Origin of the sequence: Limnobacter sp. SAORIC-690 (genome assembly GCF_002954425.1) — a bacterium.
Taxonomy (GTDB): Bacteria; Pseudomonadota; Gammaproteobacteria; order Burkholderiales; family Burkholderiaceae_B; genus Limnobacter; species Limnobacter profundi.
Window position 1 is genome coordinate 2,705,333 of record NZ_MQVZ01000001.1, and the last position, 57,671, is coordinate 2,763,003.

The 57,671-nt window shown below is 50.4% G+C and carries 51 protein-coding genes and 4 pseudogenes (1 of these 55 cut by a window edge); 10 read left to right on the plus strand and 45 right to left on the minus strand.

What is annotated here, in order from left to right:
• Positions 1-112: 112 nt before the first annotated feature.
• The 4 genes from BSZ31_RS12930 to BSZ31_RS12945 all read right to left on the minus strand — a co-directional run bounded on the left by BSZ31_RS12930 (position 113) and on the right by BSZ31_RS12945 (position 5,202).
• A complete protein-coding gene (locus tag BSZ31_RS12930) occupies positions 113-580 on the minus strand; it encodes a MerR family transcriptional regulator (protein WP_105029085.1) in 468 nt (155 codons plus the stop codon).
• 67 nt (positions 581-647) lie between these two features.
• On the minus strand, positions 648-2,120 hold the full coding sequence (locus tag BSZ31_RS16765; RefSeq protein ID WP_146106692.1) for a hypothetical protein: 1,473 nt from the start codon (positions 2,118-2,120) through the stop codon (positions 648-650).
• A 14-nt stretch (positions 2,121-2,134) separates the two neighbouring features.
• Positions 2,135-3,100 (minus strand): ATP-binding protein, encoded by a 966-nt coding sequence (locus tag BSZ31_RS12940; protein WP_146106693.1) that lies wholly within the window; start codon positions 3,098-3,100, stop codon positions 2,135-2,137.
• 8 nt (positions 3,101-3,108) lie between these two features.
• Complete coding sequence (locus tag BSZ31_RS12945) at positions 3,109-5,202, minus strand: hypothetical protein (protein WP_105029088.1); 2,094 nt, start codon at positions 5,200-5,202, stop codon at positions 3,109-3,111.
• Positions 5,203-5,469: 267 nt separating this feature from the next.
• Here BSZ31_RS12945 and BSZ31_RS12950 point away from each other — a divergent pair, with 267 nt between their 5' ends.
• Together BSZ31_RS12950 and BSZ31_RS12955 are read left to right on the plus strand one after the other, a co-directional pair.
• Positions 5,470-7,464 (plus strand): S8 family peptidase, encoded by a 1,995-nt coding sequence (locus tag BSZ31_RS12950; RefSeq protein WP_105029089.1) that lies wholly within the window; start codon positions 5,470-5,472, stop codon positions 7,462-7,464.
• Positions 7,465-7,590: 126 nt separating this feature from the next.
• A complete protein-coding gene (locus tag BSZ31_RS12955) occupies positions 7,591-7,809 on the plus strand; it encodes a hypothetical protein (RefSeq protein WP_105029090.1) in 219 nt (72 codons plus the stop codon).
• On the opposite strand, the gene BSZ31_RS12960 is transcribed toward BSZ31_RS12955, so the two are convergent.
• Positions 7,810-8,850 carry a tetratricopeptide repeat protein gene (locus BSZ31_RS12960; protein ID WP_206018607.1) on the minus strand — a complete coding sequence of 347 codons (1,041 nt, stop codon included), beginning with the start codon at positions 8,848-8,850 and terminating at the stop codon, positions 7,810-7,812. It abuts the gene before it with no gap.
• Between the two features lie 189 nt (positions 8,851-9,039).
• Between BSZ31_RS12960 and BSZ31_RS17100 the strand changes: the two genes are divergently transcribed.
• Both BSZ31_RS17100 and BSZ31_RS12970 read left to right on the plus strand, forming a co-directional pair.
• Entirely contained in the window at positions 9,040-9,192 is a 153-nt protein-coding gene (locus tag BSZ31_RS17100; RefSeq protein ID WP_156799567.1) for a hypothetical protein, read from the plus strand.
• Complete coding sequence (locus tag BSZ31_RS12970) at positions 9,189-9,614, plus strand: DUF3135 domain-containing protein (RefSeq protein ID WP_105029092.1); 426 nt, start codon at positions 9,189-9,191, stop codon at positions 9,612-9,614. The genes BSZ31_RS17100 and BSZ31_RS12970 overlap by 4 nt, the downstream gene beginning before the upstream one ends.
• Here the strand turns inward: BSZ31_RS12970 and BSZ31_RS12975 are convergent.
• Positions 9,586-10,296: an SIMPL domain-containing protein gene (locus BSZ31_RS12975; RefSeq protein ID WP_168426980.1), complete on the minus strand. Its 711-nt coding sequence runs from the start codon at positions 10,294-10,296 to the stop codon at positions 9,586-9,588. The two genes, BSZ31_RS12970 and BSZ31_RS12975, sit on opposite strands and share 29 nt — an antisense overlap.
• Before the next feature lie 111 nt (positions 10,297-10,407).
• Between BSZ31_RS12975 and BSZ31_RS12980 the strand changes: the two genes are divergently transcribed.
• Positions 10,408-11,487, plus strand: coding sequence for an AI-2E family transporter (locus BSZ31_RS12980; RefSeq protein ID WP_105029094.1), 1,080 nt, complete (start codon positions 10,408-10,410; stop codon positions 11,485-11,487).
• A gap of 40 nt (positions 11,488-11,527) precedes the next feature.
• Positions 11,528-12,757 carry a formate-dependent phosphoribosylglycinamide formyltransferase gene (gene purT / locus BSZ31_RS12985; RefSeq protein WP_206018661.1) on the plus strand — a complete coding sequence of 410 codons (1,230 nt, stop codon included), beginning with the start codon at positions 11,528-11,530 and terminating at the stop codon, positions 12,755-12,757.
• Positions 12,758-13,015: 258 nt separating this feature from the next.
• Here purT and BSZ31_RS12990 read toward each other — a convergent pair whose 3' ends face one another.
• From BSZ31_RS12990 to BSZ31_RS13050, 13 genes and pseudogenes are all read right to left on the minus strand, one after another.
• Positions 13,016-14,614 carry an ABC-F family ATPase gene (locus tag BSZ31_RS12990; RefSeq protein ID WP_105029096.1) on the minus strand — a complete coding sequence of 533 codons (1,599 nt, stop codon included), beginning with the start codon at positions 14,612-14,614 and terminating at the stop codon, positions 13,016-13,018.
• Between the two features lie 102 nt (positions 14,615-14,716).
• Positions 14,717-15,697: an LD-carboxypeptidase gene (locus BSZ31_RS12995; protein ID WP_105029097.1), complete on the minus strand. Its 981-nt coding sequence runs from the start codon at positions 15,695-15,697 to the stop codon at positions 14,717-14,719.
• A gap of 25 nt (positions 15,698-15,722) precedes the next feature.
• Entirely contained in the window at positions 15,723-16,493 is a 771-nt protein-coding gene (locus BSZ31_RS13000; RefSeq protein WP_240605712.1) for a nucleoside deaminase, read from the minus strand.
• A 91-nt stretch (positions 16,494-16,584) separates the two neighbouring features.
• Positions 16,585-17,568: a branched-chain amino acid ABC transporter permease gene (locus tag BSZ31_RS13005; RefSeq protein ID WP_105029098.1), complete on the minus strand. Its 984-nt coding sequence runs from the start codon at positions 17,566-17,568 to the stop codon at positions 16,585-16,587.
• 13 nt (positions 17,569-17,581) lie between these two features.
• The gene (locus tag BSZ31_RS13010; protein ID WP_008249371.1) at positions 17,582-18,466 is read right to left on the minus strand and encodes a branched-chain amino acid ABC transporter permease; all 885 of its coding nucleotides are present in this window, start codon (positions 18,464-18,466) and stop codon (positions 17,582-17,584) included.
• 71 nt (positions 18,467-18,537) lie between these two features.
• Positions 18,538-19,743: an ABC transporter substrate-binding protein gene (locus BSZ31_RS13015; protein WP_105029876.1), complete on the minus strand. Its 1,206-nt coding sequence runs from the start codon at positions 19,741-19,743 to the stop codon at positions 18,538-18,540.
• A 46-nt stretch (positions 19,744-19,789) separates the two neighbouring features.
• Complete coding sequence (locus BSZ31_RS13020; RefSeq protein ID WP_105029099.1) at positions 19,790-20,512, minus strand: ABC transporter ATP-binding protein; 723 nt, start codon at positions 20,510-20,512, stop codon at positions 19,790-19,792.
• The gene (locus tag BSZ31_RS13025) at positions 20,512-21,282 is read right to left on the minus strand and encodes an ABC transporter ATP-binding protein (RefSeq protein ID WP_105029100.1); all 771 of its coding nucleotides are present in this window, start codon (positions 21,280-21,282) and stop codon (positions 20,512-20,514) included. The genes BSZ31_RS13020 and BSZ31_RS13025 overlap by 1 nt, the downstream gene beginning before the upstream one ends.
• A gap of 194 nt (positions 21,283-21,476) precedes the next feature.
• Positions 21,477-23,099 carry a glutamine-hydrolyzing GMP synthase gene (guaA, locus tag BSZ31_RS13030; protein ID WP_105029101.1) on the minus strand — a complete coding sequence of 541 codons (1,623 nt, stop codon included), beginning with the start codon at positions 23,097-23,099 and terminating at the stop codon, positions 21,477-21,479.
• A gap of 67 nt (positions 23,100-23,166) precedes the next feature.
• Positions 23,167-24,159, minus strand: a complete 993-nt coding sequence (locus BSZ31_RS13035) for a GAF domain-containing protein (RefSeq protein WP_146106694.1) — start codon at positions 24,157-24,159, stop codon at positions 23,167-23,169.
• A gap of 26 nt (positions 24,160-24,185) precedes the next feature.
• A pseudogene (gene guaB / locus BSZ31_RS13040) lies at positions 24,186-25,645 on the minus strand (IMP dehydrogenase).
• Positions 25,646-25,734: 89 nt separating this feature from the next.
• Positions 25,735-26,091 (minus strand): RnfH family protein, encoded by a 357-nt coding sequence (locus tag BSZ31_RS13045; protein ID WP_205882382.1) that lies wholly within the window; start codon positions 26,089-26,091, stop codon positions 25,735-25,737.
• On the minus strand, positions 26,091-26,537 hold the full coding sequence (locus BSZ31_RS13050; protein WP_105029103.1) for a type II toxin-antitoxin system RatA family toxin: 447 nt from the start codon (positions 26,535-26,537) through the stop codon (positions 26,091-26,093). Before BSZ31_RS13050 ends, BSZ31_RS13045 begins: the two co-directional genes overlap by 1 nt.
• Before the next feature lie 101 nt (positions 26,538-26,638).
• On the opposite strand from BSZ31_RS13050, the gene smpB reads away from it, so the two are divergent.
• Positions 26,639-27,088, plus strand: a complete 450-nt coding sequence (smpB, locus tag BSZ31_RS13055; RefSeq protein ID WP_105029104.1) for an SsrA-binding protein SmpB — start codon at positions 26,639-26,641, stop codon at positions 27,086-27,088.
• 15 nt (positions 27,089-27,103) lie between these two features.
• On the opposite strand, the gene BSZ31_RS13060 is transcribed toward smpB, so the two are convergent.
• From BSZ31_RS13060 to ppsA, 5 genes are all read right to left on the minus strand, one after another.
• Entirely contained in the window at positions 27,104-27,871 is a 768-nt protein-coding gene (locus BSZ31_RS13060; protein ID WP_105029105.1) for a hypothetical protein, read from the minus strand.
• Entirely contained in the window at positions 27,868-28,227 is a 360-nt protein-coding gene (locus BSZ31_RS13065; RefSeq protein ID WP_105029106.1) for a hypothetical protein, read from the minus strand. Before BSZ31_RS13065 ends, BSZ31_RS13060 begins: the two co-directional genes overlap by 4 nt.
• An 88-nt stretch (positions 28,228-28,315) precedes the next feature.
• Positions 28,316-29,221, minus strand: coding sequence for an SPFH domain-containing protein (locus BSZ31_RS13070; protein ID WP_105029107.1), 906 nt, complete (start codon positions 29,219-29,221; stop codon positions 28,316-28,318).
• 46 nt (positions 29,222-29,267) lie between these two features.
• Complete coding sequence (locus BSZ31_RS13075) at positions 29,268-29,690, minus strand: NfeD family protein (protein ID WP_105029108.1); 423 nt, start codon at positions 29,688-29,690, stop codon at positions 29,268-29,270.
• A gap of 15 nt (positions 29,691-29,705) precedes the next feature.
• On the minus strand, positions 29,706-32,114 hold the full coding sequence (gene ppsA / locus BSZ31_RS13080) for a phosphoenolpyruvate synthase (RefSeq protein WP_105029109.1): 2,409 nt from the start codon (positions 32,112-32,114) through the stop codon (positions 29,706-29,708).
• Between the two features lie 136 nt (positions 32,115-32,250).
• Between ppsA and BSZ31_RS13085 the strand changes: the two genes are divergently transcribed.
• The gene (locus tag BSZ31_RS13085; RefSeq protein ID WP_171099090.1) at positions 32,251-33,087 is read left to right on the plus strand and encodes a pyruvate, water dikinase regulatory protein; all 837 of its coding nucleotides are present in this window, start codon (positions 32,251-32,253) and stop codon (positions 33,085-33,087) included.
• 23 nt (positions 33,088-33,110) lie between these two features.
• Here BSZ31_RS13085 and BSZ31_RS13090 read toward each other — a convergent pair whose 3' ends face one another.
• From BSZ31_RS13090 to rpsB, 17 genes and pseudogenes are all read right to left on the minus strand, one after another.
• Positions 33,111-34,790, minus strand: coding sequence for a cryptochrome/deoxyribodipyrimidine photo-lyase family protein (locus tag BSZ31_RS13090; protein WP_206018608.1), 1,680 nt, complete (start codon positions 34,788-34,790; stop codon positions 33,111-33,113).
• Between the two features lie 47 nt (positions 34,791-34,837).
• A complete protein-coding gene (locus tag BSZ31_RS13095; protein WP_105029110.1) occupies positions 34,838-35,659 on the minus strand; it encodes an RNA methyltransferase in 822 nt (273 codons plus the stop codon).
• 8 nt (positions 35,660-35,667) lie between these two features.
• Positions 35,668-36,324, minus strand: coding sequence for a ribonuclease HII (locus tag BSZ31_RS13100; RefSeq protein WP_105029111.1), 657 nt, complete (start codon positions 36,322-36,324; stop codon positions 35,668-35,670).
• Positions 36,317-37,486 carry a lipid-A-disaccharide synthase gene (gene lpxB / locus BSZ31_RS13105; protein WP_105029112.1) on the minus strand — a complete coding sequence of 390 codons (1,170 nt, stop codon included), beginning with the start codon at positions 37,484-37,486 and terminating at the stop codon, positions 36,317-36,319. Before lpxB ends, BSZ31_RS13100 begins: the two co-directional genes overlap by 8 nt.
• Before the next feature lie 3 nt (positions 37,487-37,489).
• Positions 37,490-38,278 (minus strand): acyl-ACP--UDP-N-acetylglucosamine O-acyltransferase, encoded by a 789-nt coding sequence (gene lpxA / locus BSZ31_RS13110; RefSeq protein WP_105029113.1) that lies wholly within the window; start codon positions 38,276-38,278, stop codon positions 37,490-37,492.
• Between the two features lie 13 nt (positions 38,279-38,291).
• On the minus strand, positions 38,292-38,741 hold the full coding sequence (gene fabZ, locus BSZ31_RS13115) for a 3-hydroxyacyl-ACP dehydratase FabZ (RefSeq protein ID WP_232222716.1): 450 nt from the start codon (positions 38,739-38,741) through the stop codon (positions 38,292-38,294).
• 55 nt (positions 38,742-38,796) lie between these two features.
• On the minus strand, positions 38,797-39,879 hold the full coding sequence (gene lpxD / locus BSZ31_RS13120; protein ID WP_105029114.1) for a UDP-3-O-(3-hydroxymyristoyl)glucosamine N-acyltransferase: 1,083 nt from the start codon (positions 39,877-39,879) through the stop codon (positions 38,797-38,799).
• Between the two features lie 9 nt (positions 39,880-39,888).
• A complete protein-coding gene (locus tag BSZ31_RS13125) occupies positions 39,889-40,410 on the minus strand; it encodes an OmpH family outer membrane protein (RefSeq protein WP_105029115.1) in 522 nt (173 codons plus the stop codon).
• A 20-nt stretch (positions 40,411-40,430) separates the two neighbouring features.
• Positions 40,431-42,736: pseudogene (gene bamA / locus BSZ31_RS13130) on the minus strand (outer membrane protein assembly factor BamA).
• A gap of 51 nt (positions 42,737-42,787) precedes the next feature.
• A complete protein-coding gene (rseP, locus tag BSZ31_RS13135; RefSeq protein ID WP_168426981.1) occupies positions 42,788-44,131 on the minus strand; it encodes an RIP metalloprotease RseP in 1,344 nt (447 codons plus the stop codon).
• A 13-nt stretch (positions 44,132-44,144) separates the two neighbouring features.
• Positions 44,145-45,344 carry a 1-deoxy-D-xylulose-5-phosphate reductoisomerase gene (gene dxr, locus BSZ31_RS13140; protein WP_105029117.1) on the minus strand — a complete coding sequence of 400 codons (1,200 nt, stop codon included), beginning with the start codon at positions 45,342-45,344 and terminating at the stop codon, positions 44,145-44,147.
• 8 nt (positions 45,345-45,352) lie between these two features.
• Positions 45,353-46,195: a phosphatidate cytidylyltransferase gene (locus tag BSZ31_RS13145; RefSeq protein ID WP_105029118.1), complete on the minus strand. Its 843-nt coding sequence runs from the start codon at positions 46,193-46,195 to the stop codon at positions 45,353-45,355.
• 24 nt (positions 46,196-46,219) lie between these two features.
• Positions 46,220-47,008: an isoprenyl transferase gene (locus BSZ31_RS13150; protein WP_105029119.1), complete on the minus strand. Its 789-nt coding sequence runs from the start codon at positions 47,006-47,008 to the stop codon at positions 46,220-46,222.
• 7 nt (positions 47,009-47,015) lie between these two features.
• Positions 47,016-47,576: a ribosome recycling factor gene (gene frr, locus BSZ31_RS13155; RefSeq protein WP_105029120.1), complete on the minus strand. Its 561-nt coding sequence runs from the start codon at positions 47,574-47,576 to the stop codon at positions 47,016-47,018.
• Between the two features lie 66 nt (positions 47,577-47,642).
• Positions 47,643-48,353: a UMP kinase gene (gene pyrH, locus BSZ31_RS13160; protein WP_105029121.1), complete on the minus strand. Its 711-nt coding sequence runs from the start codon at positions 48,351-48,353 to the stop codon at positions 47,643-47,645.
• 115 nt (positions 48,354-48,468) lie between these two features.
• Positions 48,469-49,359 (minus strand): translation elongation factor Ts, encoded by an 891-nt coding sequence (tsf, locus tag BSZ31_RS13165; RefSeq protein WP_105029122.1) that lies wholly within the window; start codon positions 49,357-49,359, stop codon positions 48,469-48,471.
• 80 nt (positions 49,360-49,439) lie between these two features.
• Positions 49,440-50,195: a 30S ribosomal protein S2 gene (gene rpsB, locus BSZ31_RS13170; protein ID WP_105029123.1), complete on the minus strand. Its 756-nt coding sequence runs from the start codon at positions 50,193-50,195 to the stop codon at positions 49,440-49,442.
• A gap of 208 nt (positions 50,196-50,403) precedes the next feature.
• Between rpsB and map the strand changes: the two are divergent.
• Positions 50,404-51,225 (plus strand): annotated as a pseudogene (gene map / locus BSZ31_RS13175) (type I methionyl aminopeptidase); the annotation flags it as partial.
• A 49-nt stretch (positions 51,226-51,274) separates the two neighbouring features.
• Complete coding sequence (locus tag BSZ31_RS13180; RefSeq protein ID WP_105029880.1) at positions 51,275-53,836, plus strand: [protein-PII] uridylyltransferase; 2,562 nt, start codon at positions 51,275-51,277, stop codon at positions 53,834-53,836.
• A gap of 27 nt (positions 53,837-53,863) precedes the next feature.
• Here the strand turns inward: BSZ31_RS13180 and BSZ31_RS13185 are convergent, their stop codons facing one another.
• The 4 genes and pseudogenes from BSZ31_RS13185 to BSZ31_RS13200 form a co-directional block, all read right to left on the minus strand.
• Positions 53,864-54,610: an S-methyl-5'-thioinosine phosphorylase gene (locus BSZ31_RS13185; protein WP_105029125.1), complete on the minus strand. Its 747-nt coding sequence runs from the start codon at positions 54,608-54,610 to the stop codon at positions 53,864-53,866.
• Positions 54,611-54,613: 3 nt separating this feature from the next.
• Positions 54,614-55,488, minus strand: a pseudogene (gene galU / locus BSZ31_RS13190) (UTP--glucose-1-phosphate uridylyltransferase GalU).
• Between the two features lie 66 nt (positions 55,489-55,554).
• Positions 55,555-57,630 carry an NAD-dependent DNA ligase LigA gene (ligA, locus tag BSZ31_RS13195; RefSeq protein ID WP_105029126.1) on the minus strand — a complete coding sequence of 692 codons (2,076 nt, stop codon included), beginning with the start codon at positions 57,628-57,630 and terminating at the stop codon, positions 55,555-55,557.
• A protein-coding gene (locus tag BSZ31_RS13200) for a hypothetical protein (RefSeq protein ID WP_105029127.1) crosses the window boundary here: on the minus strand, positions 57,627-57,671 show its end. Its footprint extends 1,038 nt past the window's final position; the window shows 45 of its 1,083 coding nt (coding positions 1,039-1,083); its start codon lies off the right edge, out of view — the gene reads right to left on this strand; it ends in the stop codon at positions 57,627-57,629. Before BSZ31_RS13200 ends, ligA begins: the two co-directional genes overlap by 4 nt.

The window sequence follows — 57,671 nt, forward strand, 5'->3', positions numbered from 1 at the left end:
ACACCAACCGCGGCTGCGAACATTTTAACTTTCATCACAAAATCTCCTTTAACAAGACAAGGGAACACTCCCATACAGATCGTGGACCTTCCATCCACTGGAAGGTCAAGCGCTATTTTTTGGCATCGTTTCTGATGGGAATAATGTAGTCAGCAATTAGAAACTCACCTTCTGGTTCATTCGGGTTTTGTGCAAGTTCATGCGCGATTGCAGCATTATTCGCCTGAATGTCCGTCAACTTTTGTTCTAGCGCCTCGAGGTGAATCTTCACTTGTTGGACTTCAACTAATTTTAACGCGATTAATTCGTCTACTTTCGCTCTGGAGCCACAACCGCAGGCTGGTCCCTGATCGTAATAATCCAGCACTGACTGAATTTCTTTGATCGAGAAGTCAAGTTCGCGTGCCTTTTTGACAAAATCAAGTCTGGACAAGTCCTCTTGCCCGAAAACGCGGTTTTTACCGGAGGTAAACCAAGACTCAGAAGTAGCCCTTTTCGGTGCAATCAAGCCCTGGTCCTCGTAAAATCTAATAGTTTTAGGACTCAAACCGAGTTGCTTAGCTACTTCGCTAATTTTCATATACTAGAACCTCGAGATTCGACATTCAATAAACTAAGTGAATGATGCACTAGATAAATGTTACATTTCAATCAATTTGAACATTAAACAAACGGTATTGATTCTGAACTTTTTGAAGTGACAGCAACGCCCGACTTTTTGGTGGAAAGTGATCTGGTTTTTCTCCAGATTCAATTCTATTAAGCCACACCCTAGCGTCATAAATGTAAGACTTTACAAGTTCATCGCACATAGAATCTAAAGCAAGCATCTGTTCTGAAGAAAAGTTGGGTATAGAAAATTCTTGAAATTTTACCCTGTTAAAACTAAAAAGAGCATCGATTTTATTTTCAGAAATATTACTTTTTACTGGAATGAATGTAGCGGATTTTACCAAATCCTCATTCATTAAATGAAAATTATTAAAATATTGCAAGCGCCTGCTACGAATGCTGGTAAAAAGAGGGGGAAGCCACAACTCAGTAAGCCAATCTATTAATAGATCATGAATCAGCACACCACAATACAGGCCTTTGCTATTAGAAAATGTCCATATCCCATCATTTTCATGCAAGTACCAGAATTTTTCAGTTTTATTCATTAAATCTAATTTTAACTCGTCGAAGAAACTGAGTAAAGATTGAATAAATGACGCTTCATTTCTTCGATGAAGGTAACAAAAAGATGAATACACTATAGGAAGGGCTAAGTGTTGGAAATATGTAAAGTTTTCAAAAAATGAAAAACCAGAATTGTCGAAAATTGAGACTGAGTTTATTTTTCTGATCGCGTTAGTTGGAATCGTAAATTCACGAAGAGACTCTGGGAGTGGTAATTCTTTTACTAAAACGAAATGTGCGCATAGCTCGGGATTACAACAATCCATACTTTTGAATGTATGAATATGTTTGCCTAATTTTTTATCGCAATTTTCTTTTAAAGAAAAATTCCATTTATCGAGGTCTTGAAGAACTGTTGATAACAGCCCTGCTGTATTAGGCTTTTCTGGTTGTGCTGAAGGAAAATTCGGACAAATAAATTTAATAAAGTTTAAGTAGCATTTGACACTTCTCTCATTTAATCGAGTGGCGAGATGATTACATGAAAAAATTTCAAGTTTTACATTGTGAAACAGGCATCGATCTAAGTACTTCAATGACGCATGTTCTGGCAGTTTGTAACTTTTAATGCATTCTGGACAATAACGAATAATTTTTTCTTGATGACGTGTATTCACGTAGTAGTCTTGTGTTAAAGGAATTCCAAGAATATTTAAATCGCCAGAACTTTTTGTAATTAAATTATTTTGTATATAAGCTTTATTACTAAAGATTGAGAAAAGATACTTTAAAGAACGATGCTCAGATAAATTTAGATTAAAAATATCAATGGAAAAATATTGATTAAAAAATACATTGACTTGTTCAATTTTTAACTTATTGAGTAATGCAAATTTCGCTAGCAAAAAATAGGTATTGTCATTAGTATCGTACAGCTCTGATCTCCAGTTGAAGAGTTGATATTTATATTGTTGTTCTTTATGAGAATTTATCTCAATCAATCTGTGGAAGTTGTCTATATCTGTGACGTAAGGTTTTGTTGAACAAGTATATTTGAAATATATTGTGAATTCAGGTTCGACTCCAGATGATCAAATGACTTATTGCCCATATCTTTTAATATTCTCTCAATTAAATTTGCGATTTGATTCATGGGAATTTCAATCTGATCCGATTTTGGTTTAAACGATTTGAATGCTAAATTGTACTTTTCAATCAGTTCATTCCAAATTAAGAATGCCAAGCTTGTTAAACGAAAGCCATCATCAAAAGCGTTTGATAAAAAATACTTTGTATAACTTACACCGCTATTTTCTGGCCACTCGGAATCCTCATCGTATCCTTCTAGAATGTATTCCAGTTCAATTAATGATCTAATTCCGTGAAATCGAGCATGGTGCATTAGAAATCTTGTTACGATATGTGCATCACCCGTTCTTGCAAAAAAATTGGGTTGGAATGAAATTTGATGTGAGCCTACTGAAATGATACTTAACCTATACCCTTCTAGATCGAGCTCATTTTGTAAGCTCAATAGCCAATGCCATTCATTTAGTAAAACCAATTGAGCCTCATCAATCAGTATTACGATGTAGTTGTATTTGACTCTGTTGGCTAGTGTAATAAGATGTTGTTTGAATAGGAATTTTGCCTCCATTTTTGCTTTTGGTTTGATTGGATTTTTGAACTCAAATCTTGAGGCCATTAGAAGAAGATTCCAAAATTCTCTCTCGGATTTGCTATTGGTTGGATGTGACCAAATCATCAAAGGGAATTCAGTATCGAACTTTTCATTGAGTATCTTAGCCAAGAAGGATTTTATGCCTTTCGATTTTCCGAATCGAGAAGGTCCATAAATGTAGCCACCAGTCTGACGTTGCTCAATCCATCTGGTGATTGTTTCGCACATTTCATGAATAGGAGGGGTATAAATCGCATATTCTTGTGTGCAAACCGGATGATCACGTGAAATCTCAGTCATCGTCGTCTCTATTTATTTTCAGCTTTTCGTCGTGGTGGAAGTGATGCGGAATTTTGGGTATGCGCTGTAGCGTCGGAGGTGTGGGGTGCGATATTCTGCTTATTCCTGCTAGCAGCATTGTTTTTGGTTGTAGAGCGTGACTTGGCGTTATCTTCAGTGTTGTCGATAATCCGGCTTTCCATGCTTTTATTGGTTTCATTTGAAGCCATATCAGACTGTATGGTTTCGTTGTCAGGGACCTGATGGATAGTGTCGTTGGATTGAACCAGAAAATTTCGAGCTGTTAGATAGGCTGGATGAGGAGGAAACTTACCTCCTGATGCTTCCACCTCGGCAATGTAGGATTCCACCGCATCTTGTTGATTCTGCAGAGAGAATTTGCCTTGACGAATTAATCCGCAGATTAGTCTTCGGGTCTCAAAGTTGTGAGGAACGCGATTCCATGGAGGTGATACGCGTAAATTGTCGATATGTTCACCAGTCAGTGAAGATGCCTTGATGACCCTGGAGTCTGAATCAGAATCGGCTGTGATCCAGATTTTTTTCCCAGCCAAATCTAGTCTTTGACCCAATATTGGACTGGTGTAAATACCATTCTCGAAATTGACGTATGGCCTCTTTCCGGCGTCCAGACCACCTTTAACCATGCACAGCTTTCTGTAACTGAAAAAAGTGTCAAGGTGTTGTGGATCAATCACTCTGGGCTGGAATGTCTTGCTAAGCACCAGATATTGCAGGTACTGAAGTGGTGATCGACCACTAAGTCTTGAGTGGATTCTCGCGTTGTAATTAGCAATGATGATGTCGAGAAGTTCTTCTGCATACTCGTATTGGAACTCTGAGGCTACTGCCACTCCGATGGGGTCTCTGCCCTTCGTTGCACCAGGGTAATTTCCTGTTGTGTTGGAAATTTTCTGAAATCCGAATATTCCGAGTTTGTTAAAAAAGCTTTCAATAAATGGTCGGTCGTCTTTTGTTCGTCTTATCGCGTACGAATTCTTCGGAGTAAGAAGAATCGACCCAACCGAATTTTTTAGTACTTCTGTAACTACCTTTGCTTTTTCGGCAAGTGCACCATCAATTGAGGTTTCGTCCCAGCATATGCCCACAAACTGCTTACCTAAAACACTGGGAAACCCGGCACCATCGATATAAAAGTCCTTGTCGGTGTGGTGTAGTTTTTTCTTCGCCCAGGGCGAAAGGGACTTCTTGATTACCCGAAGCACATCTTCTTTAGAAATCTCCTTTCGAAGACTCATGTGATATCCAAGCACCAATCGAGTCACCACCTCAATAATCACGATCACCCAAATTCTGTGGATCAGTACGTTCTGGTAGCCACCCTCAAGTAAAGGAATCGCAACGGTGAAGCGCCCATCAATTTTGTGGGCGTCCATTTCTACACGTTGAAACGGGCGGTGAACTGGTCGATCAACACCATCTCCCGCCTGCATTTTCCTTTGAAGTTCATTTCCACCGTGTATCAGGATTGCTTTGCCAGGGTTTTCGTGGAGCACCCTATCAATGTATTTAATGATTGAGTGATATCCGTTCGTTTTAGTGTTAAAAGGCCACTCCCCTTTGATTTCAAGACCTTTCTCTCTAAGACTTTGGAGAAACCAGAGCCAAATCGATCGTTTTGAGATTGATAACATTCCAAGCTTTTTTCGGGTATTGGGGACTTTAAGAATTTTTTTGTGTAAAACCTCTCTGACGTCCGGATAGGTGTCTAGTAGCGTTTGAAAAGCGCCAACAGCACCGTGTCCCCACTGATTAATAACGATGGGTGTACGTCTTTTGAATTGAACTATTCTGATTTGTGGGATCAGTGCTCGCCAGCCATAAATTTGGCCGTCGGGATGATCGCAAATACACCGTTCAGTGATTAAGCGATAGATCTGGGGCTCTGAGATACCATATTCTTTTCGAATCGTAGCGACTTTGCTGCCGCTTAAATATGCCTTGATTGCCTCTTTTCTATTGAGGAACTTGGCTAGCTTATCTGGAGCAAGTGAAGCTTCATCAAAGCCTGGCCAAATTGTGAAGTCAGCCCAGATGGTGTCACTTAAACCTTTGATGTGTCGAGTCGACTCGGAGGCCATAGTAGAGACTTGGGCAGAGTGATTTCAATTTACTTTACCTTTTTAATCTACAGTCTGTCTACTTTACAACTGTGCTATCAAGGAAAGTTAGCTCACTTGTCAAGCACACTCAAGCAATGTGTTTATTATCAAAGACTTGCGTCGAACACCATCTTTACAACTCTTGTAGAACAGCCGCAAGGCCTTCCATTCTCTTGTTTCCAATTCTGAATCCGCAAGCCCCTCTCCCCGGTATCATCTAATAACAGCCACATTCAGGGTCTACCCATGCAGTTGCGTTTCGCTATTCAAAGCAGTTTGTTCATTCTGCTTGGCATCGTCTCGACTATTTCATGGTCGGCTGATCGTTGGGTAATCCAGTTCAAAGACAGCCCTGATCACGGCCATGCGACTGTTCAATCTTCCTCGCTTGAATCACGCAAATCAGAATTGCGAGCCAGGCTTGCCGAACTTTCCATCGTTCACAAACGCACCTTCCAACTTGTGAGGCCATTTGGTGAACGTGGCGCTGTAATTACAACGCCCAATGGCAGCGATGCTGAACAAGCGCGCCTCCGTTTGTTGTCCGATCCGATGATCGAGTCTGTTGAGCTTGACCGTCGTATCAAGCTTCGCGCCCAATCGCCTTTGATCGGGGTATTAAATGGGCTTGACCCGTCACGCCGCAGCCGCTCGTGGTTCCACCAAGATTTGAGCACACAGCCCGCTTCAATCAATACGGGTGCCATGTGGACCAACTTTCACGGTACCGCACCTACTGTGGTCGCTGTGTTGGATACGGGTGTTTTGCCAAGCCATCCCATGCTTCAAGGCCATTTGTTGTCTGGATACGATTTTGTAGCTGACCCCTTGATAGGGGCTGATGGTCAAGGTTCCACAGGTTCTGATCGGGATTCAGACCCGACTGACCCCGGCGATGGTGTAGGCCCAGCCGATCTTCTGGCAGACCCAGTGTGTGGAGGTGTTAGTCAGTCAAGCTGGCACGGCACCTTTGTATCCGCTCTGCTTGCCGGCAACCCGGTGCCAAACGAAGGTGTGTTTTCGGTTAACTGGAATGCGGTGGTACTGCCTGTTCGTGTGTTGGGCAAATGTGGTGGGTTTTCAAGCGACCTTGCAGACGGTATTCGCTGGGCCGCCGGCTTGAGTGTGCCTGGGGCACCCAACAACCCCTTCCCTGCCAAGGTAATTAATTTAAGTTTGGGTGCGGAGGGAGCTTGCGTGGCCTCCATTGAGGGCGCCGCAATCTCCGCAGCACGGCAGGCTGGCTCTTTGGTGGTGGTTGCCGCAGGCAACGACGGTAGCACAGTGGATTCGCCTGCCAACTGCCCTGGCGCTTTTGGTGTAGCAGCAATAGATCAGGAAGGGTTGAAGGCAAATTACAGCAATTTTGGACCCAGTATTCAACTTTCAGCGCCTGGAGGCGATGCAGCGTTTCCAATTTGGAGCGCCTCAAATACGGGTAGCGATGGCCCTCTGACCAACACTTATAACACCAAGATCGGTACCAGTTTCTCTTCTCCCATGGTGGCTGGCGCAGCCTCGCTGTATTGGTCTTTGGATCCTTCGGCGTCAGTGGCCACCGTGGAGAATTTGCTGAAAACCACTGCGCGTCCCTTTCTTTCGCTGGGTGGTCGCCCCACTTGCACCGCTGACACAGTGGATGTTGAATGCAATTGCACACGGGCTCTGTGTGGTTCGGGCATGCTGGATGTAGCCAATTTGATCAATTCACAGGCGGCAGGTGGACTTACTAATTTGTTCTCCAACACGGGCAATGTCATTCCACCGGGACAAACACGTACATTCTCTGCCAGCGGGACATTGAACTCTTCCGGGCAGGAGGTAAATGCAGTCAGTTTCGATGTGATCAATGTGTTGAAATCGTCGGCCGACGCACCCAACCCGATTTTGTCGGTGAGCGGCTTGGAAGTGGATGTAACCGCGCCTTCGGGGGTAACAGGGTTTGATCTTCGTGCACAAACTGCCAATGGCCGAACGGCAATTGCCTCGGTTATTGTGGCCAATCAGGGGGCTACGTCCCCTACTTTGTTGGCCAGTCTGCTTTCACCATTGATCAATGGTGCCTCCGCAGGTGTAGGTGCACCCTCCTCGGCTGTGGGTAATTCGGTGGTGGGCGATTCAGGCAGTGGTTCTGGCACAGGAAGTTCCAGCGGTGGTGGGGGTGGTGGTGCCTTGAACTTGCTGGGTTTGCTGGCTTGTTTGTTTCTACTGCATTGTTTTAAAAAGAAAAATACAGTCTAAAATGCGCCGGTTTGGTTAAATACAACGTTAGAAGTGGCGCTCCAATCTGTGACATTGCTCAATGGTAAAGTTCAATTGTTGACTCATTGGTCAGCAATTGAAGCAGTAAATTTTGAGAGGTGTCGTATGAAAGCTCTTCGTTCTTACCCCGGTGTATTGGTGTTGTTGTTGATCGCCTCAGCCATGTTAGTGCATGGTTTGGTGGATTACATTAACTATGAAGTAGCAAGCCCAAGTATTTTGGCAGCCCTGGGTTGCGTGTTCTCCGCAATTTTGCTGGTTGCAGTGTATGAGTTCAAATCATTCAAGGCCAATCGCAAGCTGGTGCGCGACAGCAAGGTTTAATTAATTGCGGTTGGCACTTCCTGAAAGGCCTGTTTTCGCCGCATTTTGGGCGGCGATCACGGCCTGCAAGTTCTTTTGAGTGCTGAGTGTCAAAGGGTCTTCGTTGCCCAAGGCATCCGCCCGAATAATGTAGGCGCGGCTGAGTGCCACTTCCGCTCGCTTTAAGTCCCCTGCCCTGTAAAGCACAACCCCCAGGTTATTCAAAGATTGGCTGGTTCTGATGTCGTTGGGGCCAAACGCGGCTTGCCGTACTTCAAATGCGGTTTGGTAATTCTTGGCTGCTTCTTGCAATTGATCGCCGCGCATTTGCAGCGTGCCTAGAAACGTCAGTATTTCAGCACGAATGGGTTCGTTTTTGTAATTGGGCGTGGCATTGATAATTTCTGCAAGCACCTGGAAACTTTCCAGCGCCTCCTGCTCTTTCTCCATGTCCAGTAAACCCACGGCATGGTTCATGCGGGTCTCGAGCGTTCGGGCATTGGTTTTTCCCAAGCGAATTTCATACACAATACGCGAGCGTTTGAATGCTGCTTCAGATTCAGCCGCTTTGCTTTGCAGGGCATAGTAAGTACCTAGGGCGTCTTGAACCATGCCGGCCGGCAAAGAATAACGACCAATTGATTGTTCAACCGTGCTTAGGGTTTTCTGAAAGTGGGCTTCGGCACGTTCTGTTTGATCGGCTTGTGCATAGGTTTGGCCAATCAGCACCTGCAAACGCGTCCATGCTTCAGCTGCCACCTGGTCTTCCCGGCTTAGAGGGCTGTATTGGCTGGCTTCATTCCAGGTTGAAATGGCCAAGTCGGCTTCATTTTGCGCCAGGTAAGCTTTACCCAGTGTTTCAAGAATTTTGACGCGTTTGGCCTGGGTAACTGGCCCAGTCAATTCCAGCCGGCAAATTTCAACGGTAGTACCCACAGGTTCTTTGCCAAAGCTGTTTTCACAACGGGTTAAATTTGAACTTGTTTCCTGAGCGAAGGCTGTGGGTATATAAGCCCATGCAAACAAACCCAGAAAAAAAGAAAAAGTCCAAGCGCTTTTCATAAACACCATTGTTGTTGTCATTCGATTGTTGTTACTGAAGAGTATTACTAAAACCGATTGCTGTGTTTGGCAGTACAAAGGTTAATAGCAACATTACTAGTCATCATGGGCCATCATTCAAGCGTTGAAGTAAACCGGGTAGAAAGTTTGGGAAAGAAATTTGAAACTCTCGCACTGGTTGACAGACTCATGGAAGAGAACGAAGCTCTTAGACGTGAGCTTAACCTAAAAACTGCCCGGTTAAGGACTCTGCAAAAAGCAGTGCATGCGTTTTTGATGGGAACCGACGATCAAGACAGCAACAAAGCCAAGCTCATTGAGCAAAGCAAGGAGCAGCCATGACGCACTTTGATTTCAAGGAATGGGCCGACCTGTACCAGGTGGACCCTGTTGCCTTCGAGCAGCGCCGCGAGGCGGTACTCGAAGGTTATGTAGCTAGTGTCGATCCCGAACACCGCTTGGCGCTAGAGCAAACGCTGTTCAAGATCCGCATGATCCGCCAGCGCTCGAAAAGCCCATTGCAGTCGGCCATGGAATCGTCGAAGCTGATGTGGGAGTCGTTTGGCAAACTGCGTGAGCAGGTGCAAAAACTGGAACAGGAACTGAGCCCTGCCCCTTTGAGGCAAAATGGTTTGCGTTTGATCGATCAGAACTACACTGGCGACATTGAAAAAGCCGCGGACACCTCAAACGATCAATCCGGTCCAGCTGCCAATCTGGCCCGTGTTATTCCATTCACGGCTTCAGGCAAACGCGCCCATTAACCGAAACACTTACCCGGCTTGAACCGGCAGCCGGGGCCACTTCCATGCCTTTGCTCATCATGTCTGCCGAAGCTGCGTACATTCTGGGGTAAGAAGGTGGGCCTTGATTTTCATCGTTAATTGACACTTCGCCCAAGGTGTAGCCAGTTTTTCCAAAACCCTTCGCAGCAATGCTTGCCTTGTTTTGAAATTCTTTCATGGCACTTTGCAGCAGTTTTTCACGGCTTTGTTCAATACGACCTTCGCTGGGAAAATATTCCAGATTGCTCAGCGTCAGGCCTTCGGCAACATTCAGGTTTTTCTGGGTTTTCAGTGCCTGCACCGGCATTTCAAAGGTGAGCGAGCCCACACCTTGCCAAGTTTGGATGACATTGTTTTTACCGTACTGCGGATAGGTTTGAATATTGTTTTTCAGTTTGCTGATGTCTTTGTTTTTCGACAAATTGTTGATTGATTTTTCAAGCACGGTGTTAACGGCATTCATGGCCTCGTTGGCTGTACCTGCCTGAATTTGCACCTGCCAATTCAAGCGCACCATGTCATTGTCCACCTCTTCGCTGCTAATGGCATTCAAGTTCACGGCGGGTGTTTTCTCGCAAAGGTCTGCAAACGCGACCGATGGTGCCAGCAAACCGACCGAGGTACTGAACAAAGCGATTCTCAAAGTGTTGGATAATTTCATGTGTGTTCTCGTGAAAGTGAAATAACAGTCAATTTGCAATTCAGGCATTGCTACAATGATTGAACCACAAACAAGCATTCCAATAACGCGTATTTCGCACGACTGGCTGACATGGCAGAACACCTGAGACAACCGAAGTCCCTGATCAGCACGCTGTTTACTGTGTTGATACTGGTCGGTGCTGCCATTGTATTATCGCCATTTCTGTTGGCAATTTTGTGGGCAGGAATTATTGCCACCGCGTTTTGGCCGCTTCACTGTCGCATTCGTGGCCGCTTTCCCGGAAAGCCCAATGGCGCCGCATTTTTGACCACCCTGGTTGTTGCATTCCTGTTGGTTGGGCCAATGATCGGCTTGATCGTGTTTATGGTTCAAGACATTCTTGAAATTACCACCTTCTTGCGACAGGCCGATGACTCCGGCGTCGCAGTGCCCAACTGGTTGCCTCAAATTCCAGTGCTTGGCGAAATGCTCGTGGCCAGCTGGACAGAATATTTGAGTGTGCCCAAACAAATTTCCGGACTGTTGCGCGAAACACTTACCCAACGTTTGGGCGATGTGCAAGGCACAGCGTCGGCCATTTTGCTTGAATTGCTGGGTCGTGTTGCCACCCTGTTTTTTGCATTGTGGGTGCTGTTCTTTTTTTACCGCGATGGCTCAAGCATCAGCATACGCATGAACCGAATTGGCACTGACTGGCTGGGCCAACGCTGGAAGCCGTATGTTTCACACATGCCACCTGCCCTGCGAGCAGCGGTTAACGGGTTGGTGATTGTCAGTTTTGCCGAGGCAGTTATTCTTTCTGTGCTGTTTGCCGCCTGCGGTGTGTACGCACCCGTGTTGTTGGGCACCGTTACGGCATTGATTGCCTTTATACCCATGGCTGCACCAGGCTTGCTCGCTATTTTGGGTATGATCCTGTTTTTAAGTGGCAACGGCGCAGAAGCAATTGTGTTGATCACGGTGGGCATGTTGGTGGTGTTGATTGCCGATTACCTGGTTCGCCCTTTGTTGATTCAGGGCGGAACCCATTTGCCGTTTTTGGCCGTGTTGTTCGGTGTGTTTGGCGGCGTCATTACCATGGGTATTGTGGGCTTGATTATTGGCCCGGTGCTGCTGGTGTTGTTGGTGGTGTTTTTTGATGAAGCATCGCATGCACACCACCACGACACCCCCGAATCCATCAATTAAACAGTGATTTAATCAAGCGAGTTTGAGCATGACAACAGCGATTCAATTTCCAACGCAAATCGGTACACCTTTGGCTGCAAACGCCGTCAAAGTGATGTTGCTGGGCAGTGGTGAGCTGGGTAAAGAAGTGATCATCGCCTTTCAGCGCCTGGGTGTTGAAGTTATTGCAGTGGACCGCTACCCCAATGCGCCAGGGCACCAGGTTGCGCATCGCTTTCATGTAATCGACATGACCAATGCCAACGCATTGAAGGCCTTGATTGCACAAGAGCGTCCCCACATTGTGGTGCCGGAAATTGAAGCGATTGCGACCCCTGCCCTGAAAGAACTTGAGGCAGAAGGCGTGGTGCGTGTGGTGCCCACAGCCAATGCGGCTTGGCTAACCATGAACCGTGAAGGAATTCGCCGCCTGGCCGCTGAGGAATTGAATTTAAGTTGCTCGCATTATGCTTTTGCGGATGATTTTGAAACCCTGAAGCGGGCGGTAGAAAAAGGCATTGATGGCAAGAAGCCGGTGGGCTACCCCTGCATCATCAAGCCTGTGATGTCATCCTCTGGGAAAGGGCAATCCAAAGTGGATGATGCCAGCCAGCTGGAAGCCGCATGGGATTACGCAGGCAGCGCTGGGCGTGTCAATTCAGGGCGGGTTATTGCTGAATCGCTGATCGAATTCGAGTATGAAATTACCCTGTTGACTGTGCGTGCCCGCAACCCCAAAAGCGGCGCAATTGAAACCAGTTATTGCGAGCCTGTGGGTCATATTCAGGTAAGCGGCGATTACGTTGAAAGCTGGCAACCCCAAGCCATGCGCGCAAAGGCCCTGGACGAGGCCCGTAAAATGGCAGATCTGGTAACCACCGCCTTGGGCGGCACCGGTTTGTTTGGCGTCGAAATGTTTGTAAAAGGCGATCAGGTTTGGTTCTCTGAGGTAAGCCCCCGCCCTCACGACACTGGCATGGTCACCATGATTACGCAGTGGCAGAACGAATTCGAGTTGCATGCACGTGCCATTCTGGGTTTGCCTGTTGACACCAGCCTGAAAACACCGGGCGCCAGTGCAGTAATTTATGGTGGTGTAGACAAAGTGGGCATTGCATTTGAAGGTGTGGCTGATGCATTGGCCGAGCCCGGCACGGATGTGCGTTTATTTGGCAAACCCGAGTCGTTTGTGAAACGACGAATGGGTGTGGCCTTGGCGCGTGATGCAGATGTGGAAAAAGCCCGTGCTAAGGCCAAGCGGGTTGCTGCGAAGGTGAAGCCAGTTGGTTGAGTTTATGGCCTATGTCAATGGCCGTCCGGAAGGGGCTTGCTGCAGGGATGCAAATGGTTTTGCTCAGTCTGCCGATTCAAGATCAAGTCGCCCGGTTTGCAACGCAGCGAAGGGCGACCTGCAAGGTCGATGCGAAGACGCGCTCGCGTTTCGCATGCCCTGAGCCAGTAGCAAACAGGGGAATTCGACTTGATCAAGGCAGACGGGCAATGCCTTTTGCGTCCCCATCAAGCCCGCAGCACTAGTGGCAATCCTTTGTCAATTCAGCCCCAAACTCTCCCGGTATTCTTCGTAGGTGCCGCGGTAATCGGTAATGCCGTCTTCACGCATTTCAAAAATTCGCGTGGCAATGCCAGAAACAAACTGGCGGTCATGCGACACCACAAACACTGTGCCTTCATATTTCTCCAGTGCATATTGAAGTGATTCAATCGATTCCATGTCCAGGTGGTTTGTTGGCTCGTCCAGCAGCAACACATTGTGACGCCCCAGCATCAGGCGACCAAACACCAGTCGGTTTTTCTCACCACCGGAACATACCTTTACCTGCTTGGAAATTTCATCATTCGAGAACAGCAAACGCCCCAAAATACCGCGAATGGCCTGGTCGTCGTCGCCTTCCTGAGAAAAGCGCTCGGTCCATTCACGCAAATTCAAAGGCACATTGAATTCGTCGCTTACGTCTTGTGCCATGTAACCCAGGTCTGCATTCTCCGACCACTTCACTTCGCCATAAGTGGGTTCCAAAGCCTTGGCCAGCAGCTTCAGTAGTGTGGTTTTACCCATGCCGTTGGCGCCCACAATACCTACTTTGTCGCCTGCCTCCACCATGATGGAGAAGTCCCGGATCACCTTGTTGTCGCCGTACGCCAAGCTAATGTTGTCCAACTCCACAGCCAGGCGGTGCATCTTCTTTTTCTGTTCGAATCGAATGAACGGATTTTGGCGTGAAGAGGGTTTCAGGATGACTGTGTCTTGTTTGATTTTCTCGATCTGCTTTTGGCGCGAGGTGGCCTGGCGTGCCTTCGATTTGTTGGCCGCAAAACGGCGTACAAAGTCTTGCAAATCTGAAATGCGTTCTTTGGCACGCGCATTGGAGGCCTGTGCGCGTTCGCGTGCCTGGGCTGCAGCCAGCATGTAATCGTCGTAATTACCAGGTACCACTTGCAAGGTGCCGTAATCCAGATCGGCCATGTGGGTGCACACTTCATTCAGAAAGTGGCGGTCATGGCTGATGATGATCATGGTGCTCTCGTACTGGTTCAGTACGTTTTCAAGCCAGGCAATCGTATTAATATCCAGGTTGTTGGTGGGTTCATCCAGCAACAGCACATCAGGTTTTGAGAACAGGGCTTGCGCCAGTAGCACCCGCAGCTTCCAGCCAGGGGCAATTTCACTCATCGGGCCATTGTGGTTTTCAAGCGGAATACCTGCACCCAGCAGCAACTCACCCGCGCGGGCTTCGGCCTCGTAGCCGCCGAATTCGGCATACACCGCTTCCAGGTCGGCTGCGCGCATGTAGTCGTCGTCGGTGGCTTCGGGGTTGGCATACAAGGCATCCCGTTCTGTCATCGCGGCCCACATTTCCTTGTGGCCCATCATGACCACATCCAGCACGCGGTACTCTTCAAATGCAAATTGATCTTGGCTTAGCTTGCCTAAGCGCACATTGGGCTCGATGACCACAGTGCCGCTGCTGGGCTCCAGGTCGCCACCCAGAATTTTCATGAAAGTGGATTTTCCGCAGCCGTTTGCGCCAATCAAACCATAGCGGTTGCCATCGCCAAATTTGGCATTGATGTTTTCAAAAAGCGGCTTGGCGCCGAACTGCATGGTGATATTGGCTGCGGTGAGCATAAGTATTGGAAAATTCAGTGATTTTTAACGAAGGGGGCATTATACATGCCCGGGCTTGGGGTGTGCTCAATGCCAGCTTAATGCGGGCTCGGAGCGTTGCGACTAGCGAAGGGTTTGAACCAGGCGCGCGTTGAATTCGCTGTGCCCGCCAGTAATGGTCAAGGTGCCCTGCCCGCCCTGAAACCAGCAAGCCTTGGGAGTGCAGTGACCAAATGGAAAATTCAGCAACACGGGTACGTGTTTAAGTTGGTCTTGAACAAATTCAGCGGCGCTGCGCAGGCTGTAACCATTGTCGTGTGTGCCGGGTTTGGGTTCACAAAAATTACCCAACACAATTGCCTTTTGCTGGGCCAACACACCAGCGTGTAGCAATTGCAGCAGCATGCGCTCAATTTTGTAGGTGGGCTCGTTCACATCCTCAAGCACCAAAATACCGCCAGGTACACTGGGCAACCAAGGCGTTCCTAAAAGGCTGCACAGCAAGGTGAGGTTGCCACCCCACACCGGGCCTTCAATTGCAATGGTTTGTTGTTCTGTGCTCAGTCCGACACATTCAACAGGCCATTCAATATGTACTGCCTGTTTTTCTACCGCACGCAAAAAGTGTTCAAGGGTGAGCGGGTCTGCGCCCTGCTCTGCCCCAAAATCGAAACAAGCCATGGGCCCGTGCAACAATGTGGCAGGTTGTGCCCCCGCGTTCAGCAATGCCAATTGCAGGCTGGTAATGTCGCTGTGGCCGCACAACAGGTGCGCATTCGCATTCAGCAATGCGGCAAGTTCCGGAAAATTCAACAGCGGCAGCAAGCGGCTTAGGCCGTAACCCCCGCGGGTGGCCATCAGCAGGCTGGGCGTATTCATGGCAAATGCATTTTCAATACTGGCCATGCGCGTGGCTTCATCGCCTGCGAAGCGTTGTGTGCGCAGGCGTGCTTCAGGCATTTCAATCACATTGAAGCCATGTTGATTGCTCAAATGGTTGCAGGCCCGGTCAAGCAATGTTTCATCAACCAGTGCGCCACTGGGCGAAAACATGATTAGCTGATTCAGTGCCTGATTTGTTGCAATGGGCGGTTTGGTGTTCAATTCAATTCCGGTTTCAAAAGTAATGTCACAGGTACTGTTTCCAGGAACGCACGGGTTCTCCGTTGAAATAATCGCACAAACTGGCCAGAATGGCGGCCTGTTGTGTGTGCTGCCCCGTTTTCAACACGCGGCTTTGCTCAGCCAATATCTTGCTTGCCTGCTCTAGCCCGGTTTGCAGAAAATCTTGCGGAGTGTGGAAGCCAAGTTGCGCAAGTTGGTCAATTGTTTGTTTGTTGGCATTTGGCAGGTGCATCAGGCTGGCCAAATCAGCAACGGTTTCTTCTCTTTGTTTGCGGCGCACTTTAAAAAAATTACCCAGCAATTCTTCGCTTTCCTGTGCCATGCAACCTGTTTCAAAAACACAGGGGTGCCATGCTTGCGCTTGCTCGAACACTGACAAGGATTGTTTTAAATCCCCGTTGTAGCGTGATTGTGCACAACCCACCACCACGCGGCCTATACGCGCATGCAAAATTGCACCAACGCACATCAGGCAGGGTTGTAGTGTGACGTACAGGGTGGCCTGTGCACCCAAGCGGTAATTGCCAACTGCCTGGCAGGCTTGTCGAATGGCCTGAATCTCGGCATGTGCGCAGGCATCGTTGAGTGTTACGGGCGCATTGTGTGCGTGGGCAATGGCTTTGCCATCGATTACCACGACCGCGCCAATCGGCACTTCGCCGGCCTGTGCAGCAAGCCTTGCTTGCTGCAACGCAAGTTCCATCCATGGCATGTCTTCGGGCTGGCCGTGGTGCGCCAGTATCGAAAATTTCTCGGACAGCTTGCTGGTTTGCATGGTTTTCAAAGTAAGCCGAATAAAGTGTTCTCAGTTTGACATAAAAAAACCCGGCACCAGGCCGGGTTCTTGGTCTGTGGGCAGCTTCAGTTTACTGACCCGCCTTAAGCAATCTGCGTTGGTTCCACGCAATAATTTCCCCAACAATTCCGCGCCGGAAGGCCAGCACAACCACAATGAAAATGAAGCCAGTCACAATTGTGACCTGCTCCCCCAGTGAGCGGAACCAGGCAATGTCGGTTGTTACCGCCATCCAGGTGCCAAATTCACCAATGCGGTTTTCCAGGGCGATGATCACGATGGCACCCACAATTGGGCCTGCAAGAGTGCCCAAGCCACCCACCAAGGTCATCAGCACCACCAGGCCAGACATCGTCCAGTGCACATCGGTCAATGTTTCAAAGCCAAGCACCGAGGCTTTTGTTGCACCTGCCAAACCCGACAATGCAGCTGACAAAACAAACACCAGCAACTTGTATTTGTCCACGTCATAACCCAGTGATATTGCGCGTGGTTCATTTTCCTTGATCGCCTTGAGAACCTGCCCGAAGGGCGAATGCACAGTGCGAACAATTAGGGCGTAGCCTGCGATGCAAATGGCCAATACCACGAAGTAAAGTGTCAAGTCGTTACTAAGGTCTACAACACCGAACAAGGTGCCGCGCGGTATGCCCTGTAAACCATCTTCACCGCCAGTAAATGGCGCCTGTAAAAAGATGAAATACAGCATTTGTGCCAGTGCCAGCGTAATCATGGTGAAGTAAATGCCCTGCCGTCGTATGGCCAAAGCACCCATGATTAAACCAATGAGCGCTGCAAATGCCACGCCCGCCAGCAAACCAAGCTCAAAGGGCATACCAAGGTCTCGAATAACATACCCGGCCATGTAACCGGCACCACCCAGAAAAGCAGCATGCCCGAAGGAAAGCAAACCGGTGTAGCCAATCAACAGGTTGAATGCACATGCAAACAGTGCAAAACACAGCAGTTTCATCAGCAGCACCGGGTACATGAAAAACGGTGCCGCCAGGGCGAGAATGATTGCCGCAATGGCGATAATTGTATTTTTGTTCATCGTGTCAAACCCTTTATTTCTCGCGGCCGAATAAACCGGCCGGGCGAATCATGAGCACAATCGCCATGATGATGAACACCACTGTGGCTGACAATTCTGGATAAAACACACGGGTCAATCCTTCCACAATGCCCAAGGTGAGCCCGGTAATGATTGAACCCAGAATAGATCCCATTCCACCAATCACCACTACCGCAAACACAGTGATGATGAGGTTAGAGCCCATCAACGGTGAAATTTGAATCACCGGCGCAGCCAGTACACCCGCGAATGCAGCAAGTGCCACACCAAAGCCGTAGGTCAGCGTCACCATCAAGGGCACGTTGATGCCAAAGGCCTCCACCAGTCGCGGGTTTTCAGTGCCTGCACGAAGCAAGGCTCCCAGCTTTGTTTTTTCAATCATGATCCAGGTGGCAAAACAAACCACCAGCGAGGCCACCACGACCCAGGCGCGGTAGTTGGGCAGAATCATGAAGCCCAGGTTGGTCGCACCCTGCAAGGCCTCTGGCACTGAATAGGGTTGACCGGAAACACCATAAATCGAGCGGAATATTCCTTCCAGCATTAAGGTAATGCCGAAGGTCAGCAACAAGCCATACAAGTGGTCAAGCTTGTAAAGCCAGCGCAACATTGTTTTTTCAATCAGTATCCCGAAGGCGCCCACCAACAAGGGGGCAAGCAGCAGCATCACCCAATAATTCAGGTTGAAATAGGCCATGCCCATCCAGGCGAAAAATGCACCCATCATGTACAGCGCGCCATGGGCAAAATTGATCACGTTGAGCAAGCCAAAAATAACAGCAAGACCCAGTGACAACATGGCGTAAAACGAGCCATTCACCAGGCCAAGCAATAACTGCCCAAGAAAGGCCTGCAAGGGAATTCCAAAAATTTCCATGAGTACGTGTCCCGCAAAGCCCCTGGGCGGTTAAACCTCAGGGGCATTGGTCTTGTTTTGGTTTTACTGAATTACTTCCACAAAGCGCACTTGGTCTCAGCTTTGGTGGTGAAAGCCTGCTCGCCTGGAATGGCCTGTACAACTTTCAGGTAATCCCAAGGTTTTTTGGATTCTTTGGGGTCTTTCACCTGCATCAGGAACATGTCGTGAATCATGCTGCCATCGGCACGGTAGTATCCGTTCTTGGCATACATGTCGTTCACCTTCTGCTTGCGCAGGGCTTCCATCACTTTGGCGCCATCATCCGTACCCGCAGCTTTCACAGCATTCAGGTATTGCAGGGTTGCCGAGTAATCGGCTGCGTGCAGGCTGCTGGGCATTTTCTTCATTTTGTCGAAGAAGCGTTTGGACCACTTGCGGGTTTCGTCGTTTTGATCCCAATACCAGCTGTCGGTGAGGTACATGCCCTTGGTCTGCCCCAAGCCCAATGCGTGCACATCGTTGATGAACATCAGCAAACCGGCAAGCTTCATGCTGCCTGTAACTCCAAATTCATTGGCCGCCTTGATGGAGTTGACTGTGTCACCACCGGCGTTGGCCAGGCCCAGAATTTGTGCACCCGAGGCTTGCGCTTGGAGCATGAAACTGGAAAAGTCAGACGCTGACAACGGGTGACGAACGGCGCCCTTTACAGTGCCGCCACTGGCCTTTACCACTGCGGTGGTATCGGTTTCAAGTGAGGTGCCAAAGGCGTAGTCCGCGGTCAGGAAATACCATGTTTTGCCGCCCTGCTTGGTTACAGCTGAACCAGTGCCTTTGGCCATTGCTACCGTGTCATAGGCATAGTGAATGCTGTAAGGGTTGCATTCTTCATTGGTAATGCGGGCGGTACCAGCACCAATTACAAAGTTGGGCTTTTTCTTTTCATCGGCTACTTTGGCCATGGCCAAAGCCGTGCCGGAGTTGGTACCTGAAATCAGCATGTCGACACCTTCAGTGTCAAACCACTCGCGTGCCTTGCTGGCTGCAATGTCAGCCTTGTTTTGGTGGTCAGCAAACACCAGTTCGATTTTCTTGCCGTTCAAGGTGCCGCCAAAATCAGCGATCGCCATTTTTACAGCCTCGACACCACCAGGCCCGTCAATGTCGGCATATAGGCCAGACATGTCGGTGATGACACCAATCTTGATGGTGTCGTTGGAAATTTGTGCCTGTGCTGAGCCGGCAGCGAATGCAAAAAGTGCGGTCAGTCCAGTTGCGATTGGTTTTAATTTCATCATCATCTCCTTTGGTTTAAGTCCAATCCCTTGAAAGGTTGGTTTTTTATACGCCCAGCAGCGAATGCAGCACGGGCATTTTTTCATCGAGTTCCGAGGAAGCAAAAGCCTCCACAATTTGGCCGTGTTCCACCACGTAAAACCGGTCGGCCAGTGGGGCTGCAAAACGGAAATTCTGTTCCACCATCACAATGGTGTAGCCCTTCGATTTCAGGGTGGTAATCATCTTGGCCAGGGCTTGAACAATAACAGGCGCAAGCCCCTCAGAAATTTCATCCAGCAGCAAGAGTTTGGCGCCAGTTCTCAGAATGCGCGCAACGGCCAACATTTGCTGTTCACCACCTGACAAACGCGTGCCCTGGCTTTTTTTGCGTTCGGCCAGGTTGGGGAACATCTCGTAAATTTCTGCCACGCTCATGCCTTTGTCGGTTTTTGAAACAAAGGGTGGCAGCATCAGGTTTTCTTCGGCAGACAGGGAAGAGAATATGCCCCGTTCTTCCGGGCAGTAACCCACACCCAAGTGGGCAATTTTGTGGGTGGGCATGTGAATCGCCTCGGTGCCACTGATTTTGATTGACCCTTTTCTTGAACCAGTCAAGCCCATGATGGCACGCAGGGTGCTGGTGCGCCCTGCACCATTTCGCCCCAGAAGTGTTACCACCTCACCTGTTTTAACAGTCAGGTTCAGGTTGTGCAAAATGTGTGATTCGCCATACCAAGCGTTAAGCCCGGCGATTTCAAGCGCAGTGTTTGTCGATGCATTACTCATCAGTGCGCACCCTCCAGAACTCCAGTGGTGGAGCCCATGTAGGCCTCCATCACCTCGGGGTTGCGCGAAACCTCGTCGTAGCTTCCTTCGGCCAGCACTGCGCCGCGTTGTAGCACCGAGATGCGGTCGCTGATACCCGCCACCACATTCATATTGTGTTCAACCATCAAAATGGTTCGGCCAGCGGAAACCTTCTTGATTAATTGGGTAACGCGGTCCACGTCTTCGTGGCCCATGCCCTGGGTTGGCTCATCCAGCAGCATCAATTCAGGTTCCATGCCCAATGTGGTTGCAATTTCAAGTGCACGTTTTCTGCCGTAAGGCAAATCTACGGTCAGGGTGTCTGCAAAGCTTTCCAGGTCAACCAGCGCAAGCAAAGCCATGGCCTTGTCATTCAGCACCGAGAGTTTTTTCTCACTTTTCCAGAAATGAAACGAATTACCCAATGGGCGTTGCAAGCCGATGCGTACATTTTCAAGCACTGTGAGGTGTGGAAACACCGCAGAAATTTGAAACGACCGGATAATGCCCTGCCTTGCGATTTGGGCTGGCTTTGCACTGGTGATGTCTTTGCCGTTGAACAAAATTTGGCCCGATGTGGGCGTTAAAAATTTCGTCAACAAATTGAAACAGGTAGTTTTACCTGCGCCGTTGGGGCCGATCAACGCGTGGATATGGCCCCGCTGTACTTTCAAATTCACATCGCTGACCGCAGTGAATCCCTTGAATTCCTTGGTCAACGCCCTTGTCTCCAACACTACTTCTGCCATGGGTTCTCCATGTTGTCATTGTCGTTGTACCCATCGGTGCCGGGCTGCGCCGATAGTTAGATATCGCCAATGATGGTGGCATGTGTGTTTTCATTCGGGAATTAGGGCAAACCTCACCCCCTGAATGCAAAAAAGCCCGCATTTGCGGGCTCTTCTGTAAGGCTGGGGTAAGTGACGGGATTCGCTTTATCGGCTTATTCCCATTCAATGGTCGCAGGCGGCTTGCCCGATACATCGTACACCACCCGGTTCACACCTTTTACCTCGTTAATAATACGATTGGAGATACGGCCCAACAATGAATAAGGCAGGTGTGCCCAGTGTGCTGTCATGAAGTCTTGAGTTTGTACGGCGCGAATGGCCACCACATATTCGTAGGTGCGGCCATCGCCCATCACCCCCACCGATTTCACTGGCAAGAACACTGCAAAAGCCTGGCTGGTGAGGTCGTACCAGCTTTTTCCAATTTGTTCCTCGGTGCAAAGCTCAGCCGCTGCGTCTTTGGCTGTGGCTTTGGTGTTGCGCAATTCTTCGATGAATACGGCATCGGCACGCTGCAAAATTTCAGCATACTCGGCTTTCACCTCGCCAAGAATTCGAACACCCAAGCCCGGCCCGGGGAATGGGTGGCGGTAAACCATTTCAGGGTCAAGGCCAAGTTCAACGCCAAGTTTACGCACTTCGTCCTTGAACAAATCACGCAGGGGCTCCAGCAATTTCAGGTTCAGCGTATCGGGCAAGCCGCCCACATTGTGGTGGCTTTTGATGTTGGTGGCTTTGCCTGTTTTTGCGCCAGCTGATTCAATCACGTCCGGGTAAATAGTGCCCTGTGCAAGCCACTTGGCGTTGGCACGCATGCCAGCCTCGCGCTGGAATACATCCACGAATGCTTTACCAATAATTTTGCGTTTGGCCTCGGGGTCGGTGACGCCTTTCAGTTGCCCCATGAATTCTTCGGTGGCGTTCACATGCACAACACGCACACCCAAATGTTTGGCGAATGTTTCCATAACCTGCTCGCCTTCTTTGAAACGAAGCAAGCCATGGTCGACAAACACGCAGGTAAGCTGATCACCAATTGCCTTGTGAATCAATGCAGCTGCCACGGAAGAATCAACGCCACCCGAAAGGCCCAAAATAACTTCATCAGTGCCGACCTGGGCACGAATTCTTTCAACCGCTTCATCCACAAAACTTGGCATGGACCAGTCACCTTTGCAACCGCAAATGTCGCGTACAAAGCGTGCCAGTATTTCCTTGCCTTTTTTGGTGTGCGTTACCTCAGGGTGAAATTGCACGGCATAGAACCCGCGTGCTTCATCGGCCATGCCGGCAATTGGGCACGAGGGTGTAGAAGCCATCAACTTGAAGTTGGGTGGAAGCTCGGTCACCTTGTCACCGTGGCTCATCCAAACATTCAACAGGCCATGCCCATGTTCGTTGGTTTCGTCTTGAATGCCATCAAACAGTTTTGTGTGGCCATGGGCCCGAATTTGGGCATGACCAAATTCCCGAACCGTACCCGCTTCAACTTTGCCGCCAAGTTGCATGGCCATGGTTTGCATGCCGTAGCAAATGCCCAGCACTGGTACGCCAAGATTAAACACCAACTCGGGCGCCCTGTCGGTGCTTTCTTCATAAGCAGACTGGTGGCTACCCGACAAAACAATGCCGGATGCCCCGTATTCCTTGATGCGTTCCGGGTCTACGTCGCAGGGCAAAATTTCGCAGAAAACGCCGCACTCACGTACGCGTCGGGCAATGAGTTGTGTGACCTGTGACCCGAAGTCGAGTACCAAAATTTTCTGATGATTCATGAAGCGTTCTTTGAATGTATTAAAGGTAATTGGCCCAAGGCAATGTTGCGCAGGGCTTGGCCGATGCTTAACTAAGACTTAACAGGCGATCCACTGCTTGCACTGCCGTGCATTGAAGTTCGTCGCCTGACAGGCTGAGAAAGTTGATGTCCACATCAACCAGAGCTTTCACGCCATGGGTTTCGAGCGTGGTTTCACCAAAACGGGCTTTCAGCTGTTCCAGCAAACGTGCCACCTCCGAATTGGTCATGCCCGAACACACAGCCACGAAGGCATCTGCCCCTAGGGACCCAACACTTGAGCCGTTGGGCAAAACATCTCGAATGATTGAAGCAGTAAATTTAGTGAAGTCCACAATACGGTCGCGACCAAACCTGTTCAAAATCAAATCAAATGAACTGAGTTTCACATGCAGCAGCGAAAGGTCTTCTCCCTTGTGCAAGGCATATTCGAGTTCTTTGTCCAGCAGTGCTTCAAATCCGCGTCTGTTCCAAGAGCCGACGATTGGATCAATCAGCAAAGACCTTTGATTTTCGTTCAAAGAACGCACAAACCGGCTCACGACATTGTCCTCTATCGGCTTGGCCAGCTCTACTTCAACCAGGCGCGCGAAATCTCGTAGATCCTGCCTGTCTTCCTGGGAGAATGCGCGGGGAACACTGTCGATCACGCAAAGCGTACCGATCGTGATACCGAATGCATCCCGAACGGGCTGACCTGCATAAAACCGTATTCTTGGTCCGTCGACAACCAAAGGGTTGTCCATGAATCGGGGGTCCAGCAGCGCATTTTCAACAATCAAAGGTTCATCACTGAGAATGGCATGTCCACAAAAAGACACCTCTCTGTCTGTGGAGCAGGCATTCAGGCCTTGAAGCGATTTGAACCATTGAATTTCTTTGTAAACAATGGTGACCAGCGCCGTATCAATATCAAAGTGCCGACAAACCAAACGCGTGATTCGATCAAACCGGGCCTCGGAGGGGGAATAAATCATTCCCAAATTCTGGATTGCCCGTGTTCTTTCTTCTTCGTTGTGTGGAATGTCAGGTTTTTGCATGGCGGCTTCGCTGTATTCAGGCCTTGTCAATCGACATGGTAGTTCGGTGCTTCTTTGGTAATTTGAACATCGTGTACATGTGATTCCCGAATGCCCGCAGATGAAATTTCAACGAACTCTGCTTTTTCGTGCATTTCAGAAATTGAACGGCAGCCGACATAACCCATGGAAGAACGGACACCGCCCACCAACTGGAAAATGATGGACAGCACAGAGCCTTTGTAGGGCACCCGGCCTTCAATGCCCTCGGGTACAAGTTTGTCGGCATTGTTGGCCGGGTCCTGGAAGTAGCGGTCCGCAGACCCCTGTGTCATGGCGCCCAAGGAGCCCATGCCGCGGTAAGCCTTGTAGCTGCGGCCCTGGAACAAAACGACTTCACCTGGCGCTTCTTCAGTGCCGGCAAACATGCCGCCCATCATGGCGGCGCTTGCACCGGCTGCCAGAGCCTTGGAAATGTCACCGGAATAACGAATGCCACCATCTGCAATCACAGGCACACCAGTGCCCTTCAGGGCCTTGGCCACATTGGCAATTGCGCTGATTTGGGGAACACCCACGCCAGCCACAATACGCGTGGTACAAATTGAACCTGGACCAATACCCACTTTCACGCCGTCTGCGCCATGCTCCATCAAGCCAACGCAGCGCTGGCCGTGGCAATGTTGCCGCCAATTACATCCACCTGTGGGTAGTTTTGCTTTACCCAGCGTACGCGGTCCAACACGCCTTTGCTGTGGCCGTGGGCTGTATCAACAACGATTACGTCCACGCCAGCAGCCACCAGCTTTTCAACACGTTCTTCAGTGCCATCGCCCACGCCCACGGCTGCACCTACGCGCAATTTCCCGTGAATGTCTTTGCTGGCCCACGGGTGTTCCGTGGCTTTTTGGATGTCCTTAACAGTAATCAAGCCTTTCAGCGCGTTGTCTGCACCCATCACCAACACGCGCTCCAGGCGGTGCTTGTGCATCAAGGCTTTGGCCTGCTCCAGGCTGTCGTCTTCGGATACGGTGACCAAACGCTCTCGTGGGGTCATGACGTTGGAAACAGGCTGGTCCAGTTTGGTTTCGAAACGCAGGTCGCGGTTCGTGACAATGCCAACCACCTTGCCATTCTTGACAACAGGTAGGCCCGAAATTTTGTGTTGCTGTGTAAGAGCAATGACCTGGCGAACGGTGAGTTCAGGCTCGATCGTGATCGGGTCGCGAAGCACGCCAGACTCATGGCGTTTTACTTTGGCCACCTCGGCCGCTTGCTGCGTTGCTGTCAGGTTCTTGTGAACAATACCGATACCACCTTCCTGTGCCATGGCAATGGCCAACCTGGCTTCAGTCACCGTGTCCATGGCGGCAGACACCAGAGGAATGTTCAGGCTGATGTTTCGGGTCAGTTGGGTAGACAGGGATGTGTCTTTGGGAAGAACGTCTGAGAACGCAGGAACCAGCAATACATCATCAAACGTTAACGCTTTCTGCGTGACACGCATGCAATTTCTCCTTGCGCAAAAGCGAATTATAAAGGATACCCAGCATGCCTGTTTTGGTTTACAAACAGAAAAACCGGGGAATTTAAGTTTTAAGGGACGGTTTTTGATTGCTTGCGGCTTCGCCGCTCGTATTTCGCCAATTCTTTCTGGCGTTTTGTCAGCACCTTGTGTTGGGCACGCCTGCGGCGACTTTCCATTGGGTCGAAGCTAAGCCCATCCAGAATTTCAATGCGATCGCCCGGGTGAAGCAGCATGCCCTCGGTGGCGTAAAGGCCATACACCGCCACTGCGCGCTCCTTGAGTAACAATGCAATGCGTTCACTGCTCAAGCCAATGGCCTGAAGTGCCTGCTCCACCGTGGTTTTTTCGGGCACATTCAATGGCTTGGGCATTGATACAAGCACACCGCCGTCGGCTGGGCCAAGTTCAAGCCAGTGAACAAGCATCACTGCCCTGCCCCGGTGCTGTGTAACGACTCTGCACGTTTAATGAAGGAATCCACGAAACTGTTGGCAAGGCTGGTGAACACCGGCCCCACCAATTGCTCCAGTACCTTGCTTGAAAACTCGTAGGCCAGTTTGAAATGAACCTTACAGGCTTCGGGCGTCAGTTCAATGAAATGCCAGGTGCCCTCAAGATGGGTAAACGGACCTTCCACCAAGGTCATGTGGATTTCCTCGTGTGGTGTCAGTTTGTTCATTGTGCAAAAGCTTTGTTTGACACCCTTGAACGCAATTTCTACGGTCGCTTTTTCAATGTTGGCGCCAACAGGCTCAACACTTCCGGCACCGCACCACGGCAAAAACTGGGGATAATCGGCCACCGCCCGCACCAAATCGAACATTTGTTGCGTGGAAAAATGAACCAACACGGACTTTTCTACAATGGCCATGAATGCTGAAGGGTTTGTTTCCCGCTCGGAGAAAGGATTAAACTCTCTATTTTAGCGTTTTTCACGCTACGCCGCACCCAAAGGACGTTTTCACCGAATTCATGAGCATTATTGACAACAAAAAAGCAGGTTTTGATTACTTCATTGAAGAGAAGTACGAGGCGGGTATTGTGTTGGAAGGCTGGGAAGTCAAATCCATTCGCGATGGCCGTGTTCAAATCAAGGAAAGCCACATCGTGGTTCGCAACGGCGAACTGTGGCTGCTGAACTGCCATATTTCGCCACTGACCAGTGCATCTACCCATGTCAACCCGGTGAACACCCGCACACGCAAGTTGTTGATGCACAAAAAAGAAATTAACCGCTTGATTGGTAAAGTAGAACAAAAAGGTTATTCACTGGTGCCGCTGAACCTGCATTTCAAAAATGGCCGGGTGAAAGTAGACATGGCCCTTGCCAAGGGTAAAAAGCAGCATGACAAACGGGATACCCTGAAGGACAAGGACTGGAAGCGAGAGCAGGAACGGTTGATGAAGATTCACCGTACCTGAGAGATTCAGCGCTGTTCACATCAGACTTCTTCTGAATTTTTCAATCGCAGACAAGGCTGGTTTATTCGGTTCGTTCGATCGGCTTGCCTTGATTTTATCAATCGCCTTAAGACCAATGTTTACAGTTTGATTCGCCATATCCCGAAGTTTTCTTTCCACAAGTTTGGGATTTGCAAGCATGGTCGAGTTCAGGTAAAACCTGCCCGGCTCCCTCTCTGGTGAACTTGCTTGAAAACGTTGGGTGTTCGGCGGCTCAACAGGCTTATGAGTTTTCACCATTGATTCATCGGCATTTTCCAGGCGGCTTGGTTGGGTAGCCTGTATTGGACAGGGCTGGCTGCTCTCGAGGAACCTTTGATACGCAAGAAGCGTAACCCCAGTGCAAAAAGAACCATACAGAAATGTATTTTTGGCTGCACATTTGTGTTCGTCAAGCAAGAAAATTACTTGGGTGTTCCCACCTGACAAATTGGTTTCATTCATGATTTCTTGCAAGCCAATGTCGGCAACCAAGCCATATAGACAATTCGGCTGATCAAGAATCTTATTACACCCATTGTTGAACGCTCGGGTTTCCAATATCGCGACGTGGTTATTTTTGATCCACCTTGCAATTTCTTGGCCTTCGTTTTTGCAAAAGCGAAGTAATTCGTGAACCGACGCATCGGTAATGGCAAGCGTTGCGAAGCTGGAGAATAGCGATTCCAGCCGCAGTTCTCGGTGTAGTTGCAAAAGCGTTCCGCTGTCAGGAATCAGCACAACATGCATCGCCTGTTTTTTCATGTTTCACTGCCGCTGGAGAGTGTTTTAAGGGCCTCGACCATGCGGCTAATTTCGTGTTCTGATACGGTGGGTTTTGGCAGCTTCGCCACTGCCAAAAGCCTGTTCAACTCAGCGGGGGAGCGAATTGAAAGGGCTTTCATGGCGTCATTCGCTGAGCGGACGCCGATTGAAAACTCTGCCAGGATCGTAAAATTCTGATTGCCCAAGGCTTCAGATTGCTCGAAAGAATCCAAAAAGGCCTGAAGTTGTTGGCTAACCACTGTGTTGAGTGGAGCTCCAATTTTCGCGGCTACCACCCTGGCGCGTTTGATTAAAAGCTTGTCCAGGGTAAGGCTTAGGCTGGCGGTGTCTTTCATGTGCACTTGAAGGGTTTATCAATGGGATTGTTACCTGTTTCTGTGTCCAACAAAGCCCATCAGGTTCCGCCAACTGCCAAGACTTATCTTATTTGCCCTGCTTCACCACCTGCATCGCTGCCGCTACCATGGAACCCATGTTGGACAGGTCCCCAGGCAATATCAGGGTATTGCCAGCCTTGGCAACGCCTGAAAATGCTTCAATGTATTGTTCGGCCACTTTCAGGTTCACTGCCTCCATTCCTCCTGGCTCAGCCACCGCTGCGGCTACTTTTCGCAAGGCGTCGGCGGTGGCTTCGGCAATTTCCCTGATTGCACCGGCTTCACCCTGGGCGCGGTTGATGGCGGCAATCCGGTCACCCTCGGAGCGGGCAATTGCAGATTCCCGTTCACCATTGGCAATGTTGATCTGCTCTTGTTTGCGCCCCTCTGACGCAGCAATCAGGGCGCGCTTTTCCCGTTCGGCTGTAATTTGCGCCTGCATTGAAAGTAAAATCTCACGAGGTGGAGTCAAGTCTTTAATTTCATAACGAAGAACTTTCACGCCCCAGTTCAGGGCTGCCTCATCCAATGCGTTCACAATGGCGGCGTTGATCATGTCGCGCTCTTCAAAAGTTTTGTCGAGCTCCATGCGGCCAATAATCGATCGCAAGGTGGTTTGTGCCAGTTGGGTAATGGCGCTGATGTAGTCGCTTGAGCCGTAGCTGGCCCGCATCGCGTCAGTTACCTGAAAATACAAAATGCCATCAACCTGAAGCTGGGTGTTGTCCTTGGTAATACACACCTGGCTGGGTACATCCAAGGGAATTTCTTTCAGAGAGTGCTTGTACGAAACCCTCTCAATGAAGGGCACAAGAAAATTCAAGCCAGCCTGCAAGGTGCGGTCGTATTTCCCCAAACGCTCTACCACCCATGCACTTTGCTGCGGCACTATGCGCAGCGCCTGGCTGACAAACACAATCGCAAGAATCAATATGACAATTGAAACTTCCATGAATTTTCTCCTTTGATTGGCTAACCTTGGAACAAGGCCACGCCGATTATGCGTGTGTCGATACGCTTTTGACTTTCAGGACATTGCCCTGCACATCGACAATTTGATGCAGGCCCGTTACAGGCGTACTGTCGGTGCTCTCCGCTGCCCAAGTGGCGCCACGGTATTGCACATTGGCGCGCCCACCCGCATTCCAGCTTGGAATTTCAAGTTTGTTGCCAATGTCGAGCAGATCGTGTTGTTTGTCTGTCTTGCTTCGGTTGACCGAACGGTTGCGAAGAAGAAGGCTGCCAGCCACTGCAAACACGGCAGCTGCGCCAATTTGAGTTTCAAGACCGTAACCGAGGTAGGCCATCAATGCACCGATGGCCGCCCCCAGGGACACCATGAGCAGGTAAAACGTACCCGTGGTCATTTCGGCAATCAACAAGATACCCGCCAATACCAACCACAGTGACAAATTGCTCAATGGTGTGACTCCTTTTTACTTTTTGTTGAATCTGTCGGCCAGTTTCTGCCAGGTGTCAATCACCGTGTCAGGATTCAGCGAAATGGATTCAATTCCTTCACCAGCCAGCCACAAGGCAAAGTCGGGGTGGTCTGAAGGCCCTTGCCCGCAAATTCCCACGTATTTTCCTTTGGCTTTACAGGCCTCAATGGCTTTGCTCAACAAGGCACGCACGGCAGGGTCGCGTTCGTCGAAATCAGCGGCCAAAATATCCAGCCCGGAATCCCGGTCCAGGCCCAAGGTAAGCTGGGTCAGGTCGTTGGAGCCAATCGAGAAGCCATCAAAGTACTCCAGGAACTGATCTGCCAACACGGCATTGGAAGGCACTTCGCACATCATCACCACTTTCAGGCCATTTTCGCCACGCTTTAAACCGTTGCGGCCCAGCAGGTCAACTACCTTGGCTGCCTGGTTCAATGTGCGTACAAACGGAATCATGATCTGAACGTTGTCCAAGCCCATTTGCTCGCGAACACGTTTCAAGGCCAAACATTCCATCTCGAAACACTCCGCAAACTCCTCGGAGATGTATCGGGCCGCGCCGCGGAAACCGAGCATCGGGTTTTCTTCTTCGGGTTCGTAGCGGCTGCCACCGATCAGCTTGCGGTATTCATTGGACTTGAAATCGGACATGCGAACAATAACCGGCTTTGGGTAGAAAGCAGCCGCGATTGTAGCCACTCCCTCAGCCAATTTGTCCACAAAAAATGCGACCGGGCTTGCATGGCCACGCGCCACACTTTCCACGGCTTTCTTCAAATCGGCATCCACGTTCGGATAATCAAGAATGGCTTTCGGGTGAATGCCGATTGCATTGTTGATAATGAATTCCAGGCGTGCCAAGCCAACGCCCTTGTTGGGCAATTGGCAAAACTCAAAGGCCAATTGAGGGTTGCCCACGTTCATCATGATTTTCACGGGAATTTCAGGCAAGGCGCCGCGCTTGACTTCGCTGACTTCTGTTTCCAGCAAGCCATCATAGATGTAGCCTGTGTCGCCTTCCGAACAGCTTACTGTAACCAGCATGCCTTCTTTCAGTTTTTCAGTGGCATCGCCACAACCCACCACAGCGGGAATGCCCAGTTCGCGGGCAATGATCGCGGCGTGGCAAGTACGGCCACCGCGGTTGGTGACAATGGCTGCTGCCCGCTTCATCACCGGTTCCCAATTGGGGTCGGTCATGTCGGTCACCAAGATATCGCCGGCCTGTACACGGTCCATTTCAGAGGAATCATTGATTACCCGCACTGAGCCCGCACCAATCTTCTGGCCGATGGCGCGGCCTGAACTCAGAATCGCCGAATTGCCCTTAAGCTTGTAACGCAACTGCACGTCGTTGTCTTTTTGCGAGTTCACGGTTTCGGGGCGGGCTTGCAAAATATACAGCTTGCCATCAATACCGTCTTTGCCCCACTCAATGTCCATAGGGCGGCCATAATGCTTCTCGATAATCATGGCGTACTTTGCCAGTTCGATCACATCCTCGTCATTCAATGAATATCGGTTGCGCTGCTCGGCGGGTACATCGACGGTGCGCACGCTTTTCCCGCTTTCCTTCAGCGCATCAAATTCCATCTTGATCAATTTGGATCCAATTTGACGGCGAATGATGGGGTACTTTCCCGCAGCCAATGTGGGCTTGAATACGTAGAACTCATCGGGGTTCACTGCGCCTTGCACTACGGTTTCACCCAATCCGTAGCTGGAAGTGATGAACACCACTTGATCAAATCCACTTTCAGTGTCCATGGTAAACATGACACCAGAGGCCGCTTTGTCAGAGCGAACCATACGCTGCACGCCCGCGCTCAAAGCCACGTCCGCGTGCGCAAATCCCTTGTGTACTCGGTAAGAAATGGCGCGATCGTTGTACAGCGATGCGAACACTTCCTTGATTTTCTCAAGCACATCGTCAATGCCGCTCACGTTCAGAAAAGATTCTTGCTGCCCTGCAAAGGAAGCGTCTGGCAAGTCTTCTGCGGTGGCTGAGGAGCGAACCGCCACTGAAATATCGCCACCACTTTGGGCCATCATGGTGGTGTAAGAATCGCGAATTTCTTTTTCCAGATCGGCAGGCAGTGGCGCATCAATTACCCACTGGCGAATTTCGGCACCGGCTTGGGTCAGTGCGCGAACATCGTCCACATTCAGGGCATCGAGCTTGGCGTTGATACGCTCAACCAGATTGTTGGCTTTCAGGAATTCACGGAAGGCATGGGCTGTGGTGGCAAAGCCGCCAGGCACTCGCACACCAGTCTCGGCCAATTGGGAGATCATTTCACCCAAAGACGAGTTTTTACCACCGACAGTTTCTACATCTTCCATTCGAAGCTTCTCGAATGGCGCAACAAGAGCTGTTGGGCTAACTCCTTGATTTGTTGACATTGATTCACCTTGTAGTTCAAAAGAAATAGTGAATGCGGCGATTTGGGTGCACGCGCATCGACTATTTCCCCTGATTTCTTTTTATGATTGTAACTGTAACCCGACCTTTTGCCACCGATACACACAGGATTGATTCATGTCAGAAAATGTAAGCCAGGAACGCACCGTGGTTTTTGTGTCAGACGGCACAGGTATTACGGCGGAAACCCTCGGCCACTCGGTGTTGTCCCAATTTGAAGGCATACGTTTCAAACAAATTCGTATCCCCTTTATTGATTCAGAAGTGAAGGCAATTTCAGCTCGACAAAAGATCAATGACATTGCGAAATACGATGGCCAGAAACCGATTGTGTTCAGCACCCTGGTGAACACTGTCATCAACGACGTCGTGAAGCAGGCCGATGGTGTGTTCATGGATTTGTTCCTCACCTTTGTGGAACCCTTGGAAAAAGAACTGGACATCAAAAGCACACATCGCATTGGCAGGTCGCACACCATTGCGGACAACGAGCAGTACAAAAACCGCATTGAAGCGATTAACTACACACTGGCGCATGACGATGGTCAAACTCACAAAGACCTACAGGCAGCCGATGTCATTTTGGTGGGTGTTTCCCGGTCTGGTAAAACACCGACCAGCCTGTACCTGGCCATGCAATATGGCATCAAGGCCGCCAACTACCCCTTGATTCCAGAGGACTTCGAGCGTGGGGAATTGCCCGCGGCCCTACCCCCGTTCAAGGACAAGATTTTTGGACTTTCAATATCACCAGAACGCTTGAGCGAAATACGCAACGAACGCCGCCCGGGCAGCAAATACGCCTCACTTGAAAATTGCAGGCAAGAGATCAAGGCTGCAGAGTTCATGATGCGCCGAGAGGGAATCAGTTGGCTTAGCTCGACCAGCAAATCCATTGAAGAAATTTCAACTACGATACTGCAGCAATTGAATTTGGGTTCTCCAATTTACTAAGTTTGCACCTTCAACACGCTGGTTCAAAACAAACTTTGCTGTGTATCGGTCTCGATGATTGACTCGTCGGATCGTTTCTTCTGGCTGCGCCGTTTCGGGGTGACACTGCCATTGCGGTTGGGGTTTCTGGAGCCGTGTTTTTCATACACACGATTTGATTCTTCAACAAAACCCTTGCGGTGCCTGAACTCTGTAATGTTGGAACGTGCTTTTGAAATGGCTGTGTCAGGGTCAACTACCGGCCAAGGGTAATCCACCCCAATCATGCATCCGCACTCTTGCTGAATGAGTTGAGGTGTATTCCAGGGCTCCCCTATCCATGGATCGGGGATGTTTTTCAGCTCTGGTATCCAGCGCCTGATGAACACCCCATTGGGATCGTGATCTTTGGCTTGTTTCACCGGGTTGTAAATGCGCAAGGTGTTGATGCCTGTGACGCCCGACTGCATTTGAAATTGCGGGTAGTGAATGCCAGGCTCGTAGTCGAGAAATTCACGCGCCAACATGGGCGCCGTGTGTCGCCAATCCAGCCAGAGTTGGTAAGACGCAAATGCCACAAGCATGGCACGCATGCGGAAGTTAACCCAACCCGTGGCGCGCAACATTCGCATGCAGGCATCTACCATTGGAAAACCGGTACGCCCTTCTATCCACGCCAGTGCTTTTTGATTTTCCTCCGGGCTAAGCTCGGCGAAATTGCGCATGGCATTCAACCCACGGTGAGCTGATCGAAATTCAAGCTCGGGTTCGCTTTCCAGTTTTTGAATGAAGTGGCAATGCCAATGCAAACGGCTCTCGAACGACTTCAGGGATTGCTTCCACTGTGTTTGTGCTTTGGGTGGTAAATCGCTTTCTGCCAGTTGCTGACGCGCCTGGCCCAACACCTCCAGCACTTCCCGAATGGAAATTACACCAAAAACAAGGTAAGGCGACAGGCGTGAGCAGGCTGATTCAGCGCTCAATGGGCTGGACATTTCAAAGCGGTAATTCATGCCGCGTTCGCTCAAAAACTCACTCAAACAGCGTTGTGCCTGTTGCCTGCCACCCCGCTGACGCAGGGTTTTGTCCGTTAAATGTTTGGGGTAAAAATGTACATACTGAGCCCATTGCGGCCAAAGTGAACAGTTCAATTGCACACAGGGCAAACCATTGGCTTCTAGTTGCTGCTGCAAGTTCTGCGGGAAATCAAACCAAGTGGTCTGAGGTAATTCTGAAAACTCTGGCGCAGGAAGTACTGGTTTGCGCATGGTTTCAAGCCAAAGCTTGCCCCATTCATCGCGATTTTCAAGTTTGCGCACCACCGCATTGTTGGGGAATTCAAACCAGGGCACGGCATGGTTTGCACACAAGGCTTTCACTTCCTTGTCACGCGCAAAGCTGGCCCAGTTGCCAGTTTCCTCGTGGCTGTAAATGCTGAGTTGTTGGCAACACAAGGCCATTGTTTGCAAGGCAACTGGCGCATTGGCTTTGGCCAATAGCAAGGGCACATGCTCGGGCAATTGCTCCGCCAATTCCTGTAAACATTCACGGGCAAATTCAAAATGCTGGGGGGCACTGTCGGGCTGCTTGATCAGTTTGGGTTCAAGGCAGTACAAGGCCGCCACGCAACCTTTGCTTTCCCTGGCGGCTGCAATTGCCGCATGCCAGGGAGCATGGTCGCTAAGGCGCAGGTCTTTTTTCAACCAAACAAGGTGCAGGTGCATGCAGCGAAATCCAGATACCACTGTTTAAGTGTACAGTGTATTTGATTTTACCGCCTTTGCCTGAATTGTTCAAATAAACACACTGCGCTGCTGCTGCCTACATTCAGGCTTTCAATGGTTTTGCTTTGCGGAATTCGAATGTGTTCACTGGCGCGGTCCAGCCAGGCTTGGCTTACGCCTTGTCCTTCGCTGCCGAATACCCACACACCCGCAGTTTTTAAATTGGCGTTGAACAGGTCAACGCTTTTGGGATGCAGGCTGGTCACGCGCACCGGTATTTTTGATTTAGCCGATGAAAGCGCTTTCAGCAAGTCTTCTTCAGCGTACAGCTGCAAGCCAAACTGAGCGCCCATACCTGCACGCAGCACCTTGTCACTCCACACCCAGGCGCTGTGGTCGCTCAATGCCACTTGCTGAACCCCAGCCGCTGCACAATTGCGCAACAGGGTGCCCACATTGCCTGGATCTTGGATGCCGTCCAGTAAGACAATATCCTGGTTTAAATCAATGGCTGCGCTGGCATTCACCGGTTTGAAAAAGATCATCGGCCCGGTGGGAGTGCTCAGTTTGCTGAGTTTTGAATAAAGTGCGTCGCTAAGCACCAGACAGCGCACCTCACCGTTCTCAAGCACATCGCTCAGGGCCGACATGGTCAACCATTCAGGCTTGTTCAACAAACTTTGAGGAATCCAGACCGATTCAATGTGCACACCTGGCAGGTGCAGCAGGGTTTCTGCAAGGTGCAAACCCTCGGCTGCAGCCAGGCCGCTGTTGCGCAACCCATGGTTGGAGGAAAGCAGTTTGACGGCAGCTTTCAGCCGTTCATTTTGGGCCGATTCAATTTGCGTAAAATGGCGTTCGTAACTCATGATCGCCTCTAGAACGATGGGTTCTGTTGTGCTCGTTCCAGTGCCTCACGCACTGGACGGAACGATTTTCTATGTACTTGTGTAGCCCCATGTTCCCGCAGCAAAGCCATGTGGCGTGCGGTGGGGTAGCCCATATGCACGTCCAGTTCATACTGTGGGTATTGCAGCGCATGGGTTTTACACCATTCGTCGCGAGCCACTTTGGCCAAAATTGAGGCAGCTGAAATTGCAGGAATTTTGGTGTCGCCTTTCACCACAGCAAGCGCTTGGTATGGCCATTTTGGCAATTTGTTGCCATCCACCACGATCAAGCATTGCTCCGGTTTCAGGCCGGTTTGTGCAAGCACCGAGTCAACGGCTCGCCACATGGCCAGCAAACTGGCTTGGAGTATATTCAAGCGATCAATTTCTTCAACAGTGGCGTGGGCCACTGCGCATGCTTTGGCATGTTCGTGAATTGAGCTTGCGAGCGTGTCTCGCTTCTTGGCAGTGAGTGTTTTGGAGCAGGCCAATCCATCAATGGTATTGGGCTGATTCAGCAAGGCCGCACCAGCCACCACTGGGCCGCACAGTGGGCCTCTCCCCGCTTCATCCACGCCAATCACCTGCAAGCCGAGCTGTGCAGCGTGTGCCTGAATTTCTGACCACTCTTGAAGCCTAGCCATTCATCACCTGCTGAATAACGCGGCTGGCAATTTCTCCAGAAGGTTTTAACAAGCGTTGGTGCTGTTCTGCAAACACTGTTTGAAGCCGGTCCCGATTGGCATCATTATCAAGTTGAAACAGTGCTTTTTGCGCGAGCGCAGCCGGTGTTGCATCGTCTTGCAGTAGTTCGGGCACCGCAAATTCATTCAGCAAAATATTGGGCAATCCCACATAAGGCTGGTAGCCCTTGCCTTTCATCATTTGGTAGCTTAGCCAAGGCATTTTGTAGGCAATCACCATGGGTTTGCGGTACATCATCGCCTCGAGTGTGGCGGTGCCGCTGGCCAACATCACTGCATCGGCTGAAGCCATGCATTCATGAGACTTGCCCTCGATCAATGCCCAGCGATCCAGTAGTTGTGCCGGAATCATGGTTCTGAACATGTCGAGTAATTTGCTGGCCGGTGGCATGGGTGTTACAAAACGCAACTCTGGTTTTTGCTTGAGTAATTCAACGCAGGCTTGAACAAATGCAGGGCCAATGTGTTTGACCTCGGCACCACGGCTGCCGGGCAATACGGCCAGCAATTGCCCTTCGCGTTGCAAGCCCAGGCCGGCACGGTAGGCCATGGGGTCGATTGTTTCGGGTACCAGTGCAGCCATGGGGTGGCCAATGTAGGTGGCTGAAATCCCTTCTTTGGCTAAAATTTCAGGCTCGAATGGAAAAATGCACAATACATGGCTGCAGGCAGCTTTTATCTTGTGAATGCGCTCCATTCGCCAAGCCCAAATCGATGGGCACACCACATGGACCGTGGGCACGCCACTTTCACGCAGGGCGAGCTCAAGGTTCAAATTGAAATCGGGGGCGTCTACACCCACAAACACTTTGGGTCGATTGTTGATTGACCAGTGTTGAATAAGATTTTTGCGCATCTTCAGCAAGCGTGGCAAATGGCGCAACACCTCGACATAACCACGCACCGACAACTCTTCCGAGCCATGCAAGGGCTTCACACCCAAATCGCGAAGCTTGGGGCCCGCAATGCCCTCCATGGCCAGCGTTTGGGTTTGTATCAGATGTTCAATGGCCAAGGCGCCTATCCAGTCACCTGAGGCCTCGCCTACGGCAATCGCCAGGTCCACAGGCTGAGTGCTGTAAGGTGTACGGGGGTACGCCATGGCTTAACGAATGATGCCGCGAGTGGCTTCGTCAAGAAACACTTTCATGTGGACAAGGTGTGGCTTTGCATCGTCGGGTGCGGCAGTGGCCAAGGAATCAATTGCCTCTTTGGCTTCTGCGATACTCAGTCCTTGGCGGTAAATTGCCTTGTAGGCCCGTTTGATATTCAGAATCGCATCGGGTGAAAACCCCCGACGCTTCAAACCCTCCGAGTTTATTCCGGCCGGTGCTGCCGGGTAACCCGCTGCCATCACGAAGGGGGGAACGTCTTGCATCAGCTTGGTTTGAAATGCAGTCATGGCATGGTCGCCCACGCGAATGAATTGATGCACGCCGCTCATACCGCCAAGAATAACCCAGTCCCCAATAATGACGTGGCCGGCCAGCTGCACGCTGTTGGCGATAATGGTGTTGCTGCCAATGTGACAGTCGTGCGCAACGTGCACATACGCCATAATCCAGTTGTCGTTGGCCATGGTGGTTTTGCCACCGTCTTGCACAGTGCCAGTGTTGAAGGTGCAGTATTCCCGAACGGTGTTGCGGTCGCCGATGATCAGTTCAGTGGGTTCACCTTTGTATTTTTTGTCCTGCGGATCGCCGCCAATGGTGGCCGAGCCATGAAATACATTGTCTTGGCCAATGGTGGTGTGCCCGGCAATGACCATGTGCGGGCCAATTTTTGTGCGGGCACCAATTTTTACATGGGGACCAATGACTGAAAATGGTCCAACTTCAACCGTGCTGTCCAGTTCGGCCTTGGGGTCGACTATTGCTGACGCATGTATGGGCATTTGAAAGTGTTCCTTAAACTTCGCGGGCCGTGCACATCAAATCAGCAAGCGCGACCACATTGCCATCCACCAGCGCTTTCGCAGCGTACTTCCAGATACCGCGCGAAACACGCTCCACCTGAACATCCAGCATCAAAACATCACCAGGCACCACGGGGCGCTTGAAACGACAATTGTCGATACCCACGAAGTAATACACCAAGTTCTTGTCGGGCGCGGCTTCCATGGATTTAAACGACAGCAGCCCTGCAGCTTGCGCCAAGGCTTCCATGATCAACACACCAGGCATGACTGGGTGAATCGGGAAATGTCCCGGGAAAAAAGGTTCGTTGTAGCTGACATTTTTCTGGGCCAGAATTCGAACGTTGGGCTCGAGTTCAAGCACTCGATCAACGAGCACAAAAGGGTATCGGTGCGGCAAATTTTCCAAAATGCCTTTGATGTCCATAACTGGCGTATTCATAGCTTCTGAGTTCACACTTTTAAATTTGGGTTTATTGTTATTTCAGCTTGTTTTGTTAAAGCTTGTTTTTCAGCTCACGCACTTCACCGCGCAACTTGAGCAATTGTTTGAGAGTAACCGCAGTTTTCTCCCAATCCTTGTGTTCTTGCAAGGGAAAAATTCCGGTGTAGGCGCCCGGCTCCTTAATGCTGCTCATCACGACTGACGCTCCAGATACATGCGTGCCATCTGGAATGTTGAGATGACCAAACACCATGGCCGCGCCACCCACCGTGCAGCGAGCACCTATGCTGGTACTGCCTGCAACACCTACGCAGCCGGCCATCGCGGAGTGTTCGCCCACAGTGACATTGTGAGCGATCTGGATTTGATTATCCAGTTTTACGCCAAAACCAATCAGGGTGTCGTCTAGCGCACCCCGGTCTATGGTGGTGTTGGCACCAATTTCCACATGGTCTGCAATCAGTACACGACCCACCTGCGGTATTTTGACCCAGGCTCCCTTTTCATTGGCAAAGCCAAAACCGTCTGCACCGATCACCACACCAGCATGCACAATGCAATGCGAGCCAATCGTGCATTCGTCGTATACGGTCACGTTTGGATAAATGCGAGTATGTGCACCCACTTCAACCTGGTTGCCCAGCACCACGCCAGCTTCAATTCGACTGCCCTCGCCCACTTTGGTGTGGGCGCCAATTACGCAATTGGCTGCAATCATCGCGCTGGGAGCGATTGTGGCGGTTGGATCTACAACAGCACGCGGATGAATGCCCGGCGCGGGTTTGAACTCGCTGTGAGCCACCCACCATTGTTGCAATTTGGCGTAGTACAGGTAAGGGTCACTGACCACCCATGCGACTGAGGTGGGCACGGGCACTGCGCTGTCTTTGAGGAACTGGCAAAGCGACTCGAATTGGGATTCACGGACAAGAATTACACCCGCTTTTGTTGAGAGCAGTTGGTCGCGAAACTTGGGATTGGCAATAAAGCCGAGATGTTTGATCCCGGCTTTTTCCAGCGGTTGAATTCCGGCCAGAGGAATGTCATCAGACACTGCCGGGTCACCACCAAACGAAGCCAGTCGACCGCCAAACTGCTCAAGCAGTGTGCTGAGCTTCGTTTCAATGAAATTCATTGATGTGGTTTACTTCGCGTTGTCCAAGCTGCTGAGAACTTGGTCAGTAATGTCAATGCGCTTGTTGGCATACACGGCTTCCTGGAAAATGATGTCGTAATTTTCCTTTTCCGCAATTTGACGGATCACGCGGTTCGCGCGCTCTACCAACTCACCCACCACCTGGTTTTTACGCTGAGCCAAGTCCTCTTCAAACTCGCGACGCTTGCGTTGGAAATCACGGTCCATTTCAGCCAGATCACGTTGACGGCGAACCTTCTCTGCTTCTGGCAAGGTGATGGCGTCTTTGTCCAGTTTGGTGGCCTCTGCTTTCACTTTGGTAGCAAGGTCTTCCAGTTCTTTCTGGCGCTTTGAAAAATCACGTTCCAGTTTCTTTTGGGACTCCACTGCAAATTTGGAATCGCGCAAAATTCGTTCTGTGTTCACAAATCCAATCTTGGTCGCTGCTTGGGCGTGAGACATGGTTGGCAGTACAACCGCCAAGGACAAAGCACTGCCAATCAACAATTTTTTCACACTATTCAAAACCATTCTCCAATATTTGTTCGAATTTAGAAGCCTGTACCAATCGTGAACTGAACACGTTGGGTTTCGTCCTGTGGCTCTCTGTTCAGCGGTACACCCAAGCTGAACTTCAAAGGCCCAACTGGGGACAGCCAGGAAATACCCACACCGGTTGAGTATCGCAATTCTCCAAACTTGATCTTCTCATTGGTTTGGAAAACATTGCCCGCGTCCAGGAAGGTAAACGCCTGAAGGTACGGTCTTTCGACATACCCGGGATCGGGAAGAAAAACTCTGCATTGGCAATAACGCGCTTGGAGCCGCCAATGGGTACATTGTCGGCGTCACGGGGTCCCAAAGTGGATGAGCGATAGCCTCTAACCGTACCAATACCACCTGCGTATACATTGCGGAAAATTGGGTAAGGCGAGTCGCCCAAACCAAAACCACCTGTGATCTCGCCGTTTAATGCCAAGGTGTAAAGCTTGCCAATGGGGAAGTAAAACTGTTCCTGATAAGTTGTGCGAATGAACTCCTGATCGCCCAGCGGGGTGGCGTATTCAGCGGTCAACCTGGTGACTCGGCCACGTGTTGGTGCAATCGCCGAGTCGCGTGAATCAAACGAGTAACCCGCGTTGAGCAAAACAGCGTAGCTTGAGTTGCCAAAGTCATCCACATATCGCTGGAAACGGTCCGGGCTGAATGGGCCCACTTCAAGGTCTGTGCCTTCGTAACCTGCACCAAACGAAATACGTTCGAATTCGCTGATGGGATAACCAAAACGCAGGCCAGCACCAGTGGTTTCGATGATGTAGTCACCCAGATTCAACTCGCTGGGGTCTGTGCGGCGGTTGTACACCTCGAAGCTGCGGGAAACCCCGTCGATCGTGAAGTACGGATCTGTTTGTGAGAACGAAATTGTGCGGTTCACCTTGCTGGTGTTTAACTCCAGCCCAACGGTTTTACCGGTTCCAAACAGGTTTTGCTGCTGAATGGCAGCAGAAAGTACCAAGCTGTCGGTACTTGAAATACCAGCACCCAGCAACAGATTGCCTGTCGGTTTTTCCTCAACCTGCATGTTCACATCGATTTGATCCGATGTTCCTGGTACGGGTTGGGTTTCGATATCCACGTTGGAGAAATAGCCCAAGCGGTCAACGCGTTCTTTGGACAGCTGAATTTTTCTGGAGTCGTACCAGGATGATTCGAACTGACGGAACTCACGGCGAATGACTTCGTCTTTGGTGCGGGTGTTACCACCCACATTCATGCGGCGAACATAAACCCGCTTGCCCGTATCTACAGCCATGTTGATGTTCACCACACGCTTTTCACGATCGAGGTCGGGAATCACGTTGGCATTGGCAAATGCGTAGCCATAGTTACCCAGGCGGTCTTGAATGGCTTTGGAGCTGTCAGTCAACAATTCGCCATTGAAAGTCTCGCCTTTCTTCATTTTGATCAGCGAACGCAACTCATCGTCGCGCCCCAGCAACTGGCCCGAAAGCTCAATGTCACCGAAGGTGAATTTCTCACCTTCCTTGATGGTGATGGTGATGAAGATATCTTGCTTGTTGGGTGCAATTTGAACCTGGGTGTTTTCGATGTTGAAATCGGCGTAACCACGATTCAGGTAAAAGGAACGCAACTTTTCAATGTCGCCACTCAGCTTTTGCCGGGAATACTGATCATTCTTGCTGTACCACGACATCCAGCCGCCAGTGCTCAGTTCGAACTCCTCAAGCAGTTCCTCTTCCTCGAAGTCTTTTGCTCCCAGAATTTTCAATTGCTTGATTGAGGCAGATTCGCCTTCATCGACGTTGAACGTAATGCCAACGCGATTACGCGCCAATTGGTCAACACGGGTTTGAACCTGTGCGCCATATTTGCTGCGCGACAGATACTGACGCTTCAGCTCCTGCTCGGCTTTGTCAAGCAGCGACCTGTCGAAAATCAGGGATTCACCAATACCGACACCTTTCAGCGCCTCTTTCAGGGTTTCCTTGTCAAATTCTTTGGTGCCGTTAATTTCTACTGAGGCGATTGCCGGGCGTTCAACCACAGTCACCACCAACACATCACCTTTGGCGGAAATTTTGACATCTTCAAAAAAACCAGTTGCGAACAGTGAGCGAATGGCCTGAAGGGCTTTCTCGTCAGTGAATGTGTCACCCACGCGAATAGGCAGGTAACTAAATACCGTGCCCGCCTCAGTGCGGCGCAACCCCTCTACCTCGATGTCTTTCACCACAAACTGGTTTGCCTGGGCATGTACAACGCCCACTGACAAAGCGCAGGTGGCCACGACTGGGTAAACCAAGCGCGCTGGAAATAGAGTACTTCTTATTGTCATTCAGATCGTTCCTACCAGCCCCGTCAGGCTGGAACCAATATATGAAGGCCTTTAGAAAATTAGCCTTTGAATATCATTAAAAAAAGCAACACTGGTCAATATGCCAATCAGCAAGATACCCAGTTTTTGACCTCGAATTTGCCAAACCTCATCAACGGGCTTGCCTCTGACGATTTCGGCCAAATAATACATCAAGTGCCCACCATCCAAGAGGGGGATCGGCAAAAGATTCAAAATGCCTAGGCTAACAGAAACCATGGCCAGAAAACCGAAAAAAGGAAGAATCCCGAGGCTTGATGATTCACCCGCTGCTGATGCAATGGACACTGGCCCGCTGAGGTGGTTCCAGGACAAATCGCCCGTCACCATTTTACCCAAGGCAGCCAGTGAAAACACGCTGACTTCGATCATCCGGCCAGTGCCCTCCACGATCGATTCAACCGGATTCAGGGGATTGTTTACAATCACCGATTCGCCGCCAATCGACAAGCCAAGTCGGCCGATGATTTCGCCATTTTCAAGCTGGGTTTTCTCGGGCACGGCCAAAACACTGATGTCCAGATCGTTTCGACGAATGCGTACTGTGGTTTCCTGTGCCGGACGTTCTTTGATCAGGCTTGTAAATTGGGCTGATGTTTCAACGGGTATGCCTTCCACGCTGAGCAATTGATCATTGGCCATGAAGCCCGCAGCGGCGGCCGCACTGCCCTCGCCCACGGCCCGGACCAAGACGCTTTTTTCGATCGGGGAAAAGCCAAGTTCTCGCGTCAAGGACGGTCCTAACTCGGCATTAACCTCCGAGGATTGAACTGGCTCCAGAAACAATTCATATCCGCCACGGTTCACTTTGATTGAGAGATCGTCACGGAAAAGCCTGGCCTTGATCAGGGCCCAGGACACTTCATTCCAGTTTTTGGTCCGGTCACCGTTCACCTCGGTAATTTCATCGCCACCCATCAAACCTGCATTGGCAGCGATTGAATTGGGGATTGGCTCTGAAACCTGGGTGGCCAAGCCCATGGGCTGCATGTAGGCAAGAAAGCCATAAATGAGGGCAGCAAGAATAAGATTGGCCAAGGGGCCGGCCAATACAATGGCAATGCGTTGACCAACTGGTTTGCGATTGAACGCCTCGGAAAGCTCAATGTCATGGCCTTTGAGACTGTCTGGGTCTCGCTCATCCAGCATTCGGACATAACCGCCCAAGGGAATCCATGAAACAGTCCATTCCACTTTGGTTTTGCGGTTAATCCACCTGAATATGGGTTTTCCAAAACCCACAGAAAACCGAATTACGCGCACGCCATAGAAGCGGGCCACAGAGTAGTGACCATATTCGTGGATAAACACCAGAATGCCCAAGGCAAGCAGGAATGAGACAATTGAATTCAGCATTAAGATCCTGTGTTTAAAACTTCCCGGCGCATTCGGTTGCAAAGGCGCGCACCTCAACGTCCAGTGCAAAGGCATCGTCCAGGTTTGCAATTGACGTTGACGCAAAACGGGACATGCACAGCTGCGTCAGCTTCACAATGTCCATATAAGCAATCTTTTCATTCAAAAACAAGTCCACTGCCATTTCATTGGCCGCGTTGAACACTGGCGCCAAGGTGTCAGGCTTCTCTAACACTTCAAAGGCCAGTTTCAGCATCGGGAAACGACTCAAGTCGGGTTCTTCAAAGTCCAGCTTACCCAAAGCCGCCAAGTTCAGGCGTGGTGAACCGGATTCAATTCGATCGGGCAAACCCAAGACATGGGCGATCGGTGTTCGCATGTCTGGGCAACCCAGTTGTGCCAACATACTGCCGTCTTTGTATTCCACCAATGAATGAACAATCGATTGCGGGTGAACCAACACCGAAAGTTGCCTGGCGGGTAGACCAAACAGCCACAGTGCCTCAATCAACTCTAAACCTTTGTTTGCCATTGTGGCGCTATCCACCGAAATTTTCCGTCCCATGACCCAATTCGGATGCGCTATGGCTTGGGCAGGACTGACTTGAGAAAGTTCCGCCAGGCTCTTGTTCCTGAAGGGGCCGCCAGAGGCGGTCAGAACCAGCCTTTCGACGCCAAACTCGTCGGCCCTGCATAAATCATAATTGGCAGGCAAACACTGGTAAATGGCATTGTGCTCAGAGTCGACCGGCAAAATTGTAGCGCCCGAGCGCAAGCACGCCTGAATCATGAACTGCCCGGCAAGAACAAGTGACTCTTTGTTGGCCAACAACACCCTTTTTCCGGCTTGCAATGCACTGAGCGTGGGTTTTAGCCCCGCAGAACCGACGATCGCGGCCACAACAATGTCAACTTGCTCACTTTGGCAAAGCGACTCCAGATCACCCTGGCCACCAATGTCCGGGATGTAACCCAGTTGCTCGCGAAGTTTTTCGCTGAAGCCCAGGGCGTGCCACTGACTCAGTGCATCGGCGTCGCAGATAATGAGTGCCTTGGGGCGGTGTGCACAGGCTTGCGCGTACAGCAACTCAATATTTTTGCCAGCAGCCAGGCCATACACCTGAAAACGGTCAGGGTGCCTTGCGACCACATCCAGGGTGTTGACACCAATGGTGCCTGTGGCACCCAAAATAAGTAGTTTTTGCAAATCCATTGTTCAACTCAAGCCACGATTGCACTGACCAGCAAAATTGCAAGGGGTAGCACGGGCAACTGTGCATCAATCCGGTCCAGAACACCTCCATGGCCCGGCAGCAGTTGACTGCTGTCTTTCAGACCTGCCCTGCGTTTAAGCATGGACTCAAACAAGTCGCCCACCACGCTGTATGCACTCAAGACCACCAGCCAGAAGGTGAATACGATTGGATGCCACCGATCAAAAGCCATTGCCTGCCAGGTATTCTTCAATTCAGGGTAGGTGCCAGCCAGTAAAACAACAATCCAGCTCAGCGCCACAACGCTGAACGCGCCGCCGATTGCACCTTCCCAGCTTTTTCCTGGAGAAATTCGGGGCGCAAGTTTGCGCTTTCCGAAGGTTTTGCCAAAAAAGTAGGCAAAAATATCGGCTGCAAAGCAAATTGCAATGGTGCTTAGCAGAAAAACAATGCCGTAGGTTTTGGTAATGACCAAAGCCAAACCCGCCGCAGCTATCAGAACGAGGCCCACCAGGCCGTGAATGCTTTTGTTGGCCAATATGCCCACCGACACATTTCGCAGGCACCAGGGGGCAAATGCAACCCAGAACACGCTGGCCAAGGCAAGCAAGGGAAAGGCTTGGGTTTGAAGATTTAAGGAACGCTCTATCAAGACACAAAGTGCTCCGCCCGCTACTGCGTAAACGACAGCTTTCGCTGGTTCGAAAAGACCAAGTCGGGCCCATTCCCAAAATGCGCCCACCAGCACCGTCAAAACGAAAAGATTCCAGCCAATTTCGCCGCCGTACAACAAAACAACTAGCAACACGATCAGCAGGATCACAGCCGTGATCACACGCGTTCTAAGCATGATATGTCTCGATTGAGAACTGAATCACTGGGCGGATTGCCGAACATTGGCCACGGGGGGCTGAATTTGCTCGGAGGTTCGACCAAAGCGTCGCTCTCTGTTGTTATAGGAATCAATGGCCTCGAGTAGCATCGGCTTGCCGAAATCGGGCCAAAATTTGTCTGTGAAATAAAATTCAGTGTACGCCAACTGCCACAACAGGAAATTGGATACCCTTTGTTCCCCACCGGTGCGAATGAACAGGTCTGGTTCTGGGCTTCCCTGAAGACACAAGTGCCTGGAAAGGTCGGTTTCCGAAATTTGATCCGGGTTGTTGGCCAATTCAGGATTGCTTTTCAGCATGTTTTTTGTTGCTTGGAGAATGTCCCAGCGACCACCATAATTGGCAGCGATGTTTAAAAACAGTCGGCTGTTGTCTTTGGTGAGTTCTTGGGCAGAGGCGATCGCTGCCTGCAATTCTGGTTCAAACGCTGTGGTGTCGCCAATAATCCGCAGACAAATATTTTCGCGGTGCATGGCCTCGACGTCTTTGCGAAGTACGCGTATGAACAGGCGCATCAGCAAACTGACTTCTTCAGGAGGTCTACGCCAATTTTCTGAAGAAAAAGCAAACAGTGTGAGGTGTTCTACGCCCAGTTCACAACAGGCCTGAACGGTACGCTTGACGGCATCCACGCCACGCTTATGCCCTGCAAATCGGGGCATTAGGCGACTTTTAGCCCAACGGCCATTTCCATCCATCACGATTGCAACGTGCTTTGGAATGTTGGATGTGCTGGGCACATCCAGAGTTGAGCTGGTGTAGACGGTCATGAATGACTTAAACCGTCATGATTTCGGCTTCTTTGGACTGCAAAACCTGATCGACTTCAGAGACAAACTTGTCGGTCAATTTTTGAATGTCCGCCTGTGCGCGGCGCTCATCGTCCTCTGAAATTTCCTTGTCATTGACCAGGCGTTTCAGCGCTTCGTTGGCGTCGCGGCGAAGGTTGCGAATCGCCACCTTGGTTTGTTCGCCTTCGCCTTTGATGAATTTGGTCAATTCTCGGCGACGCTCTTCGGTCAACGCGGGCATTGGAACCCGAATGGTTTCACCCATGGATGCAGGGTTCAGGCCAAGATCTGATTCACGAATGGCCTTTTCCACGGCGTTGGCCATGTTCTTTTCCCAAGGTTGAACCACGATGGTTCGTGCATCTGCGAGGCTTAAGTTCGCAACTTGCGAAATGGGCACCATGGAACCGTAGTAATCAACCTGAACATGATCCAGAATTCCGGTGTGTGCACGCCCGGTGCGCACTTTTTGCAGATCGGTTTTCAGGGACTCGATGGATTTCACCATCTTTTCTTCGGTCGTTTTTCGAATGTTTGCAACGCTCATGATTGAATTCTCACTGCCTAAGTGGATTAATTAGCGAATTAATTAGTCGATCGAATGGCCAGTTAGTTACATATGCACCAAGGTGCCCTCGTTTTCACCAGCAACCGCTCGGTGCAATGCGCCGGGCTTGTTGATGGAAAATACCCGAATTGGAAGTTTTTGGTCGCGACACAGGGCGAACGCCGTGGCATCCATGACTTCGAGGTTTTTTGAAATCGCTTCATTGAACGAAATTCTTTCGTACCGGGTGGCGGTAGGATCTTTGTTGGGGTCGGCGGTGTAAATACCATCAACCTTCGTTGCTTTTAGAACAACCTCAGCGCCAATTTCGGAGCCCCGCAATGCTGCTGCGGTGTCGGTTGTAAAAAATGGGTTGCCTGTTCCTGCCGCGAATATCACGACTTTGCCTTCTTCAAGGTATCGGATCGCTTTGGGTCGAATGTAGGGCTCAACAACCTGCTCAATGTTAAGCGCCGATTGAACCCTGGCCTCTACGCCAGCGCGCCGAAATGCATCTTGCAGTGCAAGCGCGTTCATTACGGTGGCCATCATTCCCATGTAGTCAGCAGTGGCCCTGTCCATGCCGGCTGCGCCAGGGGCAATTCCACGGAAAATATTGCCACCACCAATCACAACTGCCAATTCCACTCCTGATGCGGAGACTTCTGCAACTTCAGCAACCATTCTCTCAATGGTTTGACGGTTGATGCCGTAGGAGTCTTCGCCCATCAGGGCTTCGCCTGACAATTTGAGTAACACACGTTTGTATGCTGTCATTCAAGCCTCTTGTTGGATCATTGTCAGGATTCTATAACGTAAAGCACAGAACTTCGTCGACATGCAAATAAAAAGGGGCTTCCCGAGTCGAGAAACCCCTCTTCAAACAAAGGAATTAACGGCCTGCGGCAGCAGCTGCAGCTTGTGCGGCAACTTCAGCGGCAAAATCGTTTACCTTCTTCTCAATGCCTTCACCAACGATGAACAGGTCGAAGCCATTTACTTCGCTGCCCTTGCTCTTGAGCATGGCTTCAACGGTGAGCTTGTCGTCCTTTACGAAAGGCTGAGACAGCAGGGCAACTTCCTTCAAGAATTTCTTGATGGAACCTTCCACCATTTTCTCTGCGATGTCGGCTGGTTTGCCAGATTCTTCCGCTTTGGCTTTGGCCACTGAACGCTCGCGGTCGATGTCTTCCTGTGGAACACCGCTTTCATGCAAAGCCTTGGGCTTTGTTGCGGCGATGTGCAAGGCCACGTCTTTGCCCACGTTTTCGTCGGAGCCGGTGTAATCAACGAGTACGCCAATTTTGCCGCCGTGGATGTATGAACTCAGGCTGCCTTTGGCTTCCACGCGCTTGAAGCGGCGCACAGACATGTTTTCTCCGATCTTGCCGATCAAGGCTGCACGAACTGTTTCAACGGTGCCTTCGCCCAAAGGCAATGCCGACAATGCTTCAACATTGGCTGGGTTGTGGTCGGCGATCAACTTGGCCACGTTGGCTACAAAAGCCAGGAAGTCATCGTTTTTGGCCACGAAGTCAGTTTCACAGTTCACTTCAACTATTGTTCCCAACCTGTTGGAATCATTGATATAAATACCAACCAAGCCTTCAGCGGTTACACGAGTGGCTGCCTTGCTGGCTTTGCTGCCCAGCTTGACGCGCAAAATTTCTTCGGCCTTGTCCATGTCGCCAGCGGCTTCGGTCAGGGCTTTTTTGCATTCCATCATGGGCGCGTCTGTTTTCTCGCGCAGTACTTTAACCATTGCTGCTGTAATTTCAGCCATTGATTTTCTCCTAAAGTCGGATTCTGAATTAGACAAAAAAAAGGGGCGACTGATCGCCCCATCGGAAGGCAAAGGCTTGATTAGCCCTCAGCTCCCTCTTCAGACACTTCAACGAAGTCGTCGCCGCCTTTGATGGCTTCAACCACGTCGTTTACAGCCTGGTCGCGGCCAGCCAAAACGGCATCGGCAACTGAACGGGCGTACAAACGAATGGCACGGGCGGAGTCATCGTTACCGGGAACGATGTAGCTAACGCCTGCTGGCGAGTGGTTGGTATCCACAACACCCACCACCGGAATACCCAGCTTTTCAGCTTCGGTAATGGCAATTTTGTGGTAACCCACGTCGCACACGAAAATAGCGTCCGGCAAAGTGGGCATGTCTTTGATGCCACCAATTGACTGGTTCAGCTTTTCGAGTTCACGGGCGAACATCAGGGCTTCTTTCTTGGACATGCGCTCAGTACCGCCGTCGGCAATAATGGCTTCCATGTCTTTCAGGCGCTTGATGGATGTTTTGACGGTTTTGAAGTTGGTCAACATGCCGCCCAGCCAACGCTGGTCAACATAAGGCATGCCACAACGCTGTGCCTCTTCGGCGATGATCTCTTTGGCTTGGCGCTTGGTACATACAAACAGGATGTTGCCGCGGTTGGCTGACAGGCGCTTCACGAATTTCAGCGCGTCGTCGAGCATTACAACGGTTTTTTCCAGGTTGATAATGTGAATTTTGTTACGATGGCCGTAAATGTAGGGGGCCATTTTTGGGTTCCAGAAGCGGGTTTGGTGGCCAAAGTGGCAACCAGCTTCCAGCATTTCGCGCATTGATGCTGCCATGAATTTCTCCAGTATAGACAGGGTTGAATGGGTTTGTACTGGGCCAGCATCGGGTTAATGAACCAACAATAACTAGCACCCTGTCGCACAAACCATTAAATTTACTCTTAAGCGTCAACTAACTAAGTTGATTAACTGAGGCAGTTAGCTATAGCGCCAGAGCAGCCAAAGATTATACTCGGTTAAAATACGTTAGCTCAAGCAGGAATTAAACAAAACCATGGATATTGTGATTAAAAACGAGCACGACATTGAAAAAATGCGTGTTGCAGGCCGTTTGGCCTCGGAAGTGCTGGATTTTATCGGCCCACACGTGGTCGCTGGCATTACTACCGAAGAACTCGACAAACTTTGCCACGATTACATGGTGAATGTGCAGGGAACAATACCCGCCCCGCTGAATTACGCGCCACCAGGCTACACGCCCTACCCCAAATCAATTTGCACGTCGGTCAATCATCAAATTTGTCACGGTGTGCCTGGCCCTAAAAAGCTGAAGAACGGCGACATCATCAACATTGACATCACCGTCATTAAAGACGGTTATCACGGTGATACCAGTCGCATGTTTATTGTTGGCGAGGGTTCGCTTGCTGCGAGGCGGTTGTGCGAGATTACCTTTGAAGCCATGTGGATCGGCATTGAGCAAGTGCGACCAAGTGCCACGCTGGGCGATGTGGGTGCAGCCATTCAAAAGTTTGCTGAAGGCTTCGGCTACTCGGTAGTTCGGGAATTTTGTGGCCATGGCATTGGCACGAAGTTTCATGAAGAACCCCAAGTGTTGCACTATGGCAAGCCTGGTACCGGTGTGAGGCTGCAAGAAGGCATGATTTTCACCATTGAGCCCATGCTGAACGCGGGCCGCCGGGAGATCAAGGAAATGCCGGACGGCTGGACCATTGTGACCAAAGACCACAGTTTGTCTGCACAGTGGGAACACACAGTTTTGGTGACCGCGGATGGCTATGAAATTTTGACTCAGTCTGCCGGCACCCCAGCGAATCCTCGTTTGAAAACACAGGCGGCCTGAATTGAGCAACAAACCGGCGACAACGGTTGACAAATCAGCCGCACTTGACCTGAACGCGGTGCGGGTGAGCATCAAAACCCAGTTGAAAAGCCAAGCCCATCAATGGCTTACACCTTTTGACCAGAACACACCTGCATCTGCGGTGGAAGCTGTTCTGAGAAAGCGCTGTATTTGTGTGGATGAGGCTCTGGTTGCCCTCTGGAATGCCATTGGCATGCCAAAGCAATACAGCCTGGTTGCTGTGGGTGGCTATGGAAGGGGCGAGTTGTTTCCATTTTCCGATGTGGATGTGTTGATCCTGATTGATCAGGAACCGGACGAGGTCAACACCGAGAAGCTTGAAACCTTTTGCGGTTCGGGCTGGGACATTGGCCTTGAAATTGGCCACAGCGTTAGAACACCCAAGCAATGCGTTGAGGAAGCCGGCAAAGACATCACTGTTCAGACTGCGCTTGTAGAATCTCGATTTCTGGCTGGAAATTCCAGTAATTTCCGGGCACTGAATTCTACTCTTCAAAAACTACTTGAAGTAAAAACCTTCTTTCGCAAAAAAACCCTGGAACTTCGGCAGCGCCATGCCAAGTATCAGGAGACACCATACAGCCTTGAACCCAATTGCAAGGAAAGTCCGGGTGGACTTCGAGACCTGCATGTCATTTCATGGGTTTGCCGAGCCGCCAACTTGGGCAACAGTTGGGCTGAAATGGCCAAAAAAGGGTTGATCACACCGTTTGAAGCTGCAAAGTTAAGAAACAACGAGCGAACACTCAAGAAAATCAGATATCAATTGCATGTCACCACTGGCCGCCGGGAAGACAGGCTTGTGTACGACGTTCAAACCCAGTTGGCCGAGTCTTTGGGTTACCGCCCTACTGCTGCAAAACGATCAAGCGAACAGCTGATGCAGCAGTATTACTTGGCTGCCAAGGCCGTCATGCAACTGAACACTATCTTGCTCCAAAATATTGAGCTGTCGATTTTCGGCTCCAATGCAGAGCCTGTGGTAATTGATGATGAGTTTCAGGAAACAGATTCTCTGCTCGATATTCGGGATGACGAAGTATTTGCCAGAAACCCATCCGCGATGCTTCGCGCCTTTATCGTGATGCAACAGAATCCGCGATTAAAAGGCATGAGCGCGAGAATGTTGCGCCAGTTGTGGCACAGCCGGGTCAAAATCAACAACGATTTCAGGAAAAACCCGGTCAACAAGGCTTTGTTCATAGAGTTTTTCAAACAACCGCAAGGCATCGTTCATGAGTTGCGGCGCATGAACGAAACCAGCGTATTGGGAAGGTACCTGCCGGTTTTTCGGAAAATTGTGGGTCAAATGCAGCATGACCTGTTTCACGTATACACGGTAGACCAACATATTCTGACCGTGGTGCGTAATTTGCGTCGATTTACGATGGCAGAACACGCCCACGAGTATCCCTATTGCAGCCAATTGATGGCCAACTTTGATGACCATTGGTTGTTGTACGTGGCCGCCCTGTTTCACGACGTGGCCAAAGGCAGGGGTGGTGATCACAGTGTGCTGGGCGAAGTGGACGCCCGCAAATTCTGCAAAGATCACGGATTGAACCAGGAGAACACTGATTTGGTGGCTTTTCTGGTGAAGCATCACCTGACGATGTCGAATACAGCCCAGAAAAAAGATTTGTCAGATGTTGAAGTGCTAAAGGAATTTGCTGCGCTAGTAAAAACTCCCCGCAACCTGACAGCGCTTTACTTGCTGACTGTGGCTGACATTCGTGGTACCAGCCCGAAAGTGTGGAATGCATGGAAAGGCAAATTGCTGGAAGACCTTTATCGCCTGACTTTGAAGTATTTGGGTGGCGAGGCGCCTAATCGCCGGCAAATGCTTGCCGAGCAGCAGGCGGAGGCGCGCCGAATTTTGCGCTTGTATGCGCTTTCCGATGATGTTCAGGATAAATTGTGGGCCCAGCTTGATGTGTCGTACTTTCTCAGGCAAGGGCCCAGCGACATTGCCTGGCACACGAGGCATTTATACTGGCGTGTAGATACAGAACAGCCGATCGTGAAAGCACGCCTGTCGCCGATTGGTGAAGGCCTGGAATTGCTGGTGTACACCCGCGATGAAATGGACCTGTTTGCACGTATTTGTGGATATTTTGATTCCAAGAACCTGAGCATTCTGGATGCGAAAATTCACACCACCTCGCATGGTTACGCCCTTGATTCTTTCCTGATTCAGCACGACAGTCACCATGAGTTTTACCGTGAAACCCTGTCACTGCTCGAAGCAGAGCTTCAGGACAGGTTAATCAAGCGTCAACCGCTTGAGCCACCGGTTTTTGGGCGAATGTCCAGGCAATCCCGGCACTTTCCGGTGCGCCCTTCTGTGGATTTGAAACCAGATGAGAAAGGCAACCAATATTTGTTGACCGTATCTGCCACTGACCGAACAGGACTACTTTACTCGATTACGCGATTGTTGGCCCAATACAAGGTGAACGTACAAACCGCCAAAATCATGACTTTGGGCGAAAGGGCCGAAGATACCTTTTTGCTGTACGGGCAGTCTTTGAATTCCGGGAAGCTTCAAATTCAGCTGGAAGCCGAGCTACTCGAGTTGCTTTCAATTTGAACGCGATGAAAGGGCTGATTTGCCCTTTCATTCGTCGTGCAGCTGCACCATCGATTTGATAATTCCCATGACCCGTCCCATTCCTTCATGAACGGTTTTGCTGATCTGGGCATGAGAAATTTCCTGAGCGCTTTCTCCCACTCCTGCTGCCTGGTTGACCACCAAAGCAAGGTGCGCATAGGGTATTTCAAGCTCGCGGGCCAGGCTGGCCTCTGGCATGCCGGTCATGCCGACAATATCGGCACCATCGCGCGCCAAACGCTTCACTTCCGCCGCAGTTTCCAGGCGAGGCCCCTGTGTACAGGCATAACAGCCGCCCTGCACCACTTGCTCACCAATGGCATCGGCTGCAAGGCACAATGAAGTACGAAGAGCCTGGTCATAAGGCCATGTGAAGTCGATGTGTTGTACTGCCTGGTTGTCACCTTCGAAAAATGTGGCATTGCGCCCGTGTGTGTAGTCCAGAATTTGATCAGGAACCACCAGCTGTCCTGGTTTCAAATCAGGGCGAATTCCACCTACAGACGCTACGGACAAAATGCCGTCGATGTCTAGTTGCGACAAAGCCCAAATATTGGCCCTGTAGTTGATTTGATGGGGGGCAATGGTATGCCCATAGCCATGGCGTGCCAGAAAAACAATTTCGTGGCCCGCCAGCATGCCGATTGTGAGTGCGCCTGAGGGTTCACCGTAGGGTGTTCGCTGAACCTTGCGCATGGTAACTTCAAAACCCGGCAATTGGCTTAAACCACTGCCTCCCAACACTGCATACATGGCTTACTTCCTGTCTTTGAGATATTGAGCAAATTCTGCAGCCACCTCGTGGTGTTTCAGGCCCAGTTCCACTGTGGCCTTCAGGTAACCCATTTTCGAGCCGCAGTCGAAGCGGGTTCCGGTGAAGCGGTAAGCCAACACGGTTGATCTTCAAGCAGTGAGGCAATACCGTCAGTCAATTGAATTTCTCCGCCAGCGCCTTTGCCCGTTTTCCGGATGTGATCAAAAATTTGAGAATTCAGTACGTAGCGGCCTACAACCGCCAGGTTGGTTGGTGCGTCTTTGGGATCGGGTTTTTCAACAATGGCATTAACCCGCTCGGAGCGATTGTTCCAGGGTGTGCTGGAGACGATGCCGTACGATTTGGTTTCAGAAGGATCAACTTCCTGCACAGCCAATACGCTGGCATGTTCACGTTCAAACACCTTCACCATTTGATGGGTCACAGAGGGTGTGCCTTTGTCCACGTCCATCAGGTCGTCGGCCAACAGCACAGCAAAAGGCTCTGTGCCAACAACGGGCTCTGCGCACAGCACAGCATGGCCAAGTCCCAAAGGTTCCATCTGCCGAATGTAAATACAGTTCACATGGCTGGGTACAATATTTTTCACTATTTCAAGCAGTGCAGTTTTGCCGCGGGCCTGCAGTTCGGCCTCGAGCTCATAGGCCTTGTCGAAATGGTCTTCAATGGAACGCTTGCTTCGACCGGTGATAAACACCAGTTCACTCAAACCCGCTTCAAGCGCCTCTTCTACTGCGTATTGGATCAGTGGCTTGTCCACCACGGGCATCATTTCTTTTGGGCTGGCTTTGGTGGCAGGCAAAAATCGGGTGCCCATACCCGCAACAGGAAACACAGCTTTTCTAACTCGGGTCATGATTGCAAGCTCCGTAGTCCATTAATGAAGAAATAAAAAAATAATAAACACAATAACGTTTTCTCTTTAAAGCATACCTTGAAATGTACTTTCATCAAGTACAGTCACGCCCAAGGCTGCAGCCTTGTCCAGTTTGCTGCCAGCGGCCTCTCCGGCCAACAAGTAATCTGTTTTTTTGGACACGGAGCCAGTTACTTTCCCACCCCGAGCGATGATCAATGCGCCAGCTTCATCCCGGCTGTATTGGCCAAGCGTGCCGGTGAGCACAAATGTCTTTCCAAAGAAAGGATGCGATTCATCGGCTGTTTGAGTGTCTTCGGTCGGCCAGGCAAGTCCCAGTGAGATTAATTCGCGTACAACCTGTTGATTGGCAGGTTCATCAAAAAATTGCCGTATGGATTCCGCCACTACAGGGCCGACATCGTTGACCTCAAGCAGTTCTTCAATTGTGGCGCTCATCAGTCGATCCACATTCTTGAAATGGGCCGCCAAATCACGGGCTGTAGCCTCGCCAACATGCCGTATTCCCAAGCCGAACAAAAATCTGCCGAATGTGGTTTGCTTGGCCTTTTCGATGCTGTCCAGCAGGTTGCGCACCGATTTTTCTCCCATGCGCTCAAGCTGAACCAAGGCATCAAATTCGAGGCGAAACAGGTCTGCGGGGGTTTTTACCCATTCCTTGTCAACCAGTACTTCAACCAGTTTGCTACCCAGGCCCTCAATGTCGATGGCACGCCGATGCGCAAAATGAATAATCGACTGCGTAAGCTGGGCTTTGCACACCAAGCCGCCTGTACACCGGAAAGCAGCTTCGCCCTCTTCTTTTTGAACCAGTGAATTACAAATCGGGCAGTGTGTCGGCATTACAAAGGCGCAGCTTTCCGCGCTGCGCTGGTTGCCCGGGAAAGGCAACACCTCGGGAATTACATCACCAGCACGGCGAACCAAAACCTGGTCACCTACCCGCAAATCCTTGCGTTGAATTTCATCAAGATTGTGCAGGGTGGCAGACGATACAACAACACCACCCACTTTCACGGGTTCAAGTTTTGCAACCGGTGTAATCGACCCTGTACGGCCCACTTGTACTTCAATGTTCAGCAGGCGGCTGAGCACTTCATCGGGCGGAAATTTGTGGGCCACTGCAAAACGCGGCGCTTTGGCCACGTAACCAAGTTGATCTTGAAGGTCAAAAGAATCTACCTTGTAAACCACGCCGTCAATTTCAAAAGGCAATGTGCTGCGGCGCTCGCCCACGCTGCGGTAGAAGGTCAAGAGGCCCTCGGCACCCAAGGCGGTTTGGCTAAGTTCTGAAACAGGCAGGCCCATTCCAGCCAGCCATTGCATCATGGCGGATTGACTTTTTAGTTCACGCAACTGATCCCGTTCAAGGGCCGCACCATAGCAGTAAAACCGCAGCGGTCGACTTGCAGCTATTTTGGGGTCGAGTTGGCGAATGGTGCCAGCTGCAGCATTGCGTGGATTTGCAAAAACTTTCAGGCCAAGTTCCGCTTGCCTCTCATTCATCTGTGCGAAATCTTTCTTGAACATGAAAATTTCGCCACGCACTTCCAAATGCTCAGGCACCTTGCTTCCCTTTAATTTCAAGGGCAAGCTTCGAATGGTTTTTACATTGGTAGATACGTCTTCACCAACCGTGCCGTCGCCGCGAGTAATCGCTTGTTGGAAAATGCCGTTTTTGTAATGAATTGAGATGGCCAATCCGTCAAATTTTGGATCAACGGCGTAAGCAATTGTGGTGTCTATCGGCAGGTCGGCCAGTTCCTTGACCCGTCGATCGAAGGCAAGCACGTCGCTGTCATCAAAGGCATTGCCAAGCGACAGCATGGGTACGCGGTGCTTAACCTGCTCGAAGCCATCCGCGGGTTTGCCACCAACGCGTTGTGTGGGGGAGTCACTCTGAATCAGGTCGGGGTGGCTGTTTTCGAGTTGTTGAAGTGCCTGATAGACCCGGTCATATTCGGAGTCCGGCACTTCAGGTGCATCCAGCACATAGTAGGCATGTTCCCAGCGGTTCAGCAGTTCAATCAGGCGGCGAATTGCCGCGCTTGGAGACTCGTCCTGCTCATCGGATTTGTCGCCACTGCCGTTGCTGTCAAACAAATCCAGATTATTGGTCATGAAAACAAAATGCGAGCTACAGGTGCACCCGGCTTGAAGCC

Coding starts and splice junctions, on each gene's coding strand:
- BSZ31_RS12930 (WP_105029085.1), bottom strand. CDS start 580: ATGAAAATTAGCGAAGTAGCTAAGCAACTCGGTTTGAGTCCTAAAACT.
- BSZ31_RS12940 (WP_146106693.1), bottom strand. CDS start 3,100: ATGACTGAGATTTCACGTGATCATCCGGTTTGCACACAAGAATATGCG.
- BSZ31_RS12945 (WP_105029088.1), bottom strand. CDS start 5,202: ATGGCCTCCGAGTCGACTCGACACATCAAAGGTTTAAGTGACACCATC.
- BSZ31_RS12950 (WP_105029089.1), top strand. CDS start 5,470: ATGCAGTTGCGTTTCGCTATTCAAAGCAGTTTGTTCATTCTGCTTGGC.
- BSZ31_RS12955 (WP_105029090.1), top strand. CDS start 7,591: ATGAAAGCTCTTCGTTCTTACCCCGGTGTATTGGTGTTGTTGTTGATC.
- BSZ31_RS12960 (WP_206018607.1), bottom strand. CDS start 8,850: ATGAAAAGCGCTTGGACTTTTTCTTTTTTTCTGGGTTTGTTTGCATGG.
- BSZ31_RS17100 (WP_156799567.1), top strand. CDS start 9,040: ATGGAAGAGAACGAAGCTCTTAGACGTGAGCTTAACCTAAAAACTGCC.
- BSZ31_RS12970 (WP_105029092.1), top strand. CDS start 9,189: ATGACGCACTTTGATTTCAAGGAATGGGCCGACCTGTACCAGGTGGAC.
- BSZ31_RS12975 (WP_168426980.1), bottom strand. CDS start 10,296: ATGAAATTATCCAACACTTTGAGAATCGCTTTGTTCAGTACCTCGGTC.
- BSZ31_RS12980 (WP_105029094.1), top strand. CDS start 10,408: ATGGCAGAACACCTGAGACAACCGAAGTCCCTGATCAGCACGCTGTTT.
- BSZ31_RS12990 (WP_105029096.1), bottom strand. CDS start 14,614: ATGCTCACCGCAGCCAATATCACCATGCAGTTCGGCGCCAAGCCGCTT.
- BSZ31_RS13000 (WP_240605712.1), bottom strand. CDS start 16,493: ATGCAAACCAGCAAGCTGTCCGAGAAATTTTCGATACTGGCGCACCAC.
- BSZ31_RS13005 (WP_105029098.1), bottom strand. CDS start 17,568: ATGAACAAAAATACAATTATCGCCATTGCGGCAATCATTCTCGCCCTG.
- BSZ31_RS13010 (WP_008249371.1), bottom strand. CDS start 18,466: ATGGAAATTTTTGGAATTCCCTTGCAGGCCTTTCTTGGGCAGTTATTG.
- BSZ31_RS13015 (WP_105029876.1), bottom strand. CDS start 19,743: ATGAAATTAAAACCAATCGCAACTGGACTGACCGCACTTTTTGCATTC.
- BSZ31_RS13020 (WP_105029099.1), bottom strand. CDS start 20,512: ATGAGTAATGCATCGACAAACACTGCGCTTGAAATCGCCGGGCTTAAC.
- BSZ31_RS13025 (WP_105029100.1), bottom strand. CDS start 21,282: ATGGCAGAAGTAGTGTTGGAGACAAGGGCGTTGACCAAGGAATTCAAG.
- guaA (WP_105029101.1), bottom strand. CDS start 23,099: ATGAATCATCAGAAAATTTTGGTACTCGACTTCGGGTCACAGGTCACA.
- BSZ31_RS13035 (WP_146106694.1), bottom strand. CDS start 24,159: ATGCAAAAACCTGACATTCCACACAACGAAGAAGAAAGAACACGGGCA.
- BSZ31_RS13045 (WP_205882382.1), bottom strand. CDS start 26,091: ATGCTTGTTCACTGGCTTGAACTTGGCCCAGCCGACGGCGGTGTGCTT.
- BSZ31_RS13050 (WP_105029103.1), bottom strand. CDS start 26,537: ATGGCCATTGTAGAAAAGTCCGTGTTGGTTCATTTTTCCACGCAACAA.
- smpB (WP_105029104.1), top strand. CDS start 26,639: ATGAGCATTATTGACAACAAAAAAGCAGGTTTTGATTACTTCATTGAA.
- BSZ31_RS13060 (WP_105029105.1), bottom strand. CDS start 27,871: ATGAAAAAACAGGCGATGCATGTTGTGCTGATTCCTGACAGCGGAACG.
- BSZ31_RS13065 (WP_105029106.1), bottom strand. CDS start 28,227: ATGAAAGACACCGCCAGCCTAAGCCTTACCCTGGACAAGCTTTTAATC.
- BSZ31_RS13070 (WP_105029107.1), bottom strand. CDS start 29,221: ATGGAAGTTTCAATTGTCATATTGATTCTTGCGATTGTGTTTGTCAGC.
- ppsA (WP_105029109.1), bottom strand. CDS start 32,114: ATGTCAACAAATCAAGGAGTTAGCCCAACAGCTCTTGTTGCGCCATTC.
- BSZ31_RS13085 (WP_171099090.1), top strand. CDS start 32,251: ATGTCAGAAAATGTAAGCCAGGAACGCACCGTGGTTTTTGTGTCAGAC.
- BSZ31_RS13090 (WP_206018608.1), bottom strand. CDS start 34,790: ATGCACCTGCACCTTGTTTGGTTGAAAAAAGACCTGCGCCTTAGCGAC.
- BSZ31_RS13095 (WP_105029110.1), bottom strand. CDS start 35,659: ATGAGTTACGAACGCCATTTTACGCAAATTGAATCGGCCCAAAATGAA.
- BSZ31_RS13100 (WP_105029111.1), bottom strand. CDS start 36,324: ATGGCTAGGCTTCAAGAGTGGTCAGAAATTCAGGCACACGCTGCACAG.
- lpxB (WP_105029112.1), bottom strand. CDS start 37,486: ATGGCGTACCCCCGTACACCTTACAGCACTCAGCCTGTGGACCTGGCG.
- lpxA (WP_105029113.1), bottom strand. CDS start 38,278: ATGCCCATACATGCGTCAGCAATAGTCGACCCCAAGGCCGAACTGGAC.
- fabZ (WP_232222716.1), bottom strand. CDS start 38,741: ATGAATACGCCAGTTATGGACATCAAAGGCATTTTGGAAAATTTGCCG.
- lpxD (WP_105029114.1), bottom strand. CDS start 39,879: ATGAATTTCATTGAAACGAAGCTCAGCACACTGCTTGAGCAGTTTGGC.
- BSZ31_RS13125 (WP_105029115.1), bottom strand. CDS start 40,410: ATGGTTTTGAATAGTGTGAAAAAATTGTTGATTGGCAGTGCTTTGTCC.
- rseP (WP_168426981.1), bottom strand. CDS start 44,131: ATGCTGAATTCAATTGTCTCATTCCTGCTTGCCTTGGGCATTCTGGTG.
- dxr (WP_105029117.1), bottom strand. CDS start 45,344: ATGGATTTGCAAAAACTACTTATTTTGGGTGCCACAGGCACCATTGGT.
- BSZ31_RS13145 (WP_105029118.1), bottom strand. CDS start 46,195: ATGCTTAGAACGCGTGTGATCACGGCTGTGATCCTGCTGATCGTGTTG.
- BSZ31_RS13150 (WP_105029119.1), bottom strand. CDS start 47,008: ATGACCGTCTACACCAGCTCAACTCTGGATGTGCCCAGCACATCCAAC.
- frr (WP_105029120.1), bottom strand. CDS start 47,576: ATGAGCGTTGCAAACATTCGAAAAACGACCGAAGAAAAGATGGTGAAA.
- pyrH (WP_105029121.1), bottom strand. CDS start 48,353: ATGACAGCATACAAACGTGTGTTACTCAAATTGTCAGGCGAAGCCCTG.
- tsf (WP_105029122.1), bottom strand. CDS start 49,359: ATGGCTGAAATTACAGCAGCAATGGTTAAAGTACTGCGCGAGAAAACA.
- rpsB (WP_105029123.1), bottom strand. CDS start 50,195: ATGGCAGCATCAATGCGCGAAATGCTGGAAGCTGGTTGCCACTTTGGC.
- BSZ31_RS13185 (WP_105029125.1), bottom strand. CDS start 54,610: ATGTATGCAGTGTTGGGAGGCAGTGGTTTAAGCCAATTGCCGGGTTTT.
- ligA (WP_105029126.1), bottom strand. CDS start 57,630: ATGACCAATAATCTGGATTTGTTTGACAGCAACGGCAGTGGCGACAAA.